Genomic DNA, 40,945 nt, shown 5'->3' on the forward strand with positions numbered 1-40,945 from the left:
TTCACCTACCGTACTACTACCGCAAAATACTTGCGCAGCAGCCACAGGAGCAGCAGGCAGTTCATTGACGGTTACCTCAACAGCAGCCCTTGGGCTTTCACAGGCTCCAACTATCTGTGCTGCATAATACGTACCTGTGGTAAGTACTGTATCACCCGTTAATGCCTCTGTGCTGTTTTCGTCGGCATACCAAAGTACATCTTCAATATCAGCTTCCAGTTCGCCTACTGTACCGCTGCCACAAAAACTCTGCGCAGCAGCCACAGGCGTGGCAGGTAACTCATTTACTATTATTGTTACCAAAACCTTTTCACTTTCGCAACCATTTACAGTTTGTGTAACATAATAAGTACCTGTAGCAAGTGCTGTATCATCTGCAAGTGGCTCTGTTGTTGTTTCATCTGCATACCACGCCGAAGGGTTTGTACCATCTATAGCAAGGTCAGCCACAGTTGCAGTGCCACAAAATTCCTGTATCATTACTGTAGGCACAGGAACTGCATCACATTCGGTAGTTACTTCAATTATGTTTGAGTTTAAAGAGGTCTCAGTAGTACGTTCTGCCCTAACCCTGTAATAGTAAGTAGTGTTGGCAGCCACTCCTGTTACTTCCTGGCTGTTGCCGGCTACAAACAGGTTTTCATACCCTTCAACAAAAGAAGGCTCAAATTGTTCAGGGACGGTATAAACAAGATTATCTATAGCAACAAATATATTAGCCCCGGCAGAAACATTTTCTATCCTTATTTTACAATCTTCATTTATAGTAAGAGTGCTGTTGCTAAAATTGGCTGTTGTAGCTGTAAATGGCAAAGTAGCTAACTCGGTTACCGTTGAAAAATCAGTACCTGTTAATATACTTACCTTAACCTGCCCGTTGGTAAACAGTTTCCTGTAGTATTTAAATTCAAGCGAGGAAAGCCCTCCCTCTATTACACCTGACTCTATTGAACCATTTTCCTTAAGTGCAATTTCTTTACCATCATCACCGGTAAAATCAGTACGTGCATCCACTACATCCCATTCCATTCCCTCACCGGTAAACTGACCTGTATAAATATTAGCCCCATTATCAGGCAGATTTTCAAAAGTTTCGGTTATTGTGGCTTCATCTATTGTTGTGCCAAATGTTTCCATAGTACTTACATCAAGCCTGTATCCTGTGGCGGAAGCAACCGCATCCCAGTTGGCTGTAAAACCTGTTGAAGCTATATTGGTAGCATCAGTAGCAACAGGAGCTAAAAGCTCATCCAGTGTTTCAACTGCTATAACATTAGAATTTGCAGTTGTTTCAGCATTATTATAAGCCCTAACCCTATAGTAATAAGTTACCCCCTGCTCTAACCCTGTTACCTGGTAAGATGTAACGTTACTAACGTTAAGCCCGTTAAATCCTGCCACAAAATCAGGAACACTACTGCTTGCAGATGTATAAATAAGATTATCAATTACAACCCTTGCACCTAAATTATTGTCAAGCCTTATCTTGTAATCGCCTGTTATAGGCTCAATAAAACCACTGTCAAACATTGCTATGTCACTCAGGTTGTAGGGTAATGTTCCCAACACTGTTGATGTGGAAAAACCTTCGCCGGAAAGAATAGTTACTGTAATTTCTCCTCCTGAGCCTGTTGTAAAAAGCTGCTGCGCTTCAAACTGTATGCGTGAAATACCTCCTGAAATAGGGCCTGAAAGTATATAGGCGCCATCTGCGTTTTGAAGCCCTATCGCATTATTATCAGTATAAATTTCCTTATCCGTACGGGCTTTAAAAGCCTGCCATTCTGTACCATCATCACCTGTCCACTCCCTTGTATCATAAGAACCTATGCCATTTCCTGAAGACCCCATAGGTATATTGGTAAAAGTTTCTGTTACAGGTACACCGGGCCCTTCTATTGAAAAATCAGCATTGGTGCTAATATCAAGATAGTAACCATCTGCATCATCAACAGCATCCCAGTTAGCTGTAAAACCTGTAAGATCAAGCGCTGTAGCATCTGTTGCAACAGGTACCTGTAAAGGTGAGGTGGTTGCTGTTGAAATTACATTTGAATTGACAGATGTTGCGCTTGGATGATAGGCCCTTACCCTGTAGTAGTAGGTAGTACCATTCTCAAGTCCTGTAACTTCATAAGATGTTACATTGCCTACATTAACCCCTATCATGTTTTCCGGCATTGATTCTCCAGGGTCAAAAGTAGGTGAAATGCTTACATCAAGGTAATATCCTGTTGCAGCGGGCACAGCATTCCAATTGGCTGTAAAACCTGTATGCCCTACAGCTGTAGCTGCGGTGGCTACCAGAGCATCTATCTCATCATCTAAAACCTGTACCGAGATTATATTGGAGTTATCCGATGTCATATTTGAATTTTCAGCACGTACACGGTAGTAATAAGGTGTATCCGGCTGTATACCCATAGTAACTTCTTTAGAAAGCCCTGTTACCGAAAGATTATCATAATTTTCAAGAATATCGGTAAAAGCATTATCCGTAGCAACATCCAGCCTGTAGCCTGTTGCGCCCGCAACAGCTTCCCAGTTGGCCGTAAAGCCTTCAGATGAAACCCCGGTTGCAGCGGTTGCCACAGGGGCTGCCAAAACAGCCATTTGTACTGTACCGTTAACCTCTAAAGCCTCTGCACCACCTGTAAGGTAGTAATTACCGGTACTGCCTGTGGGGTTTATCCTGAATTTGATAACGGTTCCCGGGGCAACATCCTGTAAAGCAGCTATACCGGACAGGTTTATTGTACCTGCTGTTCCCGAAGTACCTCCTGTTGAAGTTGTACTTGCAGAACCTGCTGAAGCAAAAGCACCTCCGCCAACAGAGTAATATAATGTGTAACCGCTTGGCCCCGAATTTGACCTTCTTGTCCTTGTGCCTATACTTGAAAGGCTAACGCTGTAGCCGTTTTGCGCCACTACGGTAAAATGGAAGCTATTATTATCTGTTGTAGCGCCAGACCCCGCATTCCAGCCACCGGATCCTCCCCAGCAACTTGCCGCCGAACTTCCGCCTGTAGCTATAGACGAACCCCTTACCAATCCTGAAGTTGTTAAATTGGCATTTATATTTTCAGGATTCCATGGCGAAGGCCCAAATGACGAAAGGCCGTTGGCATTCCAGTTAATTAACTGTGCGTTGGCATTTAAAGTAAAAAAGCTTATTACAAGAAAAACAAGCATTTTAAATAACGTTGTTTTACCTGTAAAAGTAGTTTCTTGTTTCATTATGGTTTTGGTTTAAAAATTGACACTTTGTCAAAAGTATGAACCACATACCACTATAGGGTTTACAAGAAATAAAATAAACATTAAGTTTTTGTTAACCAATAATTTATATTGCAAAAATTATTATTATGCAGCTTTTTTTGGAGTAAGCTTTTTAGTGCGTGTCGCCGCTTTTTTTAATACAACCTCCACACCTGCACATCATAAGGAGGCATAATTAAAGTCCTGCCACCTTTTGAAACGCGTCCGGCTTCGCTGCCAATAAGCACTTTAGGATTGTTCACATTTATAGTTTCCTGTATTGAAAGTGCCTGCTCCTCGCCCGATAAATTAACAAACACCAGCACTTTTTCACCATTATATGACCTGGTGAATGAAAACACTTTATCATTGCTGTTTTTTGCCTGTTTATACTCTCCCAGTGCCACCGCTTTTTGCGACCTCCTTATATGAATAAGCTCTTTATAAAAATTCCATAACGATTTTTTGTCTTTGCGCTGCTCTTCAAGGGAAATGCCGTCGTTAGGCTTCATATTGGTATTATCCCACCACATCCCGGTATCTTTATACCATAATGCCATGCCTTTACCCTCTCCGTCGGCATACCATTCAAAAGCCTCGCGTATCGGAATGTCGTTACCATCGGTTTTTCCTTTTAGCTGCGTCCCTTTCATGCCTATTTCCTGTCCATAATAAATAGAAGGTATGCCGCCAATAAGTATGTTGAGCGCTGCAGCAACTTTAAGCTTTCCCAGGTTCATCCCCTCTTCCGATGCAAATCGACTGGTATCGTGGTTCTCTAAAAAAACCACCTGCTCCTTGCCTTTGGGCATATAATTAAATGTACTGTCGGCAGCGGCAGCAATTTTTTGCTTGTCAAAAGTATTTATGGCATATTTTAGCCTGAATGCAAAAACCCTGTCCACTCCGCCTTTTGTTAAATAATCATGCCCGTACGAAGCCCAGTCAGCCTGCTCGGCCACAATTTTCAAATCAGGGTTAATTTTCTTTAAATCGGTTAGTAAAGGCTGCCAAAAGTCGGCAAACAGGTTAGTAAGCTTCCCTGAGTTATCAAGGTTATCCATCATGTGGTCAAGCCTGAAACCGTCAACCCCATCTGCAAAATTACCATCTCCGTCAGGGTCGGCCCAAAATTTCAAAACATTAAAAGTGTATTCCTTAACCTTTGGGCTTTTCATGTTTACCACTATAATCTGCTCCTTTTTGTTATCATACAATGTAAATTCAGGAATATCAAAAAAGTAATAAGGCTTTTCATTATTCTTATCATTATAATACAAGTATTCACTGTACTCTGATTTGGGGTTTTTATAAGATTCTGTAAACCAGGGGTGCCTGCCTGTTACATATTGCATTTCAACATCCTGGTATATTTTAAACCCACGCTGGTGGGCTTCCCTCACCAAATCACGGTAATTTTTCATAACCCCGTATTTAAGGTCTATCTTTTCAAAATTGGTTGCAAAATAGTTATGGTAAAAATCTGACTGGTATAGCGGTGTAAGCAGTATTGAGGTTACCCCCAGTTCTTTAAGGTAATCAAGCTTCTGCCGGATACCCTCAAGGTCACCGTGCCCGTCGCCGTTACTGTCATAAAAGCTCCTTTGAAAAACATGGTAAATTACTTCCTGCGAATTGGCAGTACCAAAACACAGTAGGCATACTAATAGGGTTACTATTTTTTTCATCTTGATGTCTTAAATATAAATGTGTCCGTTTCCGGATAAAGTTTATTTTCAAATATAAGTTTATTTCCTTTTTGCTTTAGCTTTTTTTAATTGTATTTGAACAACTTTTCGCAAAAGGATGAACCTGTATTAAATTCTTAACCCAAAAATTACTTTGGCAGATAGGAACGCCATATTTAATTGCTATTTTTGCAAAAAAATAAATAACACAATTACAAGCATGCTTATTATAGGAATTGCAGGGGGAACAGGAAGCGGTAAAACTACCGTTGTACACCAGATTATGAATGAATTGCCTCAAACTGAAGTAGGCGTAATTTCGCAGGACCACTATTACCACGAAACCAGCAACCTTAGTTTTGAAGACCGTTCCAAAATAAATTTTGACCATCCCCGCGCTATTGATTTTGAGCTTCTTACCTCCCACCTTAAAGATTTAAGGGAGGGCAAAGCCATAGAGCAGCCTGTATATTCGTTTGTAACCCATAACCGTACTGACGATACTATTTTAACCCACCCGAGGAAGGTAATGATTGTGGAGGGAATACTTATATTATCTGACCCCAAACTAAGGGAACTTTTTGATATAAAAATATTTGTGCATGCCGATTCTGACGAAAGGCTTATACGCCGCCTTAAACGTGATATTGCAGAAAGAGGCAGGGATATGGATGAGGTACTGAACCGCTACCAGACTACATTAAAACCTATGCATGAACAATTTATTGAGCCTACAAAAGCCCATGCCGATATTATTATCCCTAATGATAAATACAATACCGTAGCCATTGATGTGGTTAGGGCGGTAATAAACCAAAGGATATTATAATTTCCCAATAAGGGTGTATTGCATATTTGCTTCTATCAGGAGGCAAATAGCACTGCTTTCTTTACGTTTCATTAAAAAAAAGCCATTACTTTGTAATAGTTTGTAAATTTACAGCATGAAACTTTTCAGCAAATTAACCGCCAAATACCCTGTGCTTAAAATTTTAGGCAACAGGTATGTACTGGTTATTTTGCTTTTTGCAGTATGGATAGTTTTTATTGATAACTATTCCTTGTATTTTGACCACCCTGTGCTTGATAAGGAAATAAGGGAACTTGAAGAAAACAAACAGTATTACCTGCAGGAAATTAAACGCGACAGTGCTGCCATAAAACAGCTTAAAAACCCTGACCAGACTGAAAAGTATGCCCGCGAAAAATATTATATGAAGCGTGAAAACGAAGATATTTATATAATTGAATATGAAGGGGACACTATTGGCAAAGGGAAAAAACCGCTATAACATGAGTGAAAATCTTTTTAATGAATTTGAACCCGTTTCTTCCAAACAGTGGAAACAGCTTATACAATATGAACTGAAGGGTGCCGATTATAATGAAACACTTATTTGGGAAAGCCCCGAAGGTATAAAGGTTAAGCCTTTTTACCACCATGACGAGTTTAAACGCACTGTTGCCCACTCCGGTGTACTGCCTGCTTTTTCAATATGCCAGGATATTTATGTGCATGACCTTGAAAAATCAATAGCGCGTGCTGCCAACTCCCTTTCAAGAGGTGCGGAAAGCCTGCGTTTTACCATTGAAGATAAAAATACCGATATTGAGGCATTGCTGTCTGCCCTGCCTTTGGAAACCGTTCCGGTTTATTTGAATTTATCATTCCTGTCAATCGATTTCGTAAAAAAGGTTGACGCTGTTGCCAAAGAAAAAAAGGCTGTAATCTATGTGTTTTCCGACCCGGTTGGCCACCTTGCCAAAGACGGAAACTGGAACAACAGTATGGATAAAGACCTTGATGCTTTAAATACTTTATCCATAGCCTGTACAAACATCCATTTTCTATCAGTAAACGGTAGCCTGTATCAAAATGCCGGTGCCAATTACATACAGCAGATTGCATATACACTGGCGCATGCCAATGAATATTTTAACGCCATAGCTACCATCCACAAGCCCATGGTTATTCAAATGGCAACAGGCTCAAATTATTTTTTTGAAATTGCCAAGCTGCGTGCACTCAGGCAAATTTTTGGCGTAATAGCCTCTGAATACGGCCACAACCCGGAATGCCACATTATAGCCACACCTACAAAACGCAATAAAACACTATACGATTATAATGTAAATATGCTGCGTACCACTACAGAATGTATGAGTGCGGTATTGGGTGGGGCAAATGCTGTTTGTAACCTCGCATATGATGCTATTTATCATAAGGACAATGAATTTGGCGACAGGATTGCACGTAACCAACTGCTGATACTTAAGCACGAAAGTTACTTTGACAAAGTTACCAATGCTGCTGATGGTTCTTATTACATAGAGGAATTAACACAGCAGCTTGCCGAAAGGGCATTGGTACTTTTTAAAGATATTGAGGCCAATGGTGGTTTCCTTCGCCAGTTAAAAGAGGGAACTATACAGAAAAAGATACAGGAAAGCGCAGCAAAAGAACAGGAACTTTTTGACAGTGGCAAAGAGATATTATTAGGAACCAATAAATATCCTAATAAAAATGACAGGATGAGTGATGATTTGGAACTTTACCCGTTTGTAAAGAATAATCCAAGGAAAACACTTATTACGCCTATAGTAGAAAAAAGGCTGGCAGAAAAAACAGAACAGGACAGGCTGGACAGCGAAAAAACCGTACAGGAATAGTTAAAATTATGAGGAAAGACCTTCAACATATAAAACTTGGCAGCGAAAGCAAAAACACTACAGTACAAGGCAGTACTTTTACTACCGCCGAAGGTGTGGTTATTAAAGAAAATTATACAGAAGATGATATAACAAAGCTGGAACACCTTGATTTTGGTGCCGGATTTGCACCTTATCTTCGCGGGCCTTATGCCACCATGTATGTGCGCCGCCCCTGGACAATCCGCCAGTATGCAGGATTTTCTACCGCTGAGGAGAGTAATGCTTTTTACCGCAGGAACCTTGCAGCAGGGCAAAAGGGACTGTCTGTAGCATTTGACCTTGCCACGCACCGTGGCTATGACAGCGACCACGAGCGTGTTGTAGGCGATGTCGGCAAAGCCGGTGTTGCTATTGACAGTGTGGAGGATATGAAAATCCTTTTTGACCAGATACCTCTGCATGAGATGTCTGTTTCTATGACCATGAACGGCGCTGTACTGCCCATTATGGCATTTTATATTGTAGCTGCAGAAGAGCAGGGTGTGCAGCCCGCACAGCTTTCGGGCACAATACAAAATGATATCCTGAAAGAATTCATGGTTCGCAATACCTATATCTATCCTCCTGCGCCTTCAATGAAAATAATTGCTGATATATTTGAATATACCTGCAAAAAAATGCCGAAATTCAACTCTATAAGTATATCGGGCTACCATATGCAGGAGGCCGGTGCTACTGCCGATATAGAACTGGCATATACACTGGCAGATGGGCTGGAGTATATCCGCACAGGGCTTGCAGCAGGCATGAAGATAGATGAATTTGCCCCACGCCTCTCTTTCTTTTGGGCTATAGGGATGAATCATTTTATGGAAATTGCCAAAATGCGCGCCGGGCGTATGCTATGGGCTAAACTTTTAAAGCAATTCAATCCGCAGGACCAGAAATCGCTTGCTTTACGCACCCACTGCCAAACAAGTGGCTGGAGCTTAACAGAGCAAGATCCGTTTAATAATGTGGCACGTACCTGTATTGAAGCTGCCGCCGCTGCCTTTGGCGGAACACAGTCCCTGCACACCAACGCACTTGATGAGGCTATAGCCCTGCCTACCGATTTTTCGGCGAGGATAGCGCGAAATACACAAATATACCTGCAGGAGGAAACAAAGATTACCAAAACGGTTGACCCGTGGGCAGGGAGCTATTATGTAGAATCCCTTACCAATGAAATAGCCCAAAAAGCATGGGCACTAATTGAAGAAGTAGAAGAGCTTGGGGGGATGACAAAGGCTATTGAAGCCGGAATACCAAAACTGCGCATTGAAGAAGCTGCCGCACGCAAACAGGCACGTATTGACAGCGGGCAGGACATAATTGTGGGCGTAAATAAATACCGCCTTGAAAAAGAAGACCCACTTCACATTCTTGAGGTTGACAACCAAACAGTGCGCCGACAGCAGATTGAGCGACTTGAGCAAATAAAAGCTTCAAGGGATAATGTAAAGGTATCGGAGTGCCTGGCAAAACTTACAGAAGCAGCAAAAAGCAATAAAGGCAACCTGCTGGAACTGGCAGTTGATGCTGCAAGGCACAGAGCTACACTGGGAGAAATAAGCAATGCTTTGGAAGAAGTTTACGGCAGGTATAAAGCACAAATAAAATCGTTTAGCGGAGTGTACAGTAAAGAGATTAAAAATGACGTGAGCTTTGAAAAGGCAAAACAGCTTGCAGATGAATTTGCGAAGCTGGAAGGCCGCCGCCCACGCATTATGATTGCAAAAATGGGGCAGGACGGCCACGACCGTGGTGCAAAGGTAGTTGCCACCGGTTATGCCGATGTAGGCTTTGATGTGGATATTGGCCCATTGTTTCAAACACCTGCCGAAGCTGCCAAACAAGCTGTTGAGAATGACGTACATATTCTTGGTGTGTCATCACTGGCTGCGGGGCATAAAACCCTGGTGCCGCAGGTTATTGAAGAACTAAAAAAATATGGGCGCGAAGATATTATGGTAATTGTGGGCGGAGTTATACCTTCACAGGATTACCAGTTCCTTTTTGATGCCGGAGCCGTAGCAGTATTCGGGCCGGGAACCAGGATAAGCGATGCTGCTATTAAAATACTCGAAGTGCTTATTAAAGGTTTTGAAAATTAATCAATAATATCTAATTTGGATTGTCCCAATCTTACAATTTTATTACCCTATAATAATTGATTTTTGGCATATCAATTATTATAATTATGAAATATTATATCAATATTTTATTGTTGCTTTACTGCAATATTATATTGGCTCAGGACAAAGAGGCTTATCTTAACGATAACAAATGGGACATTACAAAACCATTTACTTTTACAGAAACAAATGCCAGGCTTATAGGCTTTGGAGCTTACCATGGAAGTGCTAAAACCGAAGATGCAGAATTAGCATTAGTAGCGTCTTTATGCAAAAATAACGGCCTGCGCTATTATGTTGCAGAAACCGATATGGCCATAGCCTGTTTTTTAAATGAATACCTTAAATCAGGTGATGAGGTATTACTTAAAGACCTCATTATACATTATGGCACCCGAATACCGCAGGAACGTACTGTGGAAGTTTTTGAGAAATGGAGAAAGCTGAAAAAAATTAATGATGCACTGCCCGAAAATAAAAAGCTCACAGTTATTGGGCCAGACCCCGTAGTAACTTATAAATATTATTACAGGCTTTTGCTAACGCTGATTAAGGATAAAGAATGGCACAAGGCAAAACAGCTTCAAAATACCGTTATAACAGACACAACTGATTATTCACCTTATTATAATAGCTTTAGTAAAAAACAACTCTCTGGATTTGTAACCGATTATGAAATAAATAAAGCTGAATATTTGGGAAAAATTACAGACAGGGAAAAATTTGAAGATGTTATTACTCTTTTAAAAACAAGTTTTAGGAATTATAACAGGGAAAAAGAAATTTACAATAATTATATAAAATTATATAATAAATACAATCTGCAAAACGAACTTGTATTTGCCCGCTACGGCTTTTTCCACCTGCTGAAAGCTAAGGAAGGTAATGCTGCTTCATTTTTTACGCAATTGCTGGAAAATAATATTTACAATAATGAAAGCCTGATAAGCATTATTGGGTATTTCAATAAATCGGAGGTGATATGGGACGATATTTTTAAAGATGGTGAATATTCCTACTCTACTACCAGTGTTGAAGGAACCGGGGATAGTGGCAATGAATATTTCAGTGGCATTGATGCATTTAAAAAACAAAAAATGTCTGACTTAACTCTTTTCAGGCTCGACAGCAGTAACAGTCCTTACAGTAAATCCGGCTGCATAGACCTCATCCAGGTTATAACTCCTGAAAAATCAGCTATTGATTATAATGGCCAAACAACAACTTCATTTATAGATTACGCATTGCTTATAAGTAATTCCAAAGCTGCAAAATCAATATTTACATTACCGTAACTTTTAGTTGACGCTTAAACCAATTTACCATACTTTTATAAACCAAATTATACAGGTATGGACATAAAAAAAGTTTTTGAAAATAACCGCGACTGGATTAATACCCAGCTGGCCAAAGATGAAAGATATTTTGATAACCTATCGGAAGGGCAGTCGCCCGGAATATTATACATTGGCTGTTCAGACAGCCGCGTAACTGCGGAAGAGCTTATGGGCGGAGCACCCGGAGAAGTATTTGTGCACCGCAATATTGCCAACATGGTACCAAATACCGATTTAAATTCTATGTCGGTTATTAATTATGCAGTAGTACATTTAAAAGTTAAGCATGTAGTAGTTTGCGGGCATACCAACTGCGGTGGTATAAAAGCAGCTATGCAAAGTATGGATTTAGGGATATTGAATCCATGGCTAAGAAATATACGTGACGTGTACCGCCTGCACCGAAAAGAACTGGACAGTATTGATGATGATAACAAACGTTATGATCGACTTGTGGAACTTAATGTACAGGAACAATGTATTAATGTTATAAAAACGGCAGAAGTACAGCAGGCCATAAGGGAACGCGGCCTTACAGTGCATGGTTGGGTATTTGACCTGAGAAGCGGGAAATTAATAGACCTTGCTATAGATTTTGAAAAAATAACCAGCGATATAGTTAACATTTACCGTATCGGTTCCTGATTTTTTTATTTTTGAAGGTAATTTTTATATTTGAAAGTATAGAAACCTTCAAATTATGGGAAAAGGAGATGTAAAAACTAAACGAGGAAAAATTTGGTGTGGCTCTTATGGTGTTAAACGCCGTAAAAACAAAACAGAAGGGAACAGTTCTCCCGCAAAGTGATAATTTAAAGGCAGCAATAGCTGCCTTTTCAATTCCTAAAAAATCATGAATAACTTAGAAACAATATACCTGACAGGTATAGCCCTTAAGGAAAAAACAACAAATGAAAATAACCAGGCAATGCAGGATTGTGGCAGGCTTTGGCAGGAATTTGAAAGTAAGGGCTACTTTAGTAAAATTGATAACAAGCTTGAAAATAAAATATATGCTGTATACTATGACTATGAGGGCGACCACACAAAACCTTACTCTTATTTTATAGGATGCCGTGTGGCTGCAGGAAGCCTTGCACCTGAGGGAATGGAAAATATTGTCATTCCGCCAGGTAATTATAAAATAATTACTGCAAAAGGAAAAATGCCCGACTGTGTGGCTGATGCATGGCGTACTATATGGAATTCGGATATTAAAAGGGCTTACAAAGCAGATTTTGAAATATATGACGGGGAATCTTTTGACTGGAATAATGCCGAAATAGCTATTTTCATTTCAGTAGAACAATAAAATAAAAGATGTTGTTTTTTTTATTTATGCAAAACAATATATATTTGCGCACCTTTAAAATTCGGGATGTAGCGCAGCCTGGTAGCGTACTAGCATGGGGTGCTAGGGGTCGCTGGTTCGAATCCAGTCATCCCGACAACTTATAGAAAACCGCCTAATCTCTTAGGTGGTTTTTTATTTATAACAGCTAAAATTCAGCCATTTACAATGCTTCAGCTATTTTTTATATTTATACTGTTTCACTTATTTTTAATATCAAAAGGCATCCTTTTAGGCATATAAAATTTTACTGACCTTTATAAAATACATAACTATAAAAAGCATATTGTTTAATCATTATATTTACAGTATTAACTGGTCATAATGCTGCGTCATCAAATAAAATTTTCATTAGTAAACTGATACCATAAATAAAAAATGATTGAAGAAATTGATTACGGCTCTTTCTTAAAAAAGCAATTTGTAACCCGAGAAACTATAACTGCAAAATATATAAAGTGCGAAAATTGTAGTGCCATATTCTCTATAAATCTTGCATCGCCTACAACCTGCTCTTTTTGCGCTTCACCTTTAATTACTGGAAGCGCTTACGAAGATACTATTATCAAACCTAAATCAATATTACCTTTTAATATAAGCATTGATAAGGCAAATGAAGAATTTAGGAAATGGATTGAAATGCTAAGGCTGGCACCTGATAATTTATATGAAATAATAAGCCTTGGCAATTTTACAGGTATTTATATTCCGTATTGGACGTACGGCATTATTACTAATAGCGAATACACGGGGGAAAAGGGAATATATTACTATGAAAATGAAAGTTATACAACAACAGAAAATGGAAAAACGGTTGCCAAAAACCGCAGAGTAAAAAAAATACGTTGGTATTCTGCAAAAGGCAGTCTCAAAATGATGTTTGATGATGTACTGATTAGTGCAACTAAATCGCTCCCTGAAAAATATATAAAAAAACTTGAGCCTTGGGACTTAGAAAATTTAGTGCCCTTTAGGGACATCTACTTAAACGATTATAAAACTGAAAAATATCAGGTTAATTTAGAAGAAGGTTTTGAAGCTGCCAAAAAAATTGCTACTCCTGAAATAAGTTTAACGATAATGAATAAAATAGGAGGTGATGAACAACGTATTTTCACTGTAAATACCCAGTATACAAATATAACGTTTAAGCATTTACTGCTTCCTATATATACATGTGCTTATAATTATAATGGAAAGAAATACCAGTTTTTAGTTAATGCTAGGACTGGAGAAGTACAGGGGCAGCGCCCTTATAGCTGGATTAAAATAACAATATTGGTGGTTCTTTCCTTAATTGAGATAGCTTTAGTTATATACTTATATATGTATTGTGCAAATAAATATTAGTATAAAAAGGTTTATCTTCCACTGAATTGTCGTGAAGTATATTACTGCTTTAATTATCTTTACAATAAATACATAACTGATGAACTACACTCAAAAAATGCTTCGTGATGATGCGCTTACAGATAAAGTTATTGTTATTACAGGCGGTGGTAGTGGCCTGGGTAAAGCAATGACAAAATATTTTATGGAACTTGGTGCAAAAGTAGCCATAACTTCACGCGATATTGAAAAATTACAAAACACTGCCAAAGAACTGGAAAGCGAAACCGGCGGGCAATGCCTTGCTGTACAGTGCGATGTACGTAATTATGATGAGGTAGAAAATATGCTGAAAGCTGTATTAAAAGCTTATGGAAAAGCAGATGTGCTGCTAAATAATGCAGCAGGCAATTTTATATCACCTACTGAAAGGCTTTCGGCTAATGCGTTTGATACTATTATAGATATTGTGTTGAAAGGTTCAAAAAACTGTACGCTTGCTTTTGGCAAACACTGGATTGATACAAAGCAGGAAAAATCTACCATACTTAATATTGTAACCACCTATGCCTGGACAGGCTCTGCTTATGTAGTGCCCAGTGCAACGGCAAAAGCAGGCGTACTGGCAATGACCCGAAGCCTTGCAGTAGAATGGGCTAAATATGGTATCCGTTCTAATGCTATTGCACCGGGCCCCTTCCCTACTAAAGGTGCCTGGGACAGGTTGCTGCCGGGCGACCTTAAAGATAAGTTTGACCTTGCTAAAAAAGTACCGTTAAAACGTGTGGGCGATCATCAGGAGCTGGCGAATCTTGCTGCTTACCTGGTTTCTGATTTTTCTGCTTATGTAAATGGGGAAGTAATTACCATAGATGGCGGCGAATGGCTTAAAGGTGCAGGGCAGTTTAACCTGCTGGAAGCAATACCCGATGAAATGTGGGACATGCTGGAAGCTATGATTAAAGCCAAAAAGAATAAATAATATACATTTTGATGCAGGTTTACAGCCTGCATTTTTTATGTCAATTTTTTAATTTTTTATTTAGACTTAATACAAATAGTGTTTATATTTGCACCACGTTTAGATTAATAATTAAAAACATGATGAAAAAACTACTTCACTACTCACTTTTATTTTTTACAGGCCTATCACTTGCGCAGGATTATACTACCGTAAATATAGCTATGCAGCCAAGTTATGCCAGCCAGGTATATTATAAGTTTGCTACTAATACCCAAACTCCGGTTGCAGCAGCAAGCTGGGATATAGCATTTGAAAAAGCATCAGGAATGGGTATTGGCACTATACTGGTAAATGACGGTGCCGGCATAAAATTGTTTGAAGCTTCTAACAGCGCCTCTAACTGGCAGAATATTGACGTGGCCAATGAAGCTAACTGGATTGAATTATATAATTCTGATACCGAATGGGCAGGCGCATTTGACAAAGGAAGCAACAGCAACCCGCCTTTTGGTTTTGGATGGGGCAGCTATAATATAGGCACACACCATATTAACGGCACAATAATTTTTGTACTTAAGTATGCTGATAATACCTATAAAAAAATCATCATTGAAGATTACGACCCTTTTACAGGTATAACAACATTTAAATATGCAAGCTGGGACGGAACTGCATGGAGCAGCGACGAAACCGGGGTTGTATCTGCATCAAATAATGCGGGCTATTCCTTCAACTACTATTCCCTTGCTAATGGTTTGGTTACAGCAGCACCTGAAGATACCGCCTGGGATATTGTTTTTAGAAAATATTACACAAACCTGGGTACTGAAGATAACCCAATAATGTACAGTGTTACAGGAGCATTACATAGTAATGGTGTGAGCGTTGCACAAATTGACGAAACAGGCAATACACAAAATGATCCTGCCTTACCTGCCGAAGGAAACTACTCTGCCAATATTAATACCATTGGAGATGACTGGAAAACATTTGATATGACAAGTTTCAGCTATGTAGTTGACCCTGAAACCACTTTTTATGTAAAAGATGCTGCAGGAAATATTTACAGGATGTATTTTACTTCCTTTGCAGGCCAATCTACCGGGAACCTAAGCTTTAACTATAAAGATGTAACAGCTACCGCAGGGTTTAAGGATTTAAACAACAATATGTCATTTGGGCTTTACCCAAATCCGTCAACCGATAAAAGGGTAACGGTTATTTACGACCTTAAAAATTCAACTCCGGACAAGAATATTGTAACCATTTATTCAATAGCGGGAGCAAAAGTGTATGAAACCGAAATAACAAATAATTCAGGTTTTTACACAAAAGAACTTAACCTTTCCCAATTGAGCCCGGGCATGTACATAGTACAGTTTAAATCAGGCAATGCATCACAATCAAAAAAACTTATTATTAAGTAACCTTTGTAATTATATTAAAAAAAGCCGCACATATGTGCGGCTTTTTTTTGGTTTCAATGTTAACAAATTCCGTTTCCAGATACCATAAATAATTGTATTTTTACGGTTCAAAAATTGTAAACTGTAAATGGGTAAAATCATTGCTATTGCCAACCAGAAAGGCGGCGTAGGTAAAACAACAACCACTGTAAACCTTGCTGCATCGCTGGGTGTGCTGGAAAAAAAAGTATTGCTTATAGATGCTGACCCACAGGCGAATGCCAGCTCCGGGCTGGGGATTGATGTGGAGTCGGTTGAGGTTGGTACTTACCAGATACTGGAGCACAGCAACACTCCCGATGAAGCTACCATAGAATGTACATCGCCTAATGTTTGGGTCATCCCGGCGCATATAGACCTTGTGGCTATTGAAATTGAACTTGTAGATAAGGAAAACAGGGAATACATGCTTAAGCAGGCACTGGAAAGCGTAAAGGATAAATATGACTATATACTGATAGACTGCGCACCTTCGCTTGGCCTGCTTACACTTAATGCACTTACTGCGGCCGACTCTGTTGTAATTCCCATACAGTGCGAATATTTTGCCCTTGAAGGATTGGGCAAATTATTAAATACCATTAAAAGCGTACAAAAAATTCACAACCCATCATTAGATATTGAAGGGTTGCTGTTAACCATGTATGATTCGCGCCTAAGGCTTTCCAACCAGGTAGTTGAGGAAGTACAAAAGCACTTTAATGACATGGTATTTGAAACCATTATTCAAAGAAATATTAAATTAAGCGAAGCGCCCAGCTATGGCGAAAGCATTATAAATTATGATGCTACAAGCAAGGGTGCCTCAAACTACCTGCACCTGGCAGAAGAAATTATAAAGAAAAATAGTAGTAAAGTAGGTTTATGACAAAAGCTATAAAAAAACAAGCACTGGGAAGAGGATTATCTGCACTTTTAAAAGACCCTGAAAATGATATAAAATCAGCGGAAGATAAAAATGCGGATAAGGTAGTAGGCAACATTATTGAGCTTGATATTGATGCTATAGAAATAAATCCGTTTCAGCCGAGGACGAACTTTAACGAAGAATCGCTGCAGGAATTAAGCACATCTATTAAAGAACTTGGCGTTATACAGCCCATTACGGTACGTAAGCTTGACTATAACAAATACCAGTTAATATCGGGCGAGCGACGCCTGCGTGCCTCAAAAATGGCAGGGCTCGCTACAGTGCCTGCCTACATAAGGCTGGCTAATGATAATGAATCATTAGTAATGGCACTGGTAGAAAACATTCAGCGCCATGACCTTGACCCGATTGAAATTGCACTTTCCTACCAAAGGCTTATAGATGAAATTCAGCTTACACAGGAGCAGATGAGCGACCGTGTGGGTAAAAAACGTTCAACCATAGCCAACTACCTGCGTCTTTTAAAACTGGACCCTATAATCCAGACAGGAATACGCGACGGATTTATTACCATGGGGCATGGCCGTGCTATAATTAACATAGAAGACCACGATGCACAGGCAGATATTTACCAAAAAATTGTAAGCCGGAACCTTTCGGTAAGGGAAACCGAGGCTTTAGTAAAAAGCTATCAGGAAAGCCTGAAACCAACTCCTGCAAAGGCAAAAAAAGGTAATCCCTTTACAGTACAGGAAACACAGAAAAAAACCATTAATGAATTTTTTGGTGCAAAAGCTGATGTAAAAGTAGATGCGAAAGGCAAAGGCAAAATAACGATACCTTTCCATTCTGAGGAAGATTTCAACAGGATAATTAAACTTATCGGCGGTTAGTGAAAAATATTCTTGCCATATCCGTTATTTTATTTCTTTTATCCACAGTTCCACTATTGGCGCAGGACGAAGATTTAAAAACCAATATTACCGAGAAGGACTCCCTTCTTTTAAAGCCTTATACCATAGACCCGCTTTCACCATCAAAAGCAGCTTTCTATTCGGCCATACTCCCGGGGCTTGGCCAGGCATATAATAAAAAGTACTGGAAAATACCTATTGTTTATGGGGCTATGGGCCTTAGCCTTTATTATTATATATGGAACAACAATAAGTACCACGAGTACCGCGATGCTTATAAAGACCTTTTGGTAAACAAAGAGCTTACAGGAGAACTTGCAGGGCTTGACGGTGACCGCCTTATAAGGGCGCAGCGCTTTCACCAACGCAACAGGGACTTATCATTGCTAATTACTTTTGGCTTATACATACTTAATATTGTAGAGGCGAATGTAGATGCACACCTTATGCAGTTTAATGTAAACGAAAACCTTTCATTGCGCCCGCAGTTACAGCAAAACCAGATTGACTATAAATACAATATGGGGCTTACACTTAATTACCAATTTTAATACTATGAGGATTGCACTTTTAGGTTACGGAAAAATGGGCAAAGTGATAGAGCGTATTGCACTGGAACGCGGCCACGAAATTGTTTTAAGAAAAACATCGGGCAGTACGTTTGAGGGGTTAAGCAATGCTGATGCTGCCATAGACTTCAGCATTCCTGACGCTGCTGTGAAAAATATAACCGAATGCCTTAATAACAATATTCCGGTAGTGAGTGGTACAACGGGCTGGCTGGAAAACTACCATAATGTTGCACAGTTATGCGAAGAGAAAAACGGTGCGTTTATTTATGGCTCCAACTTTAGCCTGGGGGTAAATGTTTTTTTTGAACTGAATGCCCACCTAGCCAAAATAATGGGAAGGCTGCAACAGTATAAAGTGTCTATAGAAGAAATTCACCATACACAGAAACTGGATGCACCAAGCGGAACCGCCATAACACTTGCCAAAGATATTATTGCCAATACCAGCTATTCAAGCTGGGCTTTGGGTAACGCTAAAGAAGATGAAATTTTTATAGATGCCAAACGTATTGACAGCGTTCCCGGCACGCATACTGTACAGTATGACTCTGCTATTGATAGTATAGAAGTAAAACATACTGCGCACAGCCGCGAAGGTTTTGCTTTGGGTGCTGTTATAGCTGCCGAATGGCTTTTAGGAAAAAAAGGCATTTACAGCATGAAAGATGTTTTGGAGTTATAGTAACAAAACAGCTATTAATAAGACATATTAATAAAACATACATAAAATGACACTATTACAATGGTTTATATTTTTCCTTGCGGTACAGGTAATACATTATCTGGGTACATGGAAATTATACCAGAAAGCAGGCAGAAAATCTTGGGAAGCAGCTATCCCGGTATATAATGCAGTAGTTTTAATGGGTATAATAGGCAGGCCACGCTGGTGGGTAATACTGCTTTTTGTACCTATAGTTAACCTTATTATGTTTCCTGTGGTATGGGTAGAAACATTACGCAGCTTTGGTAAAAATAAATTATCCGATACAATCCTGGGTGTGGCAACACTTGGTTTATATATATATTATATAAATTATGCTGAAGATGTAACATATGTAAAAGACAGGAGCCTTAAAGCCAAAAGCAAATCAGGCGATACATTAAGTTCCCTGCTGTTTGCCATTGTAGTTGCAACCATAGTACATACCTATGTTATGCAGCCTTTTACCATACCTACCTCATCATTGGAAAAAACCCTGCTTGTGGGCGATTTCCTTTTTGTGAGCAAATTTCATTATGGGGCACGCACCCCAATGACTACAGTAGCCATGCCCATGGTACATGACAGTATTCCGCTTACAGGCATGAAGTCATACTTAAAATGGCCGCAACTGCCCTATTTCAGGTTACCGGAATTTGAAAAGATAGAAAAAAATGATATTGTTGTTTTTAACTGGCCCGTTGATACAGTACGATTTTTCCGTGATCCCAACAGCAGGGATATCCGTAAACCTGTAGATAAAAAATCCAATTATGTAAAACGTTGTGTAGGTACACCGGGCGATTCGCTTTCCATTAAAAATGGTATTGTTTATATTGACGGTAAAGAACTTATTTTCCCGGAGAGGGCAAAACCGCAATACTCTTATGAAGTAGTAACAGACGGAAGCATTTTGAATGATGCTTATTTACAGGATGAACTTAAAATTACCGACAGTTACGGCAGGATTAGCGAGAACACTTATATATTCACCTCACTTACAGACGAAAGTGTGGAAAGGATTAAAAATAATCCGGGCATAAAATCTGTAACACGCAGGATTGCAGAAGGCGGAGATAAATCTATATTCCCGCATACCAAAAACTGGAATGTGGATAATATGGGGCCTATATACATACCAGAAGAAGGAAAAACCGTAGGACTGAATAAAGAGACACTTCCCTTCTATAAAATGATTATAGATGAGTATGAGCATAATGATTTGTCTGTTGATGGTGATGTTATAACCATAAACGGCAAACCTGCCACAAGTTATACTTTCAAGCAAAATTACTACTGGATGATGGGTGACAACCGCCACAATTCGGAAGACAGCCGCTACTGGGGTTTTGTGCCTGAAGACCATGTGGTTGGAAAACCTGTATTCGTTTGGCTCAGCATTGACCAGCAGAATAAGAAAATCCGTTGGGACAGGATGTTTACAACTGTAAGCGGTGAAGGGAAACCTGTTTCTTACTTTAAATATTTCCTTATTGCCCTGGCAGCCTATTTTATAATAAGTTTCTTCTGGAAGAAAAAGAAGGATGCTAATGCTTAGTTAACAATAATTGAAATTAATACCAAAGTCAAAGCTTATGTATTAAATTTCAAACCTATTAAAAAATGAACAGCGTTTTAATACATCCTACCTATTTTCCATCAATAAGCCATTTTGTGGCTATGGTGCATGCGGATACTATAACTTTTGAAGTTGAGGACAATTTCCAAAAGCAAACCAACCGCAACCGGATGTATATATACGGCCCCAATGGCATCCAGCTTTTAAACATACCGCTTAAGCATAATAAGGAACAAAGCCATCAAAAGTTTAAAGATGTAAAGATTGAAACAGCTTTTGACTGGCAAAAGCAACACTTTAAATCACTTGAGGCTGCTTATCGCACATCTCCTTTCTTTGAGTATTTTGAAGATGATATACGCCCTGTATTTGAGAAGCAACATACTTACATGATGGATTTAAATTTCCAAATAATGGAAATTATTACAGAATGCCTTGGGATGGATTTTTCTTATGATAAAACCACTGAGTACTTTCATGAAGTTGACAACGTAAAAGATTACAGGCATTTGGCAAACGGTAAGAAAGATACATCTTCCTTTGAGCCCTACACACAGGTTTTTGAAGAAAAGCATGGTTATATTAATAACCTTAGCATACTCGACCTGCTTTTTAATGAGGGGCGCTATGCATTGGATTATCTAAAGAGGCAGGAATTATAAATTATTTTTCTTCTTCCAAAGCGTTGTTTAAAGAAAGCCTTGTGATTATTGGAAAATGGTCTGAATATACAAAGTTGTTAAAAGTCCTATACTGTTTTACCCTGAAAACCTCATCTGCAAATACATAATCTATCCTTGCAGGATAATATTTGTAGTTATATGATTTGCCAAACCCATTTCCCGCTTCTACAAATGCATCGTGCATATTGCCTTTTATATTGCGGTACACATAGGAGAAAGCACTGTTATTAAGGTCTCCGCAAATTATTGTGGGATAGCGGCAGTCATTTTTATGCTTTTGTAACAGTTCTGCCTGCATCTGCTGCTGTTTGAAAGCACCACTTAGCCTCCTGAAAATCATTTTAGACCTTTCCTCATCCATTTCTTCATGAATGTCAGGGCTTATCTTTATAGACTGCATGTGCATGCTGTATATCCGTATAGTATCTTTTCCTTTAACTACATCAGCATAAATAACATTATTTCCGGAATCCGGAAATTTAATATTTCCGCTGTCAAGTATCGGATATTTGGAAAATATGGCCTGGCTTGTTTGCTTTTCAGCCTTAAAAACAAACCTGTGCCTGTATTGCACAAAACGGCCATCACCCTTTTGCGAATACTCCTGCAGGCATACAATATCAGGGTTTTGCTGTTTTACAAAACCAGAAATTTTTTCAGCCACATCCCTGTCCGGCATCCAGTCGTATAAATTAAATAGCCTTACATTATATGTCATAAAAGTAATATCTCCCGGTTCCTGCGGGAGGTTTGTTGCCGAAAATTTATAAAGTTTATTAATAAAGGTAATGCCTGCAAGCAGTATAATGAGCGATAGCAATAATTGCCTCTTTGTTTGCAGCAGCCAGTATAAAAAAAACAGGAAATTAAAAATAAGCATGGCAGGCAGCACCAGCGTAAGCACTGATAGAAAAGGAAACATTCTTGGTGTAAGGAACGGTAGTATATAGGCAACTATAGTCAATAGGGCAAGTACCACATTGAAAAAGTACATCACTTTATTAAACCATGAAAGCCTTTTCATTTTTACCTGAATTTATTTACCTACTTTAAACAAAAACTCTTTTTCCTCTTTAGTGAGGCTGTCATAACCTGATTTGCTTATTTTATCAAGTATGTCGTCTATTTTTTTCTGTGTTATGTCCTTATTACTTTTTGCAGCAGCAGGTGATGGCTTTACATTACGGTGCACCTTTTTAAACGGTACAGTTTTTTTGGGGGTAAACAGCCCTCCAAAAAACTCCGTTACAGCCGATACAATTCTGCTAAGGTCATTACCGTTCTGCAGCATTTTAATATAAACAAAACCAAATAATGCACCTGCCAGGTGGGCAAGATGACCGCCTGTGTTGCCTGTGGAAGCCTGTATAAGATCCATAATAACCAGCACAAGGGCTATATGCCACAATTTTACAGTACCAAAAAGTAAAAGCCTTACCTGGTAGTAGGGTGCATAGGTAGCTGTTGCCACTAAAACAGCCATTATAGCACCTGAAGCGCCAACCATTTTAGCACCTGTATCTACCAGTGCCGGCAGCACGTTATAACTAAAAATAAATATCAGCCCAGCAAAAACTGCCGATAGCAAATAAACGCCCAACAATTGTTTTTGTGTAAAAAAAGTAAGGAAAAGCCTGCCGGAAAAATACAGAACCAGCATGTTAAATAAAAGATGTAAAAAACCGGCATGCAGAAAAGCATAAGAAATTAACGACCACGGTTTCCATAATAAATCAACAGGATGGGAAGAAAGGCTAAGCCAGTCCGCAGAAAAAGGATTGTCCCACCTAAGAAAAAGCAGCTCTACCCCAAATAATGATAATACGCTAAAAATAACCATAGGTATAACAAAAAGGCCCACGTTCCAAAAAATAAGCCGTTGTGTTATTCCTCCTGTCCTGTATTCAAGCTTTAAGTCATCTAAAATTCCCATGTCTTAATTCCAACGGTTATTGTTAAACTGGTTTTTCTTCCAGTACCACATCATAATAAAACCTATAAGCGCCCCGCCTACGTGTGCAAAATGTGCAACCCCACCACCGCCGCCAAAAATTGACTTGCCGGTTACACCCAAATACAAATCTATGGCTACCAATACCGGCACAAAATATTTTGCCTTGATAGGGACAGGTATAAACATAAGCATCAGTTCCACATTAGGGAACATAAATGCAAACGCAACAAGCACACCGTAAATTGCACCCGACGCCCCCACTGCCGCACTATGGTTTAATTCCGTTGCATAAAATAAGGTTTGGTAGGCTTCTGGAGACAGTGCCGCAGTTTTTCCTGCGCTACTTATTATATTATTAACCTCACTTAAAAAAAAGGAATTGTAATCTTCTGCATTGTAAATGTCAAGATTTATAATCTGGTGTATGGCCGAGTCGGAAAGGTTTAGGTACGATACCTGTTCAAGCACGTTCTGCAACTGGAAGTATGCTACCCCCAAATGCAGCAAGGCAGCCCCAAGCCCGCATGAAAAATAGAAAAAAAGGAATTTTTTTGTGCCCCATAGGTGCTCTAAAAACACACCAAATGAAAACAGGGCAAACATATTAAAGAAGATATGCAGTAACCCGCCATGCATAAACATATGGGTTACTAACTGCCAAACCTGGAATTTATCGCTGGTAGGCATATGCAGTGCCAAATAATCATAAGCTAAGCCTGTATTTACAAAATAATTACTGGCAACAAAAAAAATAATATTTATGATTATCAGCTGCTTTACGGTTTCGGTAATACGCATCATAGGGCAAATCGTTTATCTAGGTCTTCCACACTTACGGTAATGAAAGTAGGTTTGTTAAAAGGTGAAACATCGGGCTCTTTACAGGCAAACAACGAATTTACTATATTTTCCTGTTCCTTTTCCGTTAGCTGTACACCTGTTTTTATAGCAAGGCTCCTTGCCATGCTTTTTGCTATACTGTCGTTTTGGCTAAAACTGCTGTCGGGCACTTCCTGCTGCAGGTCATTTATAAGCTCTTCCAGCAAAATACTTACTTCACTCTCGGCAACATTTACCGGCAAACCCGATACCACTATATGGTCATGGTTAATCTCTGAAAATACAAAGCCCGTATTTTCCAGTGCCTGCTTCATTTCTGTAATCAGGTCGAGTTCTGTTTTATTGTAATGCAGCACAAGCGGAAAAAGCAATTGCTGGCTGGATCCGTGCTGTACTGTAATGTTCTTTAAAAACTGTTCATACAAAATACGCTGGTGCGCCCTTTTCTGGTCGATAATAACCATACCTGATTTAATGGGGCTCACAATATACTTTTTATGTATCTGGTATGTTTTATGCACTTCCTGCTCTACCTCTTCATCATTAAAAAGGGAACCGGTAACTTCCTCCGACTCAAAATCCATTTCGGCAGCCAGTTCATTATCCTGCCCGATGCCTGTATATAAACTTTCCCATGCCGGCTGTCTTTCCTTTTTAAAAGAAGCAGCATATACTGATGAGGATGCCTGGGAAACCCTTGATGGTTTTTCATCAGCAAAAGGGTTAAAATTACGGTCAACCTCTACAGTTGGGGCCGAAGCTTCTTTCCTTTCATACTCATAAGGCGTATCAAGATTAGCATCCCGGTCAAAATCAAGTACGGGAGCCACATTAAACTGTCCAAGGCTGTGCTTTATAGCCGAGCGTAATATTGCATACAGTGCATGCTCGTCATCAAATTTTATTTCGGTTTTAGTAGGGTGTATATTAATATCAATAGTATGTGGCGGAACCTCAAGATATAACTGATAGCCAGGTTGGCAGCCATCCTTAAGCAGGCCCTCATAGGCTGCCATAACCGCATGGTGCAGGTAGGCACTTTTTATAAAACGGTTGTTAACAAAAAAAAATTGCTCTCCCCTGTTCTTTTTGGCAAACTCAGGTTTGGTAACAAAGCCGCTGATTTCCACTATTTCAGTAGCTTCTTTTACCGGCACGAGCTTCTCATTGGTGCGCCCGCCAAAAATACCCACTATGCGCTGGCGGTGGTTACCGTGGGGCAGGTTAAACATTTCGCTGCCGTTGTGGTACAATACAAAGCTAATGTTAGGATGCGCCAGCGCAACACGTTCAAATTCATCAATAATATGCCTAAATTCAACTGTATCGCTTTTAAGGAAGTTTCGCCTTGCAGGTATATTAAAAAACAGGTTCTTTACAGAAAATGAGGTGCCCTTTGGCAGTACGGCCACATCCTGGCTTATAAATTTACTCCCCTCAATTATTATATGGGTGCCCAACTCCTCCTGGTCCTGTTTTGTTTTTAACTCTACATGGGCAATAGCGGCAATACTGGCCAGCGCCTCGCCACGAAAACCTTTGGTATGTAACGAAAATAAATCTTCCGCATGGCGTATCTTGCTGGTGGCATGGCGTTCAAAACACATACGTGCATCAGTAACGCCCATACCCTTGCCATTATCTATAACCTGAATAAGAGTTTTACCGGCATCCTTAACTATAAGCTTAATTTCAGTAGAACCGGCATCAACCGAGTTTTCCAATAGTTCCTTAACTACAGATGCCGGCCTTTGCACCACCTCTCCGGCGGCAATCTGGTTAGCAACATGGTCGGGAAGTAACTGAATAACACTGGACATTACTGGGGAAATTTGCTTGTTTTTTGATTAGCTTCAAAGTTAAGTAAATATTGTGGAATGGGGAAAATACCTGTTTTATATTATTGCGGCAAATACGCAGTAAGTTATAACAAATATTTTGTAGGTTTACTAAATTATACTTTTAATCGAGAGATAAATGGATGAGCCAGAATATGCCCCCCTATTTCCAGCTGGATTTCATGAGATTGAAATCTCTCAATTTGAAAATTTATTTATTAGTAAATTTGTAAATAAAGAAAGAAGAAAATTTCTGATAAAACAATTAGACAATTTTCTAAGTGAACTTGTTAAAGTTAAAGCTAAATTTGAAATATGGTTAGATGGTTCTTTTTCTACATATAAGGATGAACCCAATGATATTGATATCCTTATAATTTTCAATGAAAAAGAACTTAGTGAATTATCTATTGAAGAGCAATCAATATTAGATGTATTATTTGATAGAGACATCATAAAAATAAGATATAATATTGATGTATTATTATGTCCAGATGATGATATAAACCGTAAGAGTTATTGGAGAGGTTGGTTTGGATTTTCAAGACTTGAAGCACCTAAAGGCATACCACGATTTTATTATGGCTCAAATTAGTAAAATAAAAGAAAACATAAGTTTTCTTCAATCAAAAGTTGAGGAACTTAAAGCAAGTATAAATGAGCGTGAGAATAATTTCGTTATAAAAATTCAAATTCACAATTTAAATAGTGAAATAAAAAGCTTACAAAAAATTCTATATCAAGAAAATGTCAAGCGAAATAAAGAAATTGTTGCTTTGAGATTAATTGGAGGAATTGCCAAAGACGGAACTTTTCCGCTTCATTCGGTTGGTGGAATAACTGATACTTTTCAGATACTTTATTCAAAGCATCACAATTTCTAAAATATGGTAAAAAAGGAGGAAGAAAAATTGAAAAAATATTATCAAGTGATTTAGATTTAAGACTTGAAGGTTTAGGAACAGGCTCAACAATTTTTTACATATCTGCAAAAACAAGTCCTGATATTTTTGGAAACAGTACTATACAAAACTCTCTCGAAAGCACATTCGAATTACTTCAATCACAAAATGAAGATGAGTTAATTAATAATGTTGAAAAAATTGGTTTCGATAGTACTAAACATTTTACAAAGTTTTTAGGGGAATTAGTTAAAGATAACCTTGAACTTGAAATAACTTGGGATAGTCCAGATTATAATAAAAGAAAATGGCACGGTAATAAAAATATTATCTCAATGTTTTATAATACATTTAATAATTTAAGCACTTCCCCACCAGAAATGCTAACTATAGACGCAGAAATAATAACACTAAGTGCTAAAAATAAAATTGAAATTAAAGATATCGATACTAATCACTTTTTTTTAGTACGATATCCCACATCTTTATTATCAAATATCAAAGAACTGCACATAAGCGAATTAGTAAAAGTATCCATATCAAAAATTACGCTTATTAATAATTTGACCAAAAAAGAAAAAATCGATTACAACTTAATTGAAATAAATCGGGTAGAAAACTTGTAAAAATAAAAAAAGCCCACTCTTTCGAGTGGGCTTTTTGCTTTTTATATTACGCCTGTCCTGCAGGCCCAAAGCTTAGCGGAAGCGGCGGCTGGTCAGTATCGCTTATAGTGCCGTGGGCACTCTCAAAGCGGTGTATGTTTTCGCCTAACGCCTTCAGCAGTCTTTTGGCATGCTGCGGTGTCAGTACAATGCGTGATTTAACCTTTGCTTTTGGCACACCCGGCATAACTGCCACAAAATCTACCACAAACTCTGAAGCTGAGTGGTTTATTATGGCAAGGTTGCAATAGGTGCCTTCGGCTGTTTTTTCATCCAGTTCAATATTTATTTGTCCCGGCTGCTGTTTTTGGTCACTCATTGTTTTTAATAATTATATTCCTCTGTAGGAGTTAACAGTTCATTAAATTCTTCTTTAGAGCCTACAATAATGTTATCATAATCCCTCATACCTGTACCTGCAGGTATCCTGTGCCCTACAATAACATTTTCTTTAAGGCCTTCAAGTCCGTCTACTTTACCGGCTACAGCAGCTTCATTAAGTACTTTGGTAGTTTCCTGGAACGATGCAGCCGAAATGAACGATTTAGTTTGTAGCGATGCTCTTGTAATACCCTGTAATACAGGGGTTGCAGTAGCAGGAATTACATCCCTTGCCACAACTACATTCTTATCATTGCGTTTAAGCAGTGAATTTTCATCCCTTAGCTCACGCGGCGTTATAATCTGCCCCGGTTTAAGGTTTTCAGAATCTCCTGCATCCTCAACCACTTTCATTCCATACAGCTTGTCGTTTTCAACGATAAAGTCGCTGGTATGTATTAACTGGTCTTCAAGGAACAATGTGTCTCCAGGATCCTGAACCTGTACCTTACGCATCATCTGGCGGATAACAACCTCAAAGTGCTTATCATTGATTTTTACACCCTGAAGGCGATAAACCTCCTGAATTTCGTTTACAAGGTACTGCTGCACGGCAGATGGCCCCTGTATCCTTAGGATATCTTCCGGTGTAATAGCTCCGTCAGAAAGCGGCATACCTGCTTTTACATAGTCATTTTCCTGTACAAGTATCTGGTTAGACAGTTTTACAAGATATTTTTTAATCTCGCCAAATTTCGACTCGATAATAATTTCGCGGTTACCCCTCTTAATCTTACCGAATGAAACCACACCGTCAATTTCTGATACCACGGCCGGGTTACTTGGGTTACGTGCTTCAAGAAGCTCTGTAATCCTTGGTAAACCACCTGTAATATCACCTGCTTTAGATGAGCGCCTTGGTATTTTAACAAGAACTTTACCCGCTTTAATCTTCTCGCCATTGTCAACCATAAGGTGGGCACCCACCGGAAGGTTGTAAGAACGGATAAGCTCGTTGTCTTTTCCATAAATCAATAGCGTAGGGATAAGCTTTTTGTTTCTTGCTTCAGAAATTACTTTTTCCTGGAAACCTGTCTGCTCGTCAATCTCTACTATAAATGACTGGCCCTGCTCAATATCCTCATAGGCTACCTTACCGGTAAATTCTGAGATGATAACCCCGTTATAAGGATCCCATTTACATATTACAGTTCCTTTATCAACTAAATCGCCATCTTTAACATATATGCTTGAACCGTATGGTATGTTGTGAGTATTAAGCACAATACCTGTATTTTCGTCAACAAGCTTAAGTTCTGTAGAACGTGATACCACAATATCCACTTCGTTGCCTTCACTATCTTCGCCCTTAACTGTTTTAAGGTCTTCAATATCCAGCTTACCGCGGAATTTGGTAATAATGCTTGATTCTTCAGAAATGTTACCTGCCGTACCACCCACGTGGAATGTACGAAGGGTTAGCTGAGTACCCGGCTCACCGATTGACTGTGCTGCAATTACACCAACTGCCTCACCTTTTTGCGTCATTTTACCGGTAGCAAGGTTACGTCCGTAACATTTTGCACAAATACCTTTGGTGGCTTCACAAGTTAATGGCGAACGAACTTCTACCCTTTCAATAGGTGCAGCGTTAATTGCCCTAACCTCTGCTTCGGTAATCTGTTCGCCTGCATGAACAAGCACTTCAGATGTAAGCGGGTTAACCACATCCTGCAATGCCACACGGCCCAGAATCCTTTCACCAAGGCTTTCCACAATTTCCTCATTTTTCTTAAGCGCGGTAATTTCAATACCTCTTAATGTACCACAGTCTACCGAGTTAACGATAACATCCTGGGACACATCGTGAAGCCTTCTTGTAAGGTAACCCGCGTCAGCCGTTTTAAGAGCCGTATCCGCAAGACCTTTACGTGCACCGTGCGTAGAAATAAAGTATTCAAGAATTGAAAGTCCTTCCTTAAAGTTAGAAAGGATAGGGTTTTCAATAATTTCACCACCTCCGGCAGTTGATTTTTTAGGCTTAGCCATCAAACCACGCATACCTGTTAACTGGCGAATCTGTTCTTTACTACCCCTTGCCCCGGAGTCAAGCATCATATACACCGAGTTGAAGCCCTGTTGGTCTTCCCTGATGTTTTTCATGGCAAGCTCTGTAAGCAATGCGTTGGTTGATGTCCATACGTCAATTACCTGGTTGTAACGCTCATTGTTGGTAATAAGACCCATGTTATAGTTCATGGTAATACCTTCAACCTGCTCGTTTGCATCGGCAATAAGCTCCTCTTTCCTTGGAGGGATAATAATATCTCCCAAGCTGAATGAAAGGCCTCCCCTAAATGCAAAACGGTAACCCATATCCTTAATGTTATCAAGGAATGCAGCCGTAGTAGGTACATCAGTAACGCTTAATATTTTACCAATGATGTCCCTTAAGGATTTCTTGGTAAGGATTTCATTTATGTAACCTGCCTGTTCTGGCACTACTTCGTTGAAAAGTACCCTACCTGCAGTAGTTTCAATAATTTTATAAACAAGCTCGCCTTTATCATTAAAGTCTTTGGCACGAATCTTAACACGTGCATTAAGATGCAGCCTGTCTTCATTCAGGGCAATATTAACCTCTTCCGCCGAATAGAATGTAAGGCCTTCACCTTTTATCTTGTTAGTTTCGGTAGAAAGACGCTCTTTGGTCATATAGTATAGACCCAGTACCATGTCCTGAGAAGGTACTGTAATAGGCGCACCGTTTGCAGGGTTAAGGATATTGTGCGAAGCAAGCATTAATAACTGTGCCTCAAGTATAGCCTCTGGCCCAAGCGGCAGGTGAACCGCCATCTGGTCACCATCAAAGTCAGCGTTAAATGCCGTACATACCAACGGGTGCAACTGGATAGCCTTACCTTCAATAAGTTTAGGCTGGAAAGCCTGGATACCCAAACGGTGAAGCGTAGGGGCACGGTTAAGCAATACAGGGTGCCCTTTAATTACATTTTCAAGGATATCCCATACTACCGGCTCTTTTTTATCTATAATTTTCTTAGCCGATTTTACCGTTTTTACAATACCACGCTCTATCAGTTTACGGATAACAAATGGTTTGTATAATTCGGCAGCCATATCTTTTGGCAAACCACACTCAAACAGTTTCATTTCTGGCCCAACAACAATAACCGAACGTGCAGAATAGTCAACACGTTTACCAAGAAGGTTCTGGCGGAAACGTCCCTGTTTACCTTTTAATGAGTCTGATAGTGATTTTAGCGGCCTGTTTGATTCTGTTTTAACAGCAGAAGCTTTCCTTGTATTATCAAAAAGTGAGTCTACAGATTCCTGAAGCATACGCTTTTCGTTACGAAGGATTACTTCCGGTGCCTTGATTTCCATAAGCCTTTTTAAACGGTTATTACGTATAATAACCCTCCTGTAAAGGTCGTTAAGGTCAGACGTTGCAAAACGTCCGCCATCAAGAGGCACAAGCGGGCGAAGCTCCGGCGGGATAACAGGTATTACTTTAAGTATCATCCACTCAGGGCGGTTTTCCCTGTTAAAGTTACTTTCGCGGAATGATTCTACAACCTGCAGCCTTTTTAAAGCTTCTGTTTTACGCTGTTTAGATGTTTCGTTGTTAGCACTGTGGCGAAGTTCATAAGACAATGCGTCAAGGTCAATCCTTGCCAAAAGGTCCATAATGCACTCCGCACCCATTTTAGCAATAAACTTGTTAGGGTCGCTATCATCAAGATATTGGTTTTCCGCAGGAATAGAATCCAGTATGTTCAGGTATTCTTCCTCGGTCAAAAAGTCTAATGTATTAAGTGTATCTCCATCAGGGCCCTTAGCAATACCAGGCTGTATAACCACATACCTTTCATAGTATATAATCATATCCAGCTTTTTGGACGGAAGCCCAAGGATATAGCCAATTTTATTAGGCAATGAACGGAAATACCATATATGTGCAATAGGCACAACAAGGTTAATGTGGCCTACCCTGTCACGACGTACTTTCTTTTCAGTAACTTCAACACCGCAACGGTCGCACACAATACCTTTGTAACGTATCCTTTTATACTTACCGCAGGCACACTCATAATCCTTTACAGGGCCAAATATACGCTCGCAGAAAAGGCCGTCCCTTTCGGGCTTGTGTGTACGGTAGTTAATGGTTTCAGGCTTTAGCACCTCTCCCCTCGATTCAGCCAGGATAGATTCAGGCGAAGCAAGCCCTATAGAAATCTGGTTAAATCTTTTAACGGTATTTTTATCTTTTAATCTTGTCATGATATAGATTCTACCTATTATATTAAAAAGTATGGAAGGGAGCAGCCTTCTTTAGGCCGCTCCCGTGGAAATTTATTCTTCTAATCTGATGTCTAAGCCAAGCCCTTTAAGTTCATGCATCAATACATTGAACGATTCAGGAAGCCCAGGTTCCGGCATGGTTTCACCCTTAACGATAGCTTCGTAAGTTTTAGCCCTGCCTATAACGTCATCCGATTTAACTGTCAGTATCTCCCTTAATGTGCTGGATGCACCATAAGCTTCAAGTGCCCAAACCTCCATCTCTCCAAAACGCTGGCCACCAAACTGTGCTTTACCTCCAAGAGGCTGCTGTGTGATAAGCGAGTATGGACCGATAGAACGCGCGTGCATCTTGTCATCAACCATGTGGCCCAGTTTAAGCATGTAAATAACGCCTACTGTAGCCGGCTGGTGAAAACGCTCACCTGTACCACCATCATAAAGGTAAGTATGCCCAAACCTTGGTATACCTGCCTCATCAGTCAGTTCATTAATCTGGTCAAGCGAAGCACCATCAAAAATAGGAGTAGCAAATTTCTTGCCCAGTTTTTGTCCTGCCCATCCCAATACGGTTTCATATATCTGCCCGATGTTCATACGTGAAGGTACACCAAGTGGGTTCAACACGATATCTACCGGGGTACCGTCTTCAAGGAAAGGCATATCTTCCTCGCGCACAATACGGGCAACAATACCTTTGTTACCGTGGCGGCCGGCCATTTTATCACCCACTTTAAGTTTACGCTTTTTAGCAATGTAAACTTTAGCAAGCTTTAAAATACCTGATGGAAGCTCATCTCCTACTGTAATAGTAAACTTCTCTCTCCTTAATGCACCCTGAAGGTCGTTCAGCTTAATTTTATAGTTGTGGATAAGGTCGTTAACCATTGCATTGGTTTCGTCATCCGTTGTCCACTGCCCTTTTGTTAAGTGAGCAAAATCTTCAACTGCATAAAGCATTTTTTGAGTAAACTTTTTACCTTTTGGCAATACTTCCTCACCAAGGTCGTTCATTACACCCTGAGAAGTTTTACCATTGATGATATTGAACAGCTTATCAATAAGTTTTTCTTTAAGTTCATTAAACTTAACTTCAAACTCCATTTCAAGCTTACCTAAATCATCTTTATCTTTTGTACGCTTGCGTTTATCTTTAACCGCACGCGCAAATAGTTTTTTATCAAGTACAACCCCGTGAAGCGATGGTGAAGCTTTTAAAGAAGCATCCTTAACATCTCCTGCCTTATCACCAAAAATAGCCCTTAACAGTTTTTCTTCCGGTGTAGGGTCAGATTCTCCTTTAGGAGTAATTTTACCAATAAGGATATCGCCGGGCTTAACCTCTGCACCAATCCTTATCATACCATTTTCATCAAGGTCTTTTGTAGCTTCCTCGCTTACGTTTGGTATATCATTGGTAAGCTCCTCGTTACCTAACTTGGTATCCCTTACTTCAAGAGAATAATCATCTACGTGAATTGATGTAAAGATATCCTCACGTACCACTTTTTCAGAAATTACGATAGCATCCTCAAAGTTGTATCCTTTCCATGGCATAAATGCCACTTTAAGGTTACGCCCAAGGGCAAGCTCACCATTTTGCGTGGCATAACCCTCGCAAAGAACCTGGCCAGGTACTACCCTGTCGCCTTTGCGTACAATAGGCTTTAGGTTAATACTTGTGCTCTGGTTGGTTTTCCTGAACTTGATAAGCTGGTATGTTTTCTCGTCCGTATCAAAGCTTACAGCCCTTTCACGGTCGGTCCTGTCATATTTAATTGTTATCTGGTTGGCATCTACATATTCAACAGTACCATGCCCTTCAGCATTAATAAGTACCCTTGAATCTGAAGCAACCTGGCGCTCTAAACCTGTACCTACAATAGGTGCTTCAGGACGTAACAATGGTACGGCCTGGCGCATCATGTTACTTCCCATCAACGCACGGTTCGCGTCATCGTGCTCAAGGAAAGGAATTAAAGACGCCGAAATTGAAGCAATCTGGTTAGGCGCAACATCAGTATAATGTACCGCTGTAGGCTCTACTACCGGGAAGTCGCCTTCCTCACGTACAATTACCCTTTCAGCAGTGATAGTACCGTTGTCGTCCATTTCAGTATTGGCCTGCCCAATCATTTTACCTTCCTCCTCTTCTGCGCTCAGGTAAATAGGCTCCGACTGAAGGTCAACTTTTCCGTTTTCAACTTTGCGGTATGGGGTTTCAATAAAGCCCATGCTGTTTACCTTAGCATAAACACCCAAAGAAGAGATAAGACCAATGTTTGGCCCCTCGGGAGTTTCAATAGGACAAAGACGGCCATAATGGGTATAGTGAACGTCTCGAACCTCGAAACCTGCCCTTTCGCGGGAAAGACCACCCGGACCTAATGCCGATAATCTTCTTTTATGTGTAATCTCAGCCAATGGATTGGTTTGATCCATAAATTGAGATAACTGGTTTGTACCAAAAAACGAGTTGATTACAGATGACAGCGTTTTGGCATTAATAAGGTCTATCGGGGTAAACACCTCGTTATCCCTTACGTTCATACGCTCGCGGATGGTACGTGCCATACGCGCAAGACCTACGCCAAACTGGGCTGAAAGCTGCTCGCCCACAGTTCTTACACGACGGTTGGAAAGGTGGTCAATATCATCAATCTCAGCTTTAGAGTTTATAAGCTCTATAAGGTATTTAACTATGGTAATAATATCCTCTTTGGTAAGCACCTGCTTTTCCATAGGAATATCAAGACCAAGTTTTTTGTTCATCCTGTAACGGCCAACCTCTCCAAGGTTGTAACGCTGGTCAGAAAAGAACAGTTTATCTATAATGCCTCGGGCAGTTTCCTCATCAGGCGGTTCTGCATTACGCAACTGACGGTAAATATGCTCTACAGCTTCTTTTTCTGAGTTAGTAGGGTCTTTTTGTAATGTATTGTGGATAATGGCATAATCTGCCTGGTTATTATCCTCTTTATGCAGCAGTATCGATTTTACATTAGCCTCTATAATTTCCTCAACATTATCCTTGTCAATTATAGTATCCCTGTCTAATATAATTTCATTACGCTCAATAGAAACCACCTCTCCTGTATCCTCATCCACAAAATCCTCGTGCCAGGTGTTCAATACACGTGCGGCAAGCCTCCTGCCGATATATTTTTTAAGTCCTGTTTTAGAAACCTTGATTTCTTCAGCAAGGTCAAATATCTCAAGAATATCTTTATCCCTTTCAAAACCAATAGCCCTAAACAAAGTAGTTACAGGAAGTTTTTTCTTCCTGTCGATGTAAGCATACATCACACTATTAATATCTGTAGCAAATTCTATCCAGGAACCTTTAAAAGGAATTACCCTTGCAGAGTATAATTTTGTTCCGTTAGCATGGAACGATTGGCCAAAGAAAACACCAGGTGACCTGTGTAGCTGCGATACAACCACACGCTCTGCTCCGTTGATAACAAATGTACCGCTAGGTGTCATGTATGGGATGGTTCCCAAATAAACATCCTGTACAATTGTTTCAAAATCCTCATGTTCGGGGTCTGTACAATACAGTTTTAATCTTGCCTTAAGCGGCACGCTGTAAGTAAGCCCTCTGTCAATACACTCCTCAATTGTATATCGTGGCGGATCAACAAAATAATCAAGGAACTCCAACACAAACTGATTTCTCGTATCAGTAATCGGAAAGTTTTCCATGAAGGTGTTATAAAGACCTTCGTTGCCTCTTTCATCCGATTTGGTTTCCAGTTGGAAAAAATCTTTAAAAGATTTTACCTGAATATCCAGAAAATCAGGATAATTAGGGATGTTTTTTGTTGAGGCAAAATTTAATCTTTCAGTCTGATTTGTTATCATCAATGGACAAAATTTTGATTAAAATAATATATATGGGGCGTATAAAATGTTATTATACGAAAAATGGTTTAGGCCTTTGAGAGTTCTTCTCAAGGCCTAAACCTTAGGTTTTAAACCGTAGTAAGCTTACTTAAGCTCAACAACAGCTCCAGCTTCTTCTAGAGATTTTTTAAGGCCTTCAGCCTCATCTTTAGAAACAGCTTCTTTTACGTTTGCAGGAGCAGAATCAACTAGATCTTTAGCTTCTTTAAGTCCTAAACCTGTAAGTTCTTTTACAGCTTTAACAACAGCAAGTTTAGAAGCACCAGCATCTTTAAGTACAACAGTAAATTCTGTTTGCTCAGCAGCAGCGCCAGCGTCGCCACCACCTGCAGCAGGACCAGCAACAGCAACAGCAGCTGCAGCAGGCTCTATACCATACTCCTCTTTTAATATTGTAGCTAGTTCGTTAACTTCTTTAACAGTAAGGTTAACAAGTTGTTCTGCGAATTGTTTCAAATCTGCCATTTTTTCTATCGTTTTAAATAGTTTGTAATATATAATTTATTAAGTGCGTACCCGCTAATATGTTATCCTTCTTTCTCAGATAACGTTTTGATAATTCCTGCAATTTTGCCACCGCCTGATTTAAGGGCAGAAACAACATTTTTAGCAGGAGATTGAAGAAGACCGATGATATCGCCAATAACCTCTTCTTTAGATTTAAGGGCAATAAGAGCATCAAGCTGGTTATCACCAATAAATACTGCCTCATGGATGTAAGCACCCTTAAGGATAGGCTTATCAGCTTTTTTACGGAATTCTTTAATAACCTTTGCAGGAGCGTTACCGTTCTCTGCAATCATAATGGAAGTATTTCCTTTTAATATAGATGGCAGGTCGCCATAATTATTATCAGAAGTTTCCATTGCTTTTTCAAGCAATGTATTTTTAACAACCTCCAGCTTTATACCGGCTTTAAAACAAGCCCTTCTTAAGTTTGAAGTAGTTTCTGCATCAAGGCCCGAAATATCTGCAACGTAAATTACGTTTGTATCGGCTAACTGTGCAGTTAAATCTTCAATAACTCTTGATTTTTCTTCTCTGGTCATAATAAAACTTTTTAACTACCAATTATACCGCTTTAGGGTCTAAAGCAATAGCAGGGCTCATAGTACTTGAAAGGTGAATACTCTTTATGTAAGTACCTTTAGCTGCTGTTGGTTTTAATTTAATCAATGTTTGAATAATTTCGTGAGCGTTCTCAGAAATTTTATCAGCACCAAAAGATACTTTACCAATTCCTGCGTGAACTATACCGGTTTTATCAACTTTAAAGTCTATTTTACCAGCTTTAACCTCCTGAACAGCTTTACCTACCTCCATAGTAACAGTACCGGTTTTAGGGTTCGGCATAAGCCCGCGAGGACCTAATATCCTACCTAAAGGACCTAATTTACCCATTACTGCAGGCATTGTGATGATAACATCAACATCAGTCCAGCCATCTTTAATTTTTTGAAGGTATTCATCTAAACCTACATAGTCTGCACCTGCAGCTTTAGCTTCAGCTTCTTTATCAGGAGTAACAAGGGCAAGAACCCTTACATCTTTACCTGTACCGTGAGGAAGTGTTACAACACCCCTTACCATTTGATTCGCTTTTCTTGGATCTACTCCCAAACGCACTGCGATATCAACAGACTCATCAAATTTTGCAGAAGCAACTGTTTTAATTAATGCAGAAGCATCTTTTAATGAATACAGTTTGTTCTTCTCAATTTTTGAAGCAGCCTCTTTCTGTTTTTTTGTCAATTTTGCCATTTCTTCTTTTTTCTTTTACAATTAAAAAGGAGCTGTTCCTGATACTGTTATACCCATAGACCTTGCTGTACCGGCAACCATACTCATTGCTTTTTCAATTGTAAAAGCATTTAGGTCAGCCATTTTGTCTTCAGCAATAGCCCTTATCTGATCCCAGGTAACGCTTGCTACTTTTTTACGGTTAGGCTCACCAGAACCTCCCTTAACTTTAGCAGCTTCTAGCAACTGGATAGCAGCCGGAGGCGTTTTAACAACAAAATCGAAAGACTTGTCTTTGTACACAGTAATTTGTACTGGTAATACTTTGCCGGGTTTATCCTGGGTCCTTGCATTAAATTGCTTACAGAACTCCATAATGTTAACCCCAGCAGCTCCCAAAGCAGGTCCAACCGGTGGCGACGGATTCGCAGCACCTCCCTTAACTTGTAGTTTAACTACTTTACTAACTTCTTTAGCCATTTCTTAAAAGATTAGCACATCATCAATTGGAAGCAATGACGTGATTTATATTAAGTGTAACAAAAATTATACTTTTTCTACCTGCATAAAGCTGAGTTCAAGCGGTGTTTTTCTTCCAAAAATTTTCACCATAACCTCCAGCTTACGCTTTTCATCATTTACTTTTTCCACAGTACCGTTAAAGCCATTAAAAGGCCCATCGATAACCTTTACGGTTTCTCCAACAGTAAAAGGTATGGAAACATTATCGGTTTTAACCGAAAGCTCATCTACCTTACCAAGCATCCTGTTTACTTCAGAAGGGCGCAAAGGCACAGCATCGCCGCCTTTAGTTTCGCCCAGAAAGCCTATAACACCGGTAATAGATTTTATAATATGCGGTATTTCACCCGTTAAATTAGCTTCAATCATTACATAGCCCGGAAAATAAACCCTGTCTTTACTGATTTTTTTTCCATCACGAACCTGCACCACCTTTTCGGTTGGCACTAAAACCTGAGATATATAATCAGCCATCCCAAGCTTATTGATTTCAGTTTCTATGTAGTTTTTAACTTTATTTTCCTGTCCGCTTACCGCCCTAACCACATACCATTTTTTGACATTGTTATCAGTCATCACAAGAAAATTAATTTTTTAAGAAAGCATAAATATTTTCAATAATAACCTCAAAACCGCGGTCAATACCAAATGTTAACAAAGCAAATACTATTGAAAAAACAGCAACAATAATGGTAAGGCGTTGCACCTCTGCCCATTCCGGCCATGTTACATTTGTCTTTAACTCGGCAAATGCCTCAGATATATAATTAGTAACCTTCATGTCTTTTCGTTTTGGCACGGGTGGAGAGATTCGAACTCCCATCAACGGTTTTGGAGACCGCTATTCTACCCTTGAACTACACCCGTTTGTTAAAAGCCAGCAGACACCAAAGCATCCGGCTGGCTTTTTATATTTAAAATAAATTAGTCAAGAATTTCAGTAACCTGACCCGCACCTACTGTACGGCCACCCTCACGGATAGCAAAACGTAAGCCTACGCTTAGAGCGATTGGGTTAAGTAATTGAACCTCGATAGTAAGGTTATCACCAGGCATTACCATCTCAACACCTGCAGGAAGAGAAATTGTTCCTGTTACATCAGTTGTACGAACGTAGAACTGAGGACGGTAGTTGTTGTGGAATGGAGTGTGACGTCCACCTTCTTCTTTTTTAAGGATATAAACCTCTGCTTTAAAGTGAGCGTGAGGCTTAACTGAACCTGGCTTACAGATAACCATACCACGACGGATATCAGTTTTATCTATACCACGAAGAAGAAGACCTACGTTATCACCAGCCTCACCCCTATCAAGGATTTTACGGAACATCTCAACACCAGTAATTGTAGAAGTAAGCTTATCAGCACCCATACCGATAATTTCTACAGGATCACCTGTGTTAGCAATACCAGTTTCGATACGGCCTGTTGCAACAGTACCACGACCAGTAATTGTAAATACGTCCTCAATTGGCATAAGGAATGGTTTATCTTTATCACGAACCGGCTCCTCAATCCACTCATCAACAGCAGTCATAAGCTCCATAACAGTATCAACCCATTTTGGCTCACCGTTAAGTGCACCTAGAGCAGAACCTTTAATTACAGGACCATTATCACCATCATACTGGTAGAATGAAAGAAGGTCACGGATTTCCATTTCAACAAGCTCAAGAAGCTCAGCATCATCAACCATGTCCACTTTGTTCATGAAAACAACAATTCTAGGCACACCTACCTGACGGCCAAGAAGGATGTGCTCACGTGTTTGTGGCATTGGTCCGTCTGTAGCAGCTACCACAAGGATAGCACCGTCCATCTGCGCAGCACCTGTAACCATGTTTTTAACGTAGTCAGCGTGACCTGGACAGTCAACGTGTGCATAGTGACGTTTTTGAGTAGAGTACTCTACGTGAGATGTATTAATTGTAATACCCCTTTCTTTCTCTTCAGGAGCGTTATCAATTTGGTCGAATGATCTTGCCTCAGAAAGACCTGCATCAGCCAATACTTTAGTAATAGCAGCAGTCAAAGTTGTTTTTCCGTGGTCTACGTGTCCAATTGTACCAATATTCAAGTGGGGTTTGGAACGATCGAAAGTTTCCTTTGCCATGATTTAATAATTTAATCTTAGTTATATAATTAGTGTTCAAATTTTAAAAGTTGAGCCAATGACGGGATTTGAACCCGTGACCTCTTCCTTACCAAGGAAGCACTCTACCCCTGAGCTACACCGGCCTTTCCCGTTACTTTTAAATTACAGACTTTAAACTTTGAACAGCCTTGCAGCTCTTCTCCATTTGCCATTCTGCATTTAAAACAATTTTAGTGGGGAGAGCAGGATTCGAACCTGCGAAGGTTTCCCAACAGATTTACAGTCTGCCCTCGTTG

Annotated in this window: 35 protein-coding genes, 3 tRNA genes and 1 pseudogene; 21 read left to right on the plus strand and 18 right to left on the minus strand. The window is 39.6% G+C overall.

The window, feature by feature from the left end; genetic code table 11:
- Together GSF09_RS09030 and GSF09_RS09035 are read right to left on the minus strand one after the other, a co-directional pair.
- Positions 1-3,237, minus strand: a pseudogene (locus GSF09_RS09030) (hypothetical protein); the annotation flags it as partial.
- A 176-nt stretch (positions 3,238-3,413) separates the two neighbouring features.
- Positions 3,414-4,946, minus strand: a complete 1,533-nt coding sequence (locus GSF09_RS09035; protein WP_159800625.1) for an alpha-amylase family glycosyl hydrolase — start codon at positions 4,944-4,946, stop codon at positions 3,414-3,416.
- A 220-nt stretch (positions 4,947-5,166) separates the two neighbouring features.
- On the opposite strand from GSF09_RS09035, the gene udk reads away from it, so the two are divergent.
- The 18 genes from udk to GSF09_RS09125 all read left to right on the plus strand — a co-directional run bounded on the left by udk (position 5,167) and on the right by GSF09_RS09125 (position 21,523).
- Positions 5,167-5,775: a uridine kinase gene (gene udk, locus GSF09_RS09040; protein WP_159800626.1), complete on the plus strand. Its 609-nt coding sequence runs from the start codon at positions 5,167-5,169 to the stop codon at positions 5,773-5,775.
- Positions 5,776-5,890: 115 nt separating this feature from the next.
- The gene (locus GSF09_RS09045) at positions 5,891-6,238 is read left to right on the plus strand and encodes a septum formation initiator family protein (protein ID WP_159800627.1); all 348 of its coding nucleotides are present in this window, start codon (positions 5,891-5,893) and stop codon (positions 6,236-6,238) included.
- A 1-nt stretch (position 6,239) separates the two neighbouring features.
- On the plus strand, positions 6,240-7,616 hold the full coding sequence (locus GSF09_RS09050) for a methylmalonyl-CoA mutase subunit beta (protein WP_159800628.1): 1,377 nt from the start codon (positions 6,240-6,242) through the stop codon (positions 7,614-7,616).
- A 5-nt stretch (positions 7,617-7,621) separates the two neighbouring features.
- The gene (gene scpA, locus GSF09_RS09055; RefSeq protein WP_201309344.1) at positions 7,622-9,754 is read left to right on the plus strand and encodes a methylmalonyl-CoA mutase; all 2,133 of its coding nucleotides are present in this window, start codon (positions 7,622-7,624) and stop codon (positions 9,752-9,754) included.
- An 86-nt stretch (positions 9,755-9,840) separates the two neighbouring features.
- Entirely contained in the window at positions 9,841-11,070 is a 1,230-nt protein-coding gene (locus tag GSF09_RS09060; RefSeq protein WP_159800630.1) for a hypothetical protein, read from the plus strand.
- A 57-nt stretch (positions 11,071-11,127) separates the two neighbouring features.
- A complete protein-coding gene (locus GSF09_RS09065) occupies positions 11,128-11,757 on the plus strand; it encodes a carbonic anhydrase (RefSeq protein ID WP_159800631.1) in 630 nt (209 codons plus the stop codon).
- 55 nt (positions 11,758-11,812) lie between these two features.
- Positions 11,813-11,920 carry a 30S ribosomal protein THX gene (locus GSF09_RS09070; protein WP_159800632.1) on the plus strand — a complete coding sequence of 36 codons (108 nt, stop codon included), beginning with the start codon at positions 11,813-11,815 and terminating at the stop codon, positions 11,918-11,920.
- 45 nt (positions 11,921-11,965) lie between these two features.
- Positions 11,966-12,424, plus strand: coding sequence for a GyrI-like domain-containing protein (locus GSF09_RS09075; protein WP_159800633.1), 459 nt, complete (start codon positions 11,966-11,968; stop codon positions 12,422-12,424).
- A 62-nt stretch (positions 12,425-12,486) separates the two neighbouring features.
- Positions 12,487-12,560, plus strand: a tRNA-Pro gene (locus tag GSF09_RS09080).
- Positions 12,561-12,841: 281 nt separating this feature from the next.
- Positions 12,842-13,813 carry a hypothetical protein gene (locus tag GSF09_RS09085; protein WP_159800634.1) on the plus strand — a complete coding sequence of 324 codons (972 nt, stop codon included), beginning with the start codon at positions 12,842-12,844 and terminating at the stop codon, positions 13,811-13,813.
- A gap of 79 nt (positions 13,814-13,892) precedes the next feature.
- The gene (locus GSF09_RS09090; protein ID WP_201309342.1) at positions 13,893-14,774 is read left to right on the plus strand and encodes an SDR family oxidoreductase; all 882 of its coding nucleotides are present in this window, start codon (positions 13,893-13,895) and stop codon (positions 14,772-14,774) included.
- 119 nt (positions 14,775-14,893) lie between these two features.
- Positions 14,894-16,183, plus strand: a complete 1,290-nt coding sequence (locus GSF09_RS09095; RefSeq protein WP_159800635.1) for a T9SS type A sorting domain-containing protein — start codon at positions 14,894-14,896, stop codon at positions 16,181-16,183.
- 127 nt (positions 16,184-16,310) lie between these two features.
- On the plus strand, positions 16,311-17,090 hold the full coding sequence (locus GSF09_RS09100) for a ParA family protein (protein ID WP_159800636.1): 780 nt from the start codon (positions 16,311-16,313) through the stop codon (positions 17,088-17,090).
- Entirely contained in the window at positions 17,087-17,986 is a 900-nt protein-coding gene (locus tag GSF09_RS09105) for a ParB/RepB/Spo0J family partition protein (RefSeq protein ID WP_159800637.1), read from the plus strand. Before GSF09_RS09100 ends, GSF09_RS09105 begins: the two co-directional genes overlap by 4 nt.
- Positions 17,986-18,558, plus strand: coding sequence for a DUF5683 domain-containing protein (locus GSF09_RS09110; protein ID WP_159800638.1), 573 nt, complete (start codon positions 17,986-17,988; stop codon positions 18,556-18,558). Before GSF09_RS09105 ends, GSF09_RS09110 begins: the two co-directional genes overlap by 1 nt.
- Positions 18,559-18,562: 4 nt before the next feature.
- Positions 18,563-19,261: a 4-hydroxy-tetrahydrodipicolinate reductase gene (gene dapB, locus GSF09_RS09115; RefSeq protein WP_159800639.1), complete on the plus strand. Its 699-nt coding sequence runs from the start codon at positions 18,563-18,565 to the stop codon at positions 19,259-19,261.
- A gap of 46 nt (positions 19,262-19,307) precedes the next feature.
- On the plus strand, positions 19,308-20,840 hold the full coding sequence (lepB, locus tag GSF09_RS09120) for a signal peptidase I (RefSeq protein WP_159800640.1): 1,533 nt from the start codon (positions 19,308-19,310) through the stop codon (positions 20,838-20,840).
- Between the two features lie 65 nt (positions 20,841-20,905).
- Complete coding sequence (locus GSF09_RS09125) at positions 20,906-21,523, plus strand: WbqC family protein (protein WP_159800641.1); 618 nt, start codon at positions 20,906-20,908, stop codon at positions 21,521-21,523.
- Between the two features lies 1 nt (position 21,524).
- On the opposite strand, the gene GSF09_RS09130 is transcribed toward GSF09_RS09125, so the two are convergent.
- The 4 genes from GSF09_RS09130 to mutL are packed head-to-tail and all read right to left on the minus strand — an operon-like array spanning position 21,525 to position 26,158.
- Positions 21,525-22,568: an endonuclease/exonuclease/phosphatase family protein gene (locus tag GSF09_RS09130; protein ID WP_159800642.1), complete on the minus strand. Its 1,044-nt coding sequence runs from the start codon at positions 22,566-22,568 to the stop codon at positions 21,525-21,527.
- A gap of 12 nt (positions 22,569-22,580) precedes the next feature.
- Complete coding sequence (locus GSF09_RS09135) at positions 22,581-23,477, minus strand: rhomboid family intramembrane serine protease (protein ID WP_159800643.1); 897 nt, start codon at positions 23,475-23,477, stop codon at positions 22,581-22,583.
- 3 nt (positions 23,478-23,480) lie between these two features.
- On the minus strand, positions 23,481-24,299 hold the full coding sequence (locus GSF09_RS09140) for a rhomboid family intramembrane serine protease (protein ID WP_159800644.1): 819 nt from the start codon (positions 24,297-24,299) through the stop codon (positions 23,481-23,483).
- Positions 24,296-26,158: a DNA mismatch repair endonuclease MutL gene (mutL, locus tag GSF09_RS09145; RefSeq protein WP_159800645.1), complete on the minus strand. Its 1,863-nt coding sequence runs from the start codon at positions 26,156-26,158 to the stop codon at positions 24,296-24,298. Before mutL ends, GSF09_RS09140 begins: the two co-directional genes overlap by 4 nt.
- Positions 26,159-26,315: 157 nt before the next feature.
- Between mutL and GSF09_RS09150 the strand changes: the two genes are divergently transcribed.
- From GSF09_RS09150 to GSF09_RS09160, 3 genes are all read left to right on the plus strand, one after another.
- Positions 26,316-26,771, plus strand: coding sequence for a hypothetical protein (locus GSF09_RS09150; protein ID WP_159800646.1), 456 nt, complete (start codon positions 26,316-26,318; stop codon positions 26,769-26,771).
- Positions 26,758-27,060: a hypothetical protein gene (locus GSF09_RS09155; protein WP_159800647.1), complete on the plus strand. Its 303-nt coding sequence runs from the start codon at positions 26,758-26,760 to the stop codon at positions 27,058-27,060. The genes GSF09_RS09150 and GSF09_RS09155 overlap by 14 nt, the downstream gene beginning before the upstream one ends.
- Positions 27,061-27,413: 353 nt before the next feature.
- Positions 27,414-27,704, plus strand: a complete 291-nt coding sequence (locus tag GSF09_RS09160; RefSeq protein WP_159800648.1) for a hypothetical protein — start codon at positions 27,414-27,416, stop codon at positions 27,702-27,704.
- A gap of 46 nt (positions 27,705-27,750) precedes the next feature.
- On the opposite strand, the gene GSF09_RS09165 is transcribed toward GSF09_RS09160, so the two are convergent.
- From GSF09_RS09165 to GSF09_RS09220, 12 genes are all read right to left on the minus strand, one after another.
- Positions 27,751-28,062, minus strand: a complete 312-nt coding sequence (locus tag GSF09_RS09165) for a DUF3467 domain-containing protein (RefSeq protein WP_159800649.1) — start codon at positions 28,060-28,062, stop codon at positions 27,751-27,753.
- A 5-nt stretch (positions 28,063-28,067) separates the two neighbouring features.
- A complete protein-coding gene (gene rpoC, locus GSF09_RS09170; protein WP_159800650.1) occupies positions 28,068-32,366 on the minus strand; it encodes a DNA-directed RNA polymerase subunit beta' in 4,299 nt (1,432 codons plus the stop codon).
- Between the two features lie 72 nt (positions 32,367-32,438).
- A complete protein-coding gene (gene rpoB, locus GSF09_RS09175; RefSeq protein WP_159800651.1) occupies positions 32,439-36,251 on the minus strand; it encodes a DNA-directed RNA polymerase subunit beta in 3,813 nt (1,270 codons plus the stop codon).
- Positions 36,252-36,377: 126 nt separating this feature from the next.
- Positions 36,378-36,758 (minus strand): 50S ribosomal protein L7/L12, encoded by a 381-nt coding sequence (gene rplL, locus GSF09_RS09180; protein ID WP_159800652.1) that lies wholly within the window; start codon positions 36,756-36,758, stop codon positions 36,378-36,380.
- Positions 36,759-36,820: 62 nt separating this feature from the next.
- Positions 36,821-37,342: a 50S ribosomal protein L10 gene (gene rplJ, locus GSF09_RS09185; RefSeq protein WP_159800653.1), complete on the minus strand. Its 522-nt coding sequence runs from the start codon at positions 37,340-37,342 to the stop codon at positions 36,821-36,823.
- A 22-nt stretch (positions 37,343-37,364) separates the two neighbouring features.
- Positions 37,365-38,054, minus strand: a complete 690-nt coding sequence (gene rplA / locus GSF09_RS09190) for a 50S ribosomal protein L1 (protein WP_159800654.1) — start codon at positions 38,052-38,054, stop codon at positions 37,365-37,367.
- Between the two features lie 21 nt (positions 38,055-38,075).
- Complete coding sequence (gene rplK / locus GSF09_RS09195; protein WP_159800655.1) at positions 38,076-38,513, minus strand: 50S ribosomal protein L11; 438 nt, start codon at positions 38,511-38,513, stop codon at positions 38,076-38,078.
- 66 nt (positions 38,514-38,579) lie between these two features.
- Positions 38,580-39,131, minus strand: a complete 552-nt coding sequence (gene nusG / locus GSF09_RS09200) for a transcription termination/antitermination protein NusG (RefSeq protein WP_159800656.1) — start codon at positions 39,129-39,131, stop codon at positions 38,580-38,582.
- 10 nt (positions 39,132-39,141) lie between these two features.
- Positions 39,142-39,336 (minus strand): preprotein translocase subunit SecE, encoded by a 195-nt coding sequence (secE, locus tag GSF09_RS09205; protein ID WP_159800657.1) that lies wholly within the window; start codon positions 39,334-39,336, stop codon positions 39,142-39,144.
- A 12-nt stretch (positions 39,337-39,348) separates the two neighbouring features.
- Positions 39,349-39,422: transfer RNA gene (locus GSF09_RS09210), tRNA-Trp, on the minus strand.
- A gap of 57 nt (positions 39,423-39,479) precedes the next feature.
- The gene (gene tuf, locus GSF09_RS09215) at positions 39,480-40,667 is read right to left on the minus strand and encodes an elongation factor Tu (RefSeq protein ID WP_159800658.1); all 1,188 of its coding nucleotides are present in this window, start codon (positions 40,665-40,667) and stop codon (positions 39,480-39,482) included.
- 53 nt (positions 40,668-40,720) lie between these two features.
- A tRNA-Thr gene (locus GSF09_RS09220) sits at positions 40,721-40,792 on the minus strand.
- Between the last annotated feature and the right edge of the window lie 153 nt (positions 40,793-40,945).

The sequence above is a fragment of the Flavobacterium sp. MK4S-17 genome, assembly GCF_009848495.1.
Lineage (GTDB): Bacteria > Bacteroidota > Bacteroidia > Flavobacteriales > Flavobacteriaceae > Flavobacterium.

Bases quoted from the DNA above. Each gene is read 5' to 3' on its own strand.
- GSF09_RS09035 (WP_159800625.1), bottom strand. From the start codon at position 4,946: ATGAAAAAAATAGTAACCCTATTAGTATGCCTACTGTGTTTTGGTACT.
- udk (WP_159800626.1), top strand. From the start codon at position 5,167: ATGCTTATTATAGGAATTGCAGGGGGAACAGGAAGCGGTAAAACTACC.
- GSF09_RS09045 (WP_159800627.1), top strand. From the start codon at position 5,891: ATGAAACTTTTCAGCAAATTAACCGCCAAATACCCTGTGCTTAAAATT.
- GSF09_RS09050 (WP_159800628.1), top strand. From the start codon at position 6,240: ATGAGTGAAAATCTTTTTAATGAATTTGAACCCGTTTCTTCCAAACAG.
- GSF09_RS09060 (WP_159800630.1), top strand. From the start codon at position 9,841: ATGAAATATTATATCAATATTTTATTGTTGCTTTACTGCAATATTATA.
- GSF09_RS09065 (WP_159800631.1), top strand. From the start codon at position 11,128: ATGGACATAAAAAAAGTTTTTGAAAATAACCGCGACTGGATTAATACC.
- GSF09_RS09070 (WP_159800632.1), top strand. From the start codon at position 11,813: ATGGGAAAAGGAGATGTAAAAACTAAACGAGGAAAAATTTGGTGTGGC.
- GSF09_RS09075 (WP_159800633.1), top strand. From the start codon at position 11,966: ATGAATAACTTAGAAACAATATACCTGACAGGTATAGCCCTTAAGGAA.
- GSF09_RS09085 (WP_159800634.1), top strand. From the start codon at position 12,842: ATGATTGAAGAAATTGATTACGGCTCTTTCTTAAAAAAGCAATTTGTA.
- GSF09_RS09090 (WP_201309342.1), top strand. From the start codon at position 13,893: ATGAACTACACTCAAAAAATGCTTCGTGATGATGCGCTTACAGATAAA.
- GSF09_RS09095 (WP_159800635.1), top strand. From the start codon at position 14,894: ATGATGAAAAAACTACTTCACTACTCACTTTTATTTTTTACAGGCCTA.
- GSF09_RS09100 (WP_159800636.1), top strand. From the start codon at position 16,311: ATGGGTAAAATCATTGCTATTGCCAACCAGAAAGGCGGCGTAGGTAAA.
- GSF09_RS09105 (WP_159800637.1), top strand. From the start codon at position 17,087: ATGACAAAAGCTATAAAAAAACAAGCACTGGGAAGAGGATTATCTGCA.
- dapB (WP_159800639.1), top strand. From the start codon at position 18,563: ATGAGGATTGCACTTTTAGGTTACGGAAAAATGGGCAAAGTGATAGAG.
- lepB (WP_159800640.1), top strand. From the start codon at position 19,308: ATGACACTATTACAATGGTTTATATTTTTCCTTGCGGTACAGGTAATA.
- GSF09_RS09125 (WP_159800641.1), top strand. From the start codon at position 20,906: ATGAACAGCGTTTTAATACATCCTACCTATTTTCCATCAATAAGCCAT.
- GSF09_RS09130 (WP_159800642.1), bottom strand. From the start codon at position 22,568: ATGAAAAGGCTTTCATGGTTTAATAAAGTGATGTACTTTTTCAATGTG.
- GSF09_RS09135 (WP_159800643.1), bottom strand. From the start codon at position 23,477: ATGGGAATTTTAGATGACTTAAAGCTTGAATACAGGACAGGAGGAATA.
- GSF09_RS09140 (WP_159800644.1), bottom strand. From the start codon at position 24,299: ATGATGCGTATTACCGAAACCGTAAAGCAGCTGATAATCATAAATATT.
- mutL (WP_159800645.1), bottom strand. From the start codon at position 26,158: ATGTCCAGTGTTATTCAGTTACTTCCCGACCATGTTGCTAACCAGATT.
- GSF09_RS09150 (WP_159800646.1), top strand. From the start codon at position 26,316: ATGGATGAGCCAGAATATGCCCCCCTATTTCCAGCTGGATTTCATGAG.
- GSF09_RS09155 (WP_159800647.1), top strand. From the start codon at position 26,758: ATGGCTCAAATTAGTAAAATAAAAGAAAACATAAGTTTTCTTCAATCA.
- GSF09_RS09160 (WP_159800648.1), top strand. From the start codon at position 27,414: ATGTTTTATAATACATTTAATAATTTAAGCACTTCCCCACCAGAAATG.
- GSF09_RS09165 (WP_159800649.1), bottom strand. From the start codon at position 28,062: ATGAGTGACCAAAAACAGCAGCCGGGACAAATAAATATTGAACTGGAT.
- rpoC (WP_159800650.1), bottom strand. From the start codon at position 32,366: ATGACAAGATTAAAAGATAAAAATACCGTTAAAAGATTTAACCAGATT.
- rpoB (WP_159800651.1), bottom strand. From the start codon at position 36,251: ATGATAACAAATCAGACTGAAAGATTAAATTTTGCCTCAACAAAAAAC.
- rplL (WP_159800652.1), bottom strand. From the start codon at position 36,758: ATGGCAGATTTGAAACAATTCGCAGAACAACTTGTTAACCTTACTGTT.
- rplJ (WP_159800653.1), bottom strand. From the start codon at position 37,342: ATGACCAGAGAAGAAAAATCAAGAGTTATTGAAGATTTAACTGCACAG.
- rplA (WP_159800654.1), bottom strand. From the start codon at position 38,054: ATGGCAAAATTGACAAAAAAACAGAAAGAGGCTGCTTCAAAAATTGAG.
- rplK (WP_159800655.1), bottom strand. From the start codon at position 38,513: ATGGCTAAAGAAGTTAGTAAAGTAGTTAAACTACAAGTTAAGGGAGGT.
- nusG (WP_159800656.1), bottom strand. From the start codon at position 39,131: ATGACTGATAACAATGTCAAAAAATGGTATGTGGTTAGGGCGGTAAGC.
- secE (WP_159800657.1), bottom strand. From the start codon at position 39,336: ATGAAGGTTACTAATTATATATCTGAGGCATTTGCCGAGTTAAAGACA.
- tuf (WP_159800658.1), bottom strand. From the start codon at position 40,667: ATGGCAAAGGAAACTTTCGATCGTTCCAAACCCCACTTGAATATTGGT.